Here is a 56,650-nt window from a genome sequence, read left to right as displayed (position 1 = left end):
ATGCCTGTTTTCTCGTTATGATGAGGAAAGCCGGACTTGGCATTCTCGATTGCGCTTGCCAGACGGGCGGGAAGAAACCCTTGTAACCAATGTGGTCATTTCAGCCGTGGGCGGATTTACCACGCCAAAATGGCCAAACATTCCCGGGCTGCGTGACTTCGACGGACCGTTGGTGCACACCTCCAATTGGGATCCCGGGGTTACGCTCGACGGCAAACGCGTGGCTGTGATCGGAAACGGAGCATCGGCAATGCAGATTGTCCCGGCCATCGCCGATCGGGTGAGCGCCCTGACAATCTTCCAACGATCGCGCCAATGGGCGGCACCCTTTCCAAAATTTCTTATGTCGGTTCCCGAGTCGATGCAGTTCTTGCTCCGCGCGGTACCACATTACGAATGGCTTTATAGGCTCCGGCTGAGTTGGATTTTTGATACTCAAGTGCACGAATCCCTGCAGAAGGATCCGGCATGGCCGCATCCCGATCGCTCTGTGAATGCGCTGAACGACGGCCACCGCGAGACGTGTACACGATATATCGAAGAACAGCTCGCCGGGCGGCCCGAGCTACTGGCGAAGGTCATTCCCCCCTACCCGCCGTTCGGCAAGCGAATGCTCCTGGACAATGGCTGGTACAGAACCCTTCTGAAGCCGCAGGTCAGTCTGGTGGACAGCGCTGCTGCACAGGTCGAAGGCAAGTCGATCCGAGCGATAAATGGCGACAGCCATGAGGCAGATGTTCTCATCGTCGCCTCGGGCTACGATATCACACGCTTCTTGCTTCCAGTTCAGATATTCGGACGCGATGGCGTGACAGTACGTGAGGCTTGGGACGATGACGACTGTCAGGCGTATCTTGGTAGCGTCATGCCGGGTTTCCCGAACTTCTTCATGCTCTACGGCCCCAATACAGCCCTCGGTCATCGCGGGAACTTCATCTTCACGATCGAAAGCCAGCTGGACTACGTGCTGAGCGTTCTGCGCCAGATGGGAGAAAAGAAGTTATCCGAGGTGGAATGCCGGCAAGACGTTTATCAACACTACAACCGGACGATCCAGGAAATGCACCAGAAGATGATCTGGAGCCATCCCGGCATGTCCACTTATTTCCGCAACGCCCGGGGGCGAATCGTAACAAACAGCCCTTGGCGCCTTATCGACTATTGGAACCTAACGAAGGAGGCAGACCTCAGTGACTACCACATCATGGGGAACGTCGGCTACCAGTCAAAGGCCTCGGCTGAAGCGGTTTGAAAAGCGGTCGCCACTCAGGGGTCGAGTTGAGATCGAGGATTAAAATCGCTCACTGAATAAAAAGGCCTCAGGGGTGGGAAGGTGGAGGAGCAGGATGGCCGCGACCGAAACGTTTTACGATGTTATCCGTCGCCAGGGCATAACCCGGCGCAGTTTCATGAAGTTCTGCAGCCTCACGGCGGCCTGCCTCGGCCTTGGCTCCGATACGGCCGCAGCGATGGCCGAGGCACTTGAAACCAAAGAGCGTGTGCCGGTGATCTGGATGCATGGGCTCGAATGCACCTGCTGCTCGGAAAGCTTCATCCGCTCCGCCTATCCGCTGGCCAAGGATGTAGTCCTGTCGATGATTTCACTCGATTACGACGATACAATCATGGCGGCGGCCGGCTACCAGGCCGAGGCGATCCTCAAAGAGACCAAGGAGAAGCACAAGGGCAAGTACATTCTTGCCGTCGAAGGCAATCCGCCGCTCAACGAAGGCGGGATGTTCTGCATCGATGGCGGGCGACCCTTCGTCGAGAAACTCAAATGGATGGCCGAAGGCGCCCTGGCTGTCATCGCCTGGGGAACCTGTGCCTCTTCGGGCTGCGTTCAGGCCGCAACGCCCAACCCCACCGAGGCGACGCCGATCGACAAAGTGATCCGCGACAAGCCGATCATCAAAGTGCCTGGCTGTCCGCCGATCGCAGAGGTGATGACCGGCGTCGTCACCTTCATCACCACGTTCGGCAAGCTCCCCGAACTCGATCATCAGGGTCGGCCTAAGATGTTTTATTCGCAGCGCATCCACGACAAGTGCTATCGGCGCGCTCATTTCGACGCCGGCCAGTTCGTCGAGGAGTGGGACGACGAAGGCGCGCGCAAGGGCTACTGCCTCTACAAGATGGGCTGCAAAGGCCCGACCACCTATAACGCCTGCTCGACCGTTCGCTGGAATGGCGGCGTCTCTTTCCCGATCCAGTCGGGTCATGGCTGCATCGGCTGCTCGGAACAAAATTTCTGGGACGCAGGAAGCTTTTACTCCCGACTGACCGAGGTCAGCCCATTCGGCGTGGAAGCCACTGCAGACCAGGTGGGCATGACCGCAGCTGGTGTTGTCGGTGGGGCGATTGCTGCCCATGCTGCAATCAGCGCCGTCAAGCAGGTCACCGCCAAGCGCGGGAAAACCGGTCCTAAAAACGGCAATGGACAGGAAAGATCACGATGACCATCCAAACGCCAGATGGCTTCACGCTCGACAATTCCGGCAAGCGTCTTGTGGTCGATCCTGTAACCCGCATCGAAGGCCACATGCGGGTCGAGGTCAATGTCGACGAGGACAATATCATCCGCAATGCCGTTTCCACCGGCACAATGTGGCGAGGCATTGAAGTCATCCTCAAAAATCGCGATCCACGCGATGCCTGGGCTTTCACGGAACGGATCTGCGGCGTCTGCACCGGAACCCATGCGCTCACATCGGTGCGGGCGGTTGAAAATGCGCTCGGCATAACCATTCCGGAAAACGCCAATTCGATCCGCAATCTCATGCAGCTGGCATTGCAGGTTCATGACCACGTCGTGCATTTCTATCACCTGCATGCGCTCGACTGGGTGGATGTCATATCTGCCCTCACGGCCGATGTGAAGGCCACCTCGGCGCTTGCCCAATCGGTGTCCGATTGGCCATTGTCTTCGCCGGGCTACTTCAAAGACATCCAGACACGGCTGAGAAAGTTCGTCCAATCCGGCCAGCTTGGTCCATTCAAGAACGGCTACTGGGGCAATCTATCCTATAAGCTGCCGCCTGAAGCGAACCTGATGGCCGTAGCACACTATCTCGAAGCCCTCGATTTCCAGAGGGAGATCGTCAAGATCCACACGATCTTCGGCGGGAAAAATCCGCATCCGAATTGGCTGGTCGGCGGAGTGCCCTGTCCGATCAACCTCGACGGCACGGGAGCCGTCGGCGCGATTACAATGGAACGGTTAAACCAAATTTCGTCGGTGATCGACCAGCTGATCGAGTTCAACGAGAAGGTATACCTACCGGACATCATGGCGATCGGTTCCTTCTACAAGGATTGGCTGTTCGGCGGCGGGTTGTCGGGCAAGAACGTGCTTGCCTATGGCGACGTGCCGGAACACGCAAATGACTACACGGAGGCGAGCCTGAAGCTTCCGCGCGGTGCGATCATTAATGGCAATTTCAACGAAGTCCTGCCAGTCGACCATTCCGATCCAGAGCAGATCCAGGAATTCGTCAGTCACTCCTGGTACGAATATCCGGACGAGGCCAAGGGCTTGCATCCCTGGGACGGTGTCACCGTGCCGCATTACGAGCTTGGGCCGAATGCCAAGGGCACCAAGACCAACATTCAAGAGCTGGACGAAGGCGGAAAATATTCTTGGATCAAGGCGCCGCGCTGGCGCGGCCACGCCATGGAAGTCGGCCCGCTTTCCCGTTGGGTCTTGGGCTACGCCCAGGGCAAGGCAGAATTCAAGGATCCCGTCGACAAGGTCCTGAAGGACCTCGGCCTGCCGACCGCGGCGTTATTTTCGACACTAGGGCGTACCGCCGCTCGCGCGCTCGAATCCGTCTGGGCAGGCCGGCAGATGCGCTATTTCCACAACAAGCTGGTCGCCAATATCAAGGCCGGCGACAGCGCCACCGCCTTCATCGACAAATGGAAGCCGGAGACTTGGCCTTGCGAGGTCAAGGGCGTCGGCTTCACCGAGGCCCCGCGCGGCGCCCTCGCACACTGGATCAAGATCAAGGGGGGCAAGATCGACAATTATCAATGTGTGGTGCCGACCACCTGGAACGGTAGTCCGCGCGATCCGCACGGCAATATCGGCGCGTTCGAGGCCTCACTGATTGACACGCCTATGTCGGATCCGTCGCAGCCGCTCGAAATCCTCCGAACCCTCCATTCCTTCGATCCGTGCCTTGCATGCTCCACCCATATCATGAGCCCGGACGGACAGGAAATGGCCAAGGTCCAAGTCAGATGAGGAGGACGATCATGAGCATCTCTGCTATCTCAAACGCCGATGACGAACGCGCCAGCGAGCGCGAAAACGTGTATGCCTACGAGGCGCCCGTTCGCCTCTGGCACTGGATAAACGCTTTCTCCATCCTGGCGCTGGCGCTGACGGGTTATTTCATCGGCAGCCCATTGGCGGCGGCACCCGGCGAGGCGAGCGCCAATTTCCTGATGGGCTATATCCGTTTTGTCCATTTCGCCGCCGGGCAGATCCTGGCCGTGGCCCTGATCCTCAGAATCTACTGGGTCTTCGTCGGCAACGTGCATGCACGCCAAATCTTCTACGTTCCCTTCTGGAGCGGACGGTTCTGGAGCGAATGGCTGCACGAGGTGCGCGTTTACACATTCCTTACTGGACGCGCGTTGAAATATGCTGGCCACAATCCGCTGTCGCAATTCGTCATGTTCGTGACGTTCACGCTGCCGCTGACATTCATGGTGATCACCGGATTTGCGCTCTATGGCGAAAGCGTCGGCCACGACAGCTGGGCATACAGGCTGTTTGGTCGGGTATTCTTCATCTGGCCGAACAGCCAGTCCGTTCATACCCTTCATCATCTGGGAATGTGGGTGATCCTGATCTTCGTGATGATCCATATCTATATCGCGGTACGCGAGGACATCGTCAGCCGCCAGAGCATCGTTTCGTCGATGATTTCGGGCGAGCGGCTGTCCAAGCACAACGAGGACTAGGATGGACGAAGCGAACTCTCGCAAACCGAACGTTTTGGTGCTCGGCATTGGCAATATTCTCTGGGCGGACGAGGGTTTTGGCGTCCGCGCTGTCGAAGCCTTCCACCAGGCCTATGCGGTGCCGACCAACGTCACCGTGCTCGACGGCGGCACCCAGGGCCTTTATCTCGTGCAATATGTCACCGAAGCCGATCATCTGATTGTATTCGACGCGGTCGACTTCGGTCTCGCGCCCGGCACGCTGAAGATCGTCGAGAATGACGACGTGCCGAAATTCACCGGCGCCAAAAAGATGAGCCTGCACCAGACAGGCTTCCAGGAAGTTCTGAGCGCTGCCGACCTTCTCGATCGCTATCCCGCAAGACTCGCACTGATCGGCTGCCAACCGGTGGACCTCGATAGCTGGGGCGGACCGGTGACTGAGCCCGTCAAATCCGTAATCCCGGCCGCCGTAATGGTAGCCGCCGGCATCCTGGAGCGATGGGGCGTCGCCATCAGTTCGCGCCGCACCGCCGCGCCCGCTCTCCTCGCCAACGACATCGATTTTGCACATTACGAGCGGCGAGCGGACCGGGCGAATTGAGTGGTTCAGGGGGGTTCCGATGCAACCGAGGCAGTCGTCGGTTGCGTTCCTGTTCGCCGGCTGCATCCAAAACCCAAGGACCCGCGCGAGAACCCTTCCGGTTCCCAATATCATGAACCCAGGCAGATCGAGGGGCTGATTGTGTGCATAGGAATTCCGATGCAGGTGACTGGTGGCGAATTTACAGCGGAGTGCGAGCGCCACGGATCGGTTTTTGCGATTTCGATGGTGCTGGTCGGCCCGCAACCGGTTGGGACGTACGTTCTTACTCATCTAGGATCTGCGATCCGGGTGCTCGATGCCGACGAAGCACACAAGATCGACGATGCGTTGGCCGGTCTTGCTGAAGCGGTCGAAGGACGGTCATTCGAAACGCTATTTGCCGATCTTATCTCCCGCGAGCCGGAATTACCGTTGCATTTGCGGGAAAACTGGCAGTTCGTATTTCTCAACTGAACGCAATCTCCTCTTCCTTGTCGGCCACATGTTCATGTGGACTGTCCAAGGGCAGCCGGAGACGGACGAGATCGATCCTGCTGGCTGCGGGCGGATTGCTGAATATTGCGAAGCGTAACGCGCTGCCTCAGCATCGGGGCCGCGTGTGCGCATCCGCATAAGACCGCGACCGGAATTTTCCTTCAGATCAATACGACCCATCTTTCTCAGCAACTGGTACGCCGCTTGCAGATCCCAAGTGCGAGAATGAATTACACGCTGATTTGGAGCAGACAATGCCAGCCTACCCAGTTGGCTCCCTAAACGGCCGAAGCTGCCGAGCCGCAATGCTCATATCCGACATTGCTGCAACGCTTGCGGTGCAAAAAGCCGGCCAGCCGGGGCAGCTATTCGACATTTTCGAATTCGACGACGATGACAAGAAATTGGTCACGCAGACGCTCGGCAAGGGCGAGGTTTGCGGGGTAGCGGCGCTGCCCTCCGGGGTCCTGGCGCAGTTCAAGGAAGCGGTTATGGCCGGCGTCTGGCATATGCGCTTTACCGACCCCGCCGGCGACCTCATTGCGGAATATATCGAGGTCGGCCCGATTCCTATGACGGTGCGGAGGGCCTGCACGGCGCTGCCGGCCTTGGTCTCACATGGACCTGCGCCGCCTGGCGCTATGAACGTCATGCCGGTGCTGACCGAGATCGGTGACCGCATTGTCCAGTACCGGGATGGCGATCCTGCGCACGCTATCATTTTGTCGTTGTTTCCGATGAGCATCGAGGATGTGAATTTCCTGCAGGTCACGCTCGGAGCCGGTCCCGTACAACTGACATCACGCGGCTACCGCACCTGTCGCGTGACGGCAGCAGGGGCCCGAAACGTTTGGTCCGTACAGTTTTACGACAACATGGATGAGATCGTCCTCGACATGCTGCAAATCGTCGACATCCCATCCCTCGCCCTCGCGACTGAAGAGGATTTCCGCGACTCCGCCGCGCGCCTGCGTGATGTCGAGGAGGCTTATTTCAAATGATCAGCTTCGAGAATCTCGTCACGCATGTGACCGTTTCGGATAAGGATAGGGTGAAAGGCGGCACATGCTGGACGTCTATGCGCCCGCGAAAGGCGCTTCGGAAACGAGCTTGCTGGCATTCGGCGGGCGAACGACCGCATCGTCGCGACGCCACGGTTCATGATTTTGGCTGCTGTAGGCACGACTCGGAATGTGCGGGCAGGCGTGATCGAATTCATCGCCGGCAAAAATCCGAGACGACTGGCGGTTTTGATTCCTGCTTGCTGTTTTTCATGGCCTTTGAGTTTGAAACGATGGGGACGGTGTTGAAGGCGATGCGCGCATTTTTCAACATCGTTGCGCTCGCGCCGCCATCCCATCCAACCGCCAGCCCCATGCGCCGTGATCTGCGTTGGAGGGTTTTCCGAGCGCTTCGGGAGCTTGTTGCATGACCTATCTCCTTAGCGCCGGCTCGATCCGGATCGATGTGACGGTGTCGCAAGCGCTTGCCTGTTTCGTGGACGTGAGGGTCAACCGCCCGCAAGAATTGGCACGCATGTTCATTGGCCATCGACCGGAAGAGGCGCCCATGCTTGTCGGATGGGTTTTTTCGCTCTGTGGCTATTCGCAATCGGTGGCGGCGCGCCTTGCCATCCTGAATGCAGCCGGCCTACCGATGCCCATCGAGGAGCAGCTCGCGGCGGTGGCCGGATTGCTTGCCGAACGGATATTCGAAACTTTGAGGGCGCTGATTTTGCACTGGCCCTCATCAATATCGTTACGTCTGGTGGCTGACGCGGGCCAATATCTGCGCGGCGCCCTGGCCGCGTCGCAGGCAATCATCGGCCAATCGCGAGAGAAAAAAGTGAACCATAGTGCCCTGGCTGCCAACGCGCGGCGGCTTGCCGATGCAGCAGAGGGGCTCGGCATCTCGAAAGACGACGGATTGTCGCCGGATGGCACGGCTTGCGCGGCGATTTTTCGAGATATCAAGGACGACCGAACTTTTTCAGGCCGGCGCCCTGATCCGCTGAGTGCCGCCGATGATGCCGAAGTTATTGCCCATCTTTGCAAAGATGCGCACTACTGCGCCTTGCCGCATCTTGCCGGTCGGGTCGTCGAAACCGGTGCTTATGCCCGGCATTGCGACACCAGCAGGCCAGACGATCCGCACCTTAGGCAACGCTTCATGGCACGCATAGGCGACGTTGGCCTTTGCTTGAAGCAACTCGCGCATCTTGCCAAGGGCCAGAATGATCCTTCCGAACTGATGGCCGGTGGTTCGGTGCCCGGCGACGGCGGCTTTGGCGTGGTGGAATGTGGGCGTGGCAGACTTTATCATCAGGCCGAGATCGACGCGAACGGGAAACTTTGCGCCTACCGGATACTGGCCCCGACCGAATGGAATTTTCATCCGGCCGGTCCATTTGTCAAAACCCTACTGTCATCGCGGATCGGTGCTCATGAATCAGCAGCCCGGTCAGTTTATCGCCTCGCGGCTCTGTTCGATCCCTGCGTCGAGTTCAAGCTTAACGTTCGCGATGCCGCGCATGCATGAAATGTCGTTGATGGAGAGTGTGATCGCCATCGTCTGCGAGATGGCGCAGCTAAATGGTGCGAGCGCAGTCAAATCGATCCGCCTCGATGTCGGTGTCTTGAGCCATATCAATCCGGATTCGCTCCTGTTCTGCTACGAAGCTGTGCGGCGTGGGACGATTGCCGAACATGCCGCACTCGAAATCAACCGCATCGCCGGCGAGGGCTGGTGCCTCGATTGTGGGAAGACGGTGCCCCTCGATGAGCGATTTGGCGCCTGCCCGGATTGTGGGCGGTATCAGGTGCAGGCGACGGCGGGCGATGAATTGAGGATCAAGGACATGGAGGTGATCTGATGTGCACGGTATGCGGCTGCGAGATGGCAACATTGGAAGATGGCAAGAGCAAGACAGGCGCGCAAGGCGACCATGATCATCATCGCGGTCACCTGCACGATCATGGACATCCTCATGATCGTCACTACGCGGAACACGGTGCGCTCCAACATCATCAACGGATTGCCGGCGTGCATGTCCCGGGCATGAACCCGGAGCGCATCGTCCAGATCGAAAAGGACATCCTGTCCAAAAACAATGCCTATGCTGCCGAAAACCGGGCTCGGTTCGTTCGTGACAGCATCTTTGCGCTGAATTTCGTTTCAAGCCCCGGGTCGGGAAAGACCAGCTTTCTGGTGCGCGCCATTCACGACCTCAAGGACCGAATGTCGATCAGCGTGATTGAAGGCGACCAGGAGACCTCCAACGATGCCGCACGCATCCGCAAGACCGGTGTTTCCGCAATCCAGATCAACACCGGCAAGGGCTGTCACCTCGACGCCCACATGGTCGGCCACGCGGTCGAGGACCTGGCGCCCGAGCCCGGTTCAGTCTTGTTCATCGAAAATGTCGGCAATCTTGTCTGTCCCTCCGCTTTCGATCTCGGCGAGGCCCATAAGGTCGTGGTGCTTTCGGTTACCGAGGGCGAGGACAAGCCGCTCAAATATCCCGACATGTTCGCGGCCGCCGACCTGATGATTCTCAACAAGTCCGACCTGCTACCGCATCTCGACTTCGATGTCGGGCGCTGCATCGCTAATGCGCTGCGCGTCAATCCACGCCTTCGCACTCTCACGGTTTCTGCGCGCAGCGGCGACGGCATGGAAGCGTTCTATTTCTGGCTGGAGGCTGAGGCGGCCCGGATCGCGAAAGCTTCGCAGGTAGTCTGACGATGGTGAGCACCTTGGCATCCATGGCGGAAGATCGTGTCCGGCGGTTGCGAGTGCGTGTGCGCGGTGCCGTGCAAGGGGTGGGATTCCGGCCGTTCGTCTATAGGCTTGCGAGAATGATGCAGCTTACCGGCTTCGTGCTCAACGACAGCGCCGGCGTGCTGATCGAGGTCGAGGGCACCGCTGTCGACTGCTTTGCGGAACGCGTCTGGAAGGAGGCGCCGCCGCTTGCCCGCGTCGATACCGTCGATAAGCTGGAACTGGAGCCGGCCGGCGACGAAACGTTCGAAATCCTCGAAAGCGTCGGCGGCCGTGGCGCCACGCGCATTGGCGCCGACGCTGCCACCTGCGTCGAATGCCGGCACGAACTGAATGATCCGGACAACCGCTTTTTCGGTTATCCTTTTGTCAACTGCACTCATTGTGGCCCGCGCTTCACCATCACCCGTGCGCTCCCCTATGATCGCGGCCGGACCTCGATGGCTGCGTTCCCGATGTGCAGCGCCTGCGGCGCAGACTATGCCAACCCCGAAAGCCGGCGGTTCCATAGTGAGCCCCTCGCCTGCCCGGCTTGCGGCCCACAGCTTAGCCATCCTATCGCGGAGGTCTCCGCGCGGCTCATGAATGGCCAGATCATTGCGATCAAGGGCGTCGGCGGCTTCCAGCTCTTCTGCGACGCACGCAATGATACGGCGATTGATCGTCTCCGACGACGCAAAATGCGCGACGAGAAGCCGTTCGCGATCATGGTGCCGGACATTGAGACAGCCCGAATACTTGCCAGGCCCTCGCGGGCGCAAGAGGATTTGCTCGCCTCGACCGCCGCCCCGATCGTCCTTATCGAGGCGCGTGATCACCTTTCCAAGCTCATCGCTCCCGGCCTCAGTCGGATCGGCCTGCTGCTCGCCCATGCGCCGGTGCACCACCTGTTGTTTGCCGCGTTTGCAGCAGAAGCGGCCGGCGCTCCCGCCGCTCTGATTGCGACCAGCGCCAATCCGGAGGGTGAACCGCTCGTATCAGATAATGACGATGCCATGCATCGGCTTCCCGGGGTTGCCGACCTGATCGTCACACATGACCGTGACATTGCCATTCGCGCTGACGATTCCGTCATGCAGGTAATTGACGGCGCGCCGAGCTTTCTGAGGCGCGCCCGGGGTTTTGTCCCGGAGCCGGTCGATCTTGGCGAGGACGGCCCATGCGTGATTGCCACCGGCGCGGACTTCAAAAACGCGATCTGCGTGACACGGGGCCGGGAAGCGTTCCTGTCGCAGCACATCGGCGGTCTCGACAATGTCAAAGCGATCAGATTCCAGCGGGAAGCCCTCGAGCATCTCTGCTCTATCCTTGATGTCAGGCCCGAATTTGCTGCCTGCGATCTGCATCCGGATTTTCGTTCAGCGCGGATCGCGGAACATTTGGATTTGCCGCTTCTGCCGGTGCAACATCACCTCGCCCATGTCGCGGCCGTGGCGGCGGAACATCATGCCGGCGGGCCGGTCCTCGGGCTTGCACTCGACGGCCACGGCTATGGCGTCGATGGCAGTAGTTGGGGAGGCGAAATGCTGGTCGTCAACGGTCCTCGCTGGCGACGGCTCTCTTCGCTTCTGCCCTTGCCGGCGCCAGGCGCCGGCCGGGTCGCGCGGGAGCCCTGGCGCATGGGAATTGCCGCTCTTCAGGCCGCCGGCCGGCGCGACCTTGCGGCCACGCTTTGGCCCGGACATCCTGGTGTCGCGCAACTTGATGCGATGTTTTCCCGCGGCTTGCAATCAGCCGATACGTCCAGCTTGGGGCGGCTATTCGATGCAGTGGCTGCGATAGCGGGCGTCCGCCTCGTCCAGAGCTACGAGGGGCAGGCAGCAATGGAACTCGAAGCACTCGTCGATGATCCCCAATGTCTTGCCGGGGGCTACAGTCTCGCCGATGGCCTGCTTGATTTCCGACCCCTCATCATCCATCTGGCGGAGCGGCAGCTTGGCCGCCGAAAGGCCGCAGACCTATTCCACGGCACGCTGATCAGCGGCCTCGCCGATTGGGCTTCCCTTGGTGCATCGCAGGCTGGCACGCGAGCGATCATGCTCGGCGGCGGCTGCATCACAAACCGCATTCTGGCCGAAGGTCTTTCCAGCGCCTTGCGCGACCATGGCCTCGAGCCCTACCTGCCGCACCAGATCCCGCCCAATGACGGGGGTATAGCGCTCGGTCAGGCCGCCTTTGCACGGCACGTCATCAAACACGACTGCGCCCAGAACTGGGAGCACCGGACATGTGCCTAGCCCTACCGGTCCAGGTGGTGGAATTGCTGCCAGACAATATGGCCAAGGTAACGCTGGACGGCGTCTTAAAGGTCATATCGATTGCACTCGTGGAGGATGTGACGCCCGGTGACTATCTCATCCTCCACGTCGGCTACGCGCTTGCAAAGATCGAAACTGAAGAAGCAGAAAGGACGCTTGCCTTGATCCGCGAAGCTGCCCTGGGAGGTCCGGCGTGAAATATATAGACGAATACCGCGATGCCAAGCTCGCCAAAGATATTGCTCGCCAAATCGCAGCGGCGGTAGATCCGGCGCGCAGCTATCATTTCATGGAATTCTGCGGCGGCCATACCCATGCAATTTCGCGCTATGGCCTTGAAGACCTGCTGCCGTCCAATGTGCAGATGATTCATGGACCGGGATGTCCAGTCTGTGTGCTGCCGATCGGCCGCATCGACGCAGCGATCGCGCTTGCCATGTGCCCAGAAATCACACTTTGCACCTATGGTGACTTGATGCGTGTACCATCCTCAAACGGCTCGAGTCTGCTCAAGGCCAGGGCGACCGGCGCCGATATTCGCATGGTCTATTCGACACTCGATTCGCTAAACATCTCCGAAGCCGAACCGAACAGGCAAGTCGTCTTCTTTGCCATCGGTTTCGAGACCACGACGCCGCCGACGGCGCTGTCGCTGCGGTTCGCGATCGCTAAGGACCTCGCAAACTTTTCGATCTTCTCAAACCACGTGCTAACACCGGCTGCGATCCAGACTATCCTTGAAAACTCCGATGCTCGCACGCTCGGCACTATCAAGATCGACGGATTGCTCGGCCCTGCACATGTCAGCACCGTCATTGGTACGCAGCCATTTGAAGTCCTTGCCGAAGAATATAACAAGCCGATCGTGGTGGCAGGCTTCGAGCCGCTCGATGTCATCTATTCAATCCTGATGCTCGTCCGCCAGGTCAATGAGGGCGTCCATAAAGTCGAGAACCAGTATATCCGAGCCGTGACCACCCTTGGCAACGAGAAGGCGAGGCGCGAGATCGCCAATGTCTTCGAATTGCGGGAAAGCTTCGAATGGCGGGGACTGGGCGCGATTCCCCAAAGTGGGCTTGGCCTCAGGCCTGGATATGCCAAATACGATGCCGAGAAACGTTTCGACGTCGTGACGCCGGCGGCAAAAGACAATCCGGCCTGCGAATGCGGCGCCATCCTGCGCGGTGTGAAGAAGCCGTCCGACTGTAAGCTGTTTGGTAAGGTTTGCACGCCCGATTCGCCGATGGGTTCCTGCATGGTGTCGTCGGAAGGCGCCTGCGCCGCGTATTGGCTCTACGGCCGTTTCGGCAGGCAGGGAAAGGCGGACGAAAGCAGCAGGACGATCGCATGACCACGAAAGCCAAAAGGTCGCGGCTCGACCTCAGGAACGGACGCATCGATCTCTCGCATGGGGCGGGGGGGTGCGCCACGGACCAGTTGGTCAAGGGCATTTTCCACAGGGCCTTCGACAATGACTGGCTCCGGGCTGGCAACGATCAGTCGGCATTTGCGGTTCCGGCAGGGTGCATGGTGATGACCACCGACAGCTATGTTGTCTCGCCGCTGTTCTTTCCGGGGGGCAATATTGGCTCGCTTGCGGTGCATGGGACGATTAACGACATTGCCATGGCCGGCGCATGCCCGCTCTATCTTTCGGCAGGTTTCATTATTGAAGAGGGGTTTCCGCTCGCAGATCTTAATCGAATTGCCGACGCCATGGGAGCGGCCTCCCGCGCGGCAGGTGTGCCAATCATCACTGGCGATACGAAAGTGGTTGAGCGCGGCAAAGCCGACGGCGTGTTCATATCCACCTCCGGCATCGGCATGATTCGAGCCGGTCTCGACCTACGCTCCGATGCCGCGCGGCCAGGCGATGCGGTCATCATCTCTGGTTCGATAGGCGATCACGGCGTCGCCGTGATGTCGAAGCGCGAGAACCTGGATTTCGATACGGACATCATATCGGATTGCGCTGCGCTGCACGGGTTAGTAGCGGCAATGGTCGAGGTCGCCGGATCGTCAATCAGGCTGATGCGAGATCCAACGCGCGGTGGACTTGCGGCGACACTCAACGAAATCGCCAATGCCTCAAATGTCGGCCTCCGCATCGACGAGGAGACCATTCCGATCAAACCGGAAGTAGCCGCGGCCTGCGAATTGCTCGGCCTCGACCCGCTCAACGTCGCCAACGAGGGCAAGCTCGTCGTATTGGTGGCGCCAGAGTTTGCGAATGCGCTGCTCGCCGTCATGCGCGCGCATCCGTTGGGTGCGCAGGCCGCATTGATCGGCCATGCCGAGGATGACGACCATTGCTTCGTCCAGATGGCGACGTCGTTTGGTGGCAGTCGCATTGTCGATTGGCTATGGGGCGAACAGTTGCCGCGGATCTGCTGAGCACGGCTGTGCATATCGCTTCACGCAAGACGGCGTGCCCGGAGCCAGCAACGAGCTTGGTGAGCAGCTTTAATGCGTACTTTCCATACGCACTCCCTCCTGTGGCCATGAAGAGATCTAAGTGCGGGCACACAAACATGATTGGTTCACAAGATCTCGCGCTGATCGCTGAATCGCGCGAGCATCTGTCGAATCTGCATATTTTCTTGACGAAGATATTTCATCAGCAAAGCCTTAAGCCGTCGATTCTCTTCTTCAAGTGCGATTAGCTCCTCGCCTGAGATATCGTCGTGGCTGGCGTTTGATTGGCCGCTTGTCATTTCGTCGGCATTATCGATATTCGCTTCACGTCGACGCTTTATGTTCTTTCGAGACCGGCTGGAAGAGCCCTCTTTCGGTTGTGAAACAGAGGCGAAGATCGCCCCATCGTCCTTCTGAGACGGGCACGTTTGTTCGGTTTCGAGAGAGGACGCCGCAATCCGTTTATCATCGCCGGTTTCAACCTCGTCGTTGAGATGAGTCTCTGGTATTGGATCCGACCACAGCTCGCTTTCTCGCTTCGGAACATCTGAGACGGTGTCAGGCTCGAAGAGATGTGGTGCGTCTGCCTCCGCCTCGCGCGCCAGCGTCTTGAGGTCGGTATCACCCCAGATAGAAGCTGGCTGGATCGTTGATCTGCGCCGGGCCGATTTGAGCTCGACAACGAATTTTCGCTGCTGTGTTTTCATGTATGTCCCATCTTTGAGATCGTAAGGAGGATTACGATCGGTCAAATCGCTCAAGCATCTTTTTAAGCTGATCATTCTGCAAAAGCAGCTTTTGAGCCAATTTAACCCTCAGTTGCGTGATTTCCTCGTCCAGGTTTGTCACCTCTTCGAAAAAGCCGTCCTCAGACGATGAGGATGTCTCATCTTGAGCATTGCTTGAGACAGCTGTGCTCTGCGCAGTGACGTCAATGTGAACTCCTTTCGCATGTGCCGGCTTTTTCGTCCGCGGTATGCCAGGGACCCGACTGCGCGTATTGCTTTCAAGCGGCACCGCGGAAGCTTCAGCGCTCGGCTGCCCGACCTCCGGAGGCGACAGTTCTTGAACCTCGTCACCTTCAACCGGTGCCGCACCTTCAATTTCGACCTCACCTTCGAATTCTTTTGAATCAGTCCTTATGATCTCAATAGATCGGCTTTCATCGGGCTCGGAGCTACTGGAGGGCTCTGGTGGGTTTAGCGCAAGCTGCGGTACGTCTTGAGTTTTGCTTTGGCTTGCGTCGGTATCGACACCATGCCCAATCGAACTTTCGGGTGCGGACTGTCGCCGCGACGTTAATCGAGCAAGGAATTTCCAGGGTAATTTCATAGTGCCTCAACCTCGACCAGTCCGTATCCATAGTGGCGCCGCAGCTTGACACCGGGCTCGGAAGGCGAGCCCGGCGAACGCATCTTCTGCCGAGAAGGATAGCTCAGGTCGATTTCGCCACCATCCCGCTGTTGATCGGCGATCAATCTAGCCCGAGCCGCTTGCGCAGATCGGCATTTTCGGCACGCAATTTCTCTGCCAAGAGGTTACGCAGCCTCTTATTCTCTTCTTCCAGCTGAAGAAGATCCGCCATCTCGTCCCTTGCCGAAATGGCCGTCGTACCTTTTTGCACGGACTGCTGTGCCGGCCTCTTGGCTGCAGTGTCCTTTATGGGTTCCTTGACGGAGATGTCGGCCACCTGCATTTCGACAGGCTGGGACTTTGTGTCTGCGGCTTGGTCGCTACGCTTCCTGCGACCTCGCGGCGCCTTCGCGGGTTTCCCAACCTGCGTAGTACCCGCTGCCTCGGCAGTTGCTTTCGGGCGTCGCGGAGCGCGCTGTTTTTTAGGCGCCGGCGTTTTTACCGGTATATTCGTGTCTGCCATCTCAGTGCTTGTGCCAGTATTATTCTCGTCAGCCATGAGTATCTCCCTCTGTCGGCAGGAGTTCTTTTCGGCTGAGTGAAAGACAGAGTCAACATTGGTGATTTTGTGGCCTACTTTTTGGACAGCACCTCTCAAAACTCGTGCCTAAAGGCGAGCGGCTGGCCTGCGGACTTTGGCAATGAAAAAATGCAGAGCTTGCGAGGTCGAACCGTCTGTCGAACGACGAGTTAGCGACCACATCTGCCAGGAAAGGGAGCTCCCCCTACCAGCTTCTGCGATCGCTCACGTCATTCAATGTTCGGATTTTCCTAAATCATTTGCAATAGATCGATGCTTCAGCTGGCACCCGATTCTTGACAGATATGTGCAAAGCCCGTTTGCACCGTCATGGAAATTGGCCCTTGGTTTGACCGACAAAGAGGATACGAAATGCGTGCACCATCAGGTTCTGTTCCCGGACTTTGCTCTGCCTCCGCCACCATGTTCGCTGTCGGAATGGCGTTCCTTGGCTATTGGGGAGTGTATGAGCCAGGCGGCTGGCATCGGTCCGATTTGATCGTCGTGTCTTGGCGCTAATCGGTTTTGCGGCGCTTGGCTCAGTTCCTTGGATCGTAACGACCCCTGTCGCGGAGGAAGGCCAGGAAAAGATCGTAGCCGCCAGGCGAGCGCTGTTGCTGGGCGTCGCATTGATCTGGTTGTCCGTTCTCGTGTCGTTTTTTTCTTAAGCCTCAGTCCGCACCAGACTGGGATTGCAGGGTCTGTGCAGTTCCTTGGCTGGATCGAGCACATCCAGTACGCAACTCCATGCGCCAACAGCTTCAGCTGCCCAGGAACCCCCAAATCCACCAGCAATTTGTTGCAATTCGGTTTTCGAGAAAGATGGCGGTTTTCATTTGAAATGTGGATGATTGCAAAGGATTTGACCAGATGCGGTCTCTAAGGACTGGGGCCGTTCTCTGCTTAGATTATGAAATTCAGCAATTCGCAGACGACGAGACCCGCCGCGCCGCGCAGGCCGGCGACATCTTCACGATCGCCGAGGGCAAGGGCGATCTCGTTATCTCCGGGATTGAACATCAGTTGCCTGACGCTCTTTCGAATAAGATCTAACATCAATTTTCCGCCATGCACGATGTCGCCATGCAAAGTGATGCAGCTGGGTGCCATCAGCTGTTGAAGGTTCACTAACCCGACAGAAATATTGGACGCGTAGTCTTCAAGCAGTTCTTTTGCCCCTTTAGCGCCAGTTTCGGCGAGCCACACCAAGCGGCTCGCATCCAACAAGCCAGCCTGCGGCAGGCCCCTGGCCCTTGCTTCGCCTCTCAGCCATGGCAGTGTCGCGATCGTTTCCCAACATCCGCGTCGTCCGCATCTGCACATTTGGCCATTGAGTTGCACGATGGTATGGCCGATCTGGCAGTGTTTACCCCCGGCGGCCCTATAAGGATGTCCATCGACATAGAGGGCCGCGCCCAACGACTGACCGATGTAAACGACCGCAAAATTTCTCTGTCCACGTCCTTGCCCGAACCAACGGTCGCCAACCAGCAAGGCTCTGGCATCTTGGTCGACGCAAGCCGGAACCCCGAAACGCTTTGCTAACTCCGCTTTTATCGGAAAGCCATGAAGGTACGGCGCGAAATCCATAGCCGCGATCGAGCCCGTTTGCGGGTTGAGCTCTCCTGCAACTGCCATGCCGATGCCTAGAACCTCTTGGTCGGCAGATGCGACTGACTTCTCAATGCAGGCACTGACGATCTGAAATGCATCGGCAGCATCTGTCAGATCTTTCGCCAAATCCACCTCGTGTTGAGCATAGAGCTCGCCCTCCAGAGAGACCAAGCATGTGTGGACACGGTCGTGCATCAGCCGAACTGCGCAGATCGGCTTGGCCCCTTTCGAGAACCACAGCTTTGTAGCGGGTTTTCCGCCGGACCGATCGGGGGGTACCAGGTCGCCTTCTTCAAGAATACTCTGATTGATCAGTGGTTGGACTATGCCGCCGATGGTTGCGCGGCTGGCACCGGTGACGCGCGCAAGCTCGACCCTGCTGGACGGACCCATATCGTAAAGGGCCTGCAGCAAGCGTCCTCGATTTGCAATCCCTAGCGTCCGCGCGGCGATTAGGGGATGAGCTGGCCTAAATCCTTTACTGTCGCTCTGGTCCCCCTCGGCCGGCCTGATGAGGCGCTTGCCAGATCCTTCGTGAGTGTTCGCGTTGCTCGCACACGCAATTGATGGTTTTTCCGTTCTTTTTATCATGGACTCCGTCTGATCCGACTTTCTCTTGTTGTGGAAACTCGATCGTCTTTACGCCACTCCCGCCTGAGTGCCTGCAGTCGTTGCCGAACGCTCCCGAACCCCCGAACCGATATAGCAATCATCACACACCTGCTTTTCTCCACCGCCGTTTGAATGTTCATTTCGAAAACGAAGAATTATCCTTCGAGTATATATTTATATTCGGGATTAAAATTTCCAAAAACCGGAGCACTACAACAGAAAGTCCCACAAACGCAAAATATACTTTTAAATATATTTCAGAACTACTGTTGATCTGACCTCCTAAAACATTAGAACTCTTCAGCAAATCGACAGACATCGACGTAACCAATCGCCGGAGGAATAAATGAACGAATTTGCCAGCAATAATCTGGACCTCTGTGAGTCCGGAGGGCACCAGCGAGAAAGGGATCTCGCTCTCCTTGGTGGGGAGCCCACCGTTCCTTCCGGGCGGATCACGCCTTGGCCAGCCACACAGACGGAGCATTTGGATGCACTCCGCGAAGTTGTAGACAGTGGAAAGTATCATCGGGTCAATCACCCTATCGTGGCCGATTTGGAGCAGGATCTCGCTACTTGGACGGGGAAGTGGAAGGTGCGCGCCGTCGGCAGTGGTACGGCGGCAATCCATATCGAGCTTGATTATTTTAAAGGTCGAGGCGAGCAGGTGGTGACTGCGGCGCTAAATTGGCCGGGCGCGGTGGGGCCAATTGCGATTAGTGGCCTTCAGCCCGATTTCGTTGATGTCGACATGAACCTCGCCGGGATCGATCAAGACGCGGCAGCCGACCGATTCGGACCCGGTGTCGGAGCGGTTCTCATTACCCATCTCTTCGGGAATAACATTCGTGTTCCTGATGCAAGATCTGCCGCGCGCGCCGAAGGGATTGCCGTGATTGATGACGTCTGCCAATCGATCGGCGCCATAAAAGCGATCGCAAATGGGGCATACATTGATACAGACGCCCTCGCTTTGTCTGGCAACGGCGCCAAGCATCTTGGAGCCGGCGAGCTCGGATTCGTGATTACGGAGGACAAAGATCTAATTGAACATGTGGACTGCGTTTCACTGACGAGTTCATCTCGAAACGGAGATCGGACTTTTTCGCCGTCTTCAGCAGGATATAACTACCGTCCGAACGTCTTCTCCTCCTCCATAGCAAAAATGCGATTGAGCAACCTCGAGACACAACTTCAGATTCGAAGGAATAATGGGAAAATTCTATGGGAAATGATCCGAGATCTCTCCGGTATATTTCCCCTCTTCGACCCATCTGACTGCAATCAGTCCATGCTCAGCTTCCCACTTCGCATCGAGCCGGAAGCTCTCGGTTTTGGTCCGGGTCCGACGGCAAGGGATACCATCGTCAAACTGCTGCAGGCGGAGGGCGTGCCCGTTTTGATCTGGCTCAGGAAGCCAGTGTTCGAATATCTGCCGAATATTGCCAAGGATTGGAAAGCCGCCGATTTTCCAAACACGGTAAAACTTTTAGATACCATGTTTTGCGTATCGGAAATCGCGCCACCCAACGAAGCCGGGGTAATGGAACTTTACGCAGAAGCATTTCATCGGGTCTGGACGGCTCTTTCCAAGTTTGGCCCAAAGATTTCCGATATCATGACAACCGTCTGAACAAGCTGAATCCAAGCAAAGTCACCTTCGCGCTTGCTCTCTTGCAACGCCGTTTTCCAGCGACAACGGAGTGATCCCATGACCTCGTACAAAACGCCAAAACTTCTGATTTTCGATTGTGATGGAGTCCTAATCGACAGCGAAATCATTGCGACAGCGGTTCATATCGAAGTGTTGGCAGCGCACGGATATAATATAGCTGCGGAGACTTACAATCGTCGCTTCACAGGCATGACTGATCGGCAAACCTATTCAACCATCGAAGCTGAGTCTGGCTTGCGCTTGCCGGCGGGGCATCATGAATATGCTATGGCAGAAATTGGTAGACGGTATGCCAGCGATCTCAAAGCCATCTCAGGCGTCAACGAAGTTCTGGATGCCATTGATGTGGCGCGTTGCGTGGCATCGAGCAGCAATCTGAAGGAACTGCATTTCGCGCTCAAGCTAACAGACCTCTACGATTATTTTTCGCCGAATGTATTCAGTGCTTCCCAAGTCTCACGTGGCAAGCCCGCCCCGGATCTTTTTCTATTTGCGTCTGAGAGAATGAACACGTCGGCGGATAATTGCTTGGTCATCGAAGATAGCGTTGCCGGGGTCCAGGCGGCTGTGGCGGCTAAAATGCGGGTAATTGGTTTCGTCGGTGGTTCTCATTGTCCTCTTGGACATGCTGAAAAATTGCTGGAAGCCGGCGCCATGAGAACATTCAGCCAGATGGCGGCTTTGCCAGAAATTCTATCAAGTTGATGGTTGGGCGATGGTGTGCCAGGCAGGCTGGAGCCGTAGCGAGCGAACCAAACGCGCAAATGCGTTTGCGTTGGAGGGTTACCCAGGTGAGGACCCCTTTTGTCCGCGGCTACTGATCAGCGTCAGATTATCCCGCTGCAATGCTCTTTAGGAAGAGCTTCAATCTAAAGCAACCCGACACTCGGCAAATAGGAAGAGACGATGGCTGAAAAGCAAATACACATTCAAGCTCCAATAGTGATTGAGTATCTGGAGAATTGTCGCGATCTGGTTCCGGTTTGTGCAAGCTGGTCCTTTGGGCAATGGGGTTGTCAGATCGTGTCCCATGGAGTGGTGTAGCTTGATTTCATAGCCATCGGTGATTTCCGGTAGGGTCGGGTTGCTTAGAGCCAACCTGAGGGACACCACCGATGACCGACGACATGATGAACCTGCGCTCACTCGTTGAGAAGAGCGCTGATGCCGATTTGCTGCGGGAGATGATCGGCTTTGCTGCCGAGAAGCTGATGGCGCTGGAGGTCGGCACGAAGACCGGCGCGGCCTATGGCGAGAAGAATGGCTTCCGGCTGGCCCAGCGTAACGGCTATCGCGACCGGGATTGGGAGACACGGGCGGGCACCGTCGAGCTGCGCATTCCCAAGCTTCGCACCGGCAGCTACTTCCCGAGCTTCCTGGAGCCGCGCCGCATGGCCGAGAAGGCTCTGACGGCGGTCATCCAGGAGGCTTATATCCAGGGTGTTTCGACCCGCTCTGTTGATGACCTCGTCAAGGCCATGGGCATGTCGGGCATCTCCAAAAGTCAGGTGTCCCGGCTCTGCGAGGAGATCGATGAGAAGGTGAAGGCCTTCCTCGACAGGCCCATCGAAGGAGAATGGCCCTACCTGTGGATCGATGCGACCTACCTCAAGGTTCGGCGCGGTGGTCGTATTGTCTCCGTCGCCGTAATCATCGCCGTCGGCGTCAACACCGATGGCCGACGCGAAGTGCTCGGCATGGAGATCGGCACGTCCGAGGCCGAGGCGATCTGGACCGAGTTTCTTCGAAAGCTGATCAGGCGGGGGCTGCGCGGCGTCAAGCTCGTCGTCTCCGATGCCCATGAGGGCATCAAGGCCGCAGTATCGAAAGTGCTTTCCGCCACCTGGCAGCGCTGCAGGGTGCACTTTATGCGCAATGCCTTGGCCCATGCTGGAAAGAGCGGACGCCGGGTTGTCTCCGCGTTCATTGCAACGGCCTTCGCTCAGGACACGCCGGAGGCCGCAAGCACTCAGTGGCGCAACGTCGCCGACCAGATCAGGCCAAAGGTACCGAAGCTCGCCAGTCTCATGGACAGTGCCGAGCAAGACGTGCTCGCCTACATGACCTTTCCCAAGCAGCATTGGGCCAAACTTCACTCGACCAACCCCATTGAGCGATTGAACGGTGAGATCAAGCGGCGCACAGAGGTCGTCGGCATTTTCCCCAACGACGACGCCATCGTGCGCCTGGTCGGTGCGCTGCTGCTCGAACAGAACGATGAATGGGCCGTCCAGCGATCCCGCTACATGACACTTGAGACAATCGCCACAATGAGCGATGATCCGCTCATCAGCCTGCCAGCAGCAAGCTGATACTCATCCGACCCTCTGGGATGAGCCGTGGTCGTCTAAGCTACACCACGTCCTGGGACATGATCGGGTTGTCAGGCCAATGGCTCATTCGAGCAGACACAGCGTGAGTTCCAAGCCTCCTCAAGAAGTTCTATGCCGCTAACTTTGGTTGCTAGCGAAGACAGCAGACCCACAGGGATGATCAGCCTTTCCAATTGTGATTTTAAAGGAAGGCCTGATCTTTCGCCCTGGCTAAAGTCGCTGTACGTCCATCCATTTCATCGCAATAAGGGTACAGCTTCATTGCTGGTTAAGAGGCTGGAACACGAAGCTTTGCGCCTCGGCTACGAAAGGCTTTATCTTACCACGGAGAGCGCAAAGCTCCTCTATACAAAGAATGGCTGGTCGGAAATGGACCACGTACAGACACCTTATGGTGATGCGACTTTAATGACAAAGATGTTGCTGGTCGCAAGTACGGCCTAGGTCAGACGGGCCAAGGGGCGCCTGTGTTGGTCTGCGTGTACTCAAACCTCCTCCGGGACTCCAACTGATCTGACCGTGTGAACATATCGTAGACTGCCATGAATCGTGTTTCGGACCATCAGATCATGGAAGGCGTGACCTCAGCCAGACTGTCATCTATAGTGGACTTCAAAAATCACGTCCCCACGAATCCTTAAGCAGCCCAAAGCGTTGTGGCGTTTGAATTTCCCGGCGTCACGCGGTCTTCAATTGCATCGACAGAGGAAACTGAAAAATGTGGCTTTGCGAGAATGCTCTCCAATGTCGCGGAATAGCCGTTCCAACTTCCGCTGGTGAACAGGTCCCCGCAAAGGCTGACGCGGCCTATAATGCGGTACTTCAATTGCTTTACCGCTATGCTCGCGTGCCGGTGCAACATCTTAGTGATCAGGAGCTTGCCTGCGAACTGGACCTTGGGCGGACACCGATACGCGAAGCACTCATCCGACTTGCCGCAGAGGGCAAGATCGTTTCGATCCCTCAGAAAGGCTATTTCACCAGGCCGCTCGTGGAGGGAGCATTGTTGGACTTGTATGGTATCGCACGTCAAACCCTCACCTACGCGCTCTGGCGTATGCGGCCGCATGTGCCGGATACTGACGGCGAGCGTGACAACCCGCCCCGCGACCAGCTCGCGATACATGCCGAAGCCGTCTTTGCCCAAATTGCCCAGCTGTCGGCAAACTGCGAAATCTGCCGAATTGTCGACAAATTCTGTTTTTGCTCACATCCCGTCCGGATGGAAATAATTATCTCGGAGCTTGGCCCTTCCTACGAACAAAGCCTTGCAAGGCTGATCGACGCGATGCGGTTATTGAGCAAGGCAACGGGCGCGGTGGAATCAGCATTGATGAGTCACCTTGATCTCGAACAGAACGCGCTCCCACGCGTCGTACAAGAGGTAAACAGGCGGCGGTCGACAAGTTTTCCTCGGCTGGTGAGAAGTTTGTAAATATGCAGTTGTGATTGCCGAAATCGAGCTCCGCGGCTGGACACATGACGGCAACCTTCGTCATGCCTCCTACAAGGGTTTGCGCGAAAACCAGGATAATGCCGCTGTCTTCGACATCGCCGAGCGGCCTGCGAGGGCGCTCGACCCTTTCGAGGAGCGCCCTATCGAACCTGGACGATCGCGCGCGGCGGGCCGAGCAAATCACCTGCTGACATTACTCACCCCAAATTCGTCCGCCGATGCCCCCATTTGGAGCGATCTCGTCGATACGCTTGAGGTCCGCGTCCGTCAGTACCAGTTCCGCGGCGGAAATGTTCTCCGACACACGTTGCTGATTGCGAGCACCTGGGATCGGCACGATGTAGTCCTTTCGCGTGAGCAGCCAAGCCAACGCAAGCTGGGAGAGGCTGACGCCTTTCGCCGCGGCGAGCGAGGTGAGCTCTTTTGCAATCTCGACGTTCTTGGCGAAATTCGCCGGCGCCCACCACCCGAGGTTCTGCCGGAAATCGTCGGCGGCGTATTGATCGCGAGATGCTACGTGGCCAGTCAGGAAACCACGCGCCAACGGGGAATAGGCAACCAGTCCGATGCCTAATTCTTCAAGGACCGGCAGCAGCGGCTCCACGTCCCTGGCGAGGATGGAATACTGGTATTGCTGAATCGAGATAGGGGCAACGGCACTGGCGCGACGGATGGTGTCCTCATCCGAGTTGGAGAGGACCGAGGCATTTCACCTTACCCGCGTGGACAAACTCCTGCATCACGCCGACCACGTCTTCGATCGGGACGTTGGGGTCGGGAATGTGCTGGTAAAGCAGATCGATGGTGTCGATGTTCAGATTCTTGAGTCTGGAGTCCACAACGTCACGGATGGTCTCCGGCCGGGAGTCAGGGGAGTAGCTTTCCGTCAAGCCGAATTTCGTTGCGATCGTCACCTGATCACGAATTGGCCGCAGCGCAATGCCGAGCAGCTTCTCACCTTCACCCCAGCCGTACATGCGTGCGGTGTCGAAGTGGGTGACGCCGAGCTCATGGGCGCGGCGGATGGCCGTGATCGATTCCTGATCGTCGCTGGGGCCGTAACCGATGGCGGTGCCCGTGGCACCGTAACCAATGGCGCCGACCGTAAGGCCGTGTCGGCCAAGCTTGCGTTGCTGCATCGTGAATGTCCTTTCTTATCCGATGCGCCCATTTTGAGTTTGACACTTCGATTGACGATGTCCGATCCTACCGTTTCATTGCCTGATCCTGCTGATCGCTTGACGTTTGCAGGCTAACGAGGGCAGAGGGCCCCATGACCGATCTTGCCCAGCTCAAAGCCATTGTCTTGCGCCATGCAGGCAAGCCCCAACCGAAGATGCCGCGGGTCAGCGTCAGCACCTTCGATCGACCGTCGGAGCCGGGCTGGCGGTCTACAACCCGGTTGTCTGCTTCGTGCTGCAAGGATCCAAGCAGGTCTTCATCGGCGACCAGGTGCTTGAGTATGGCGCCGGCCACTGCATGGTCGTGGCGGCCGAACTCGCCGCCATGGGACAGATCAGCGAAGCGTCACCCGAGGAGCCCTATGTCGCTCTCAACCTCTACATCGATCCGGAGGTAATATCCGCACTGCTCCTGGAGATGGGCAGCATGCCGGAACCCCCAATGAATAAAGGATTCGGCTTCAGCCCCGCAGGGCCGGCATTGATCGACGCCTGGCGGCGCCTCGTTGAACTTCTCGACCGCCAGGATGAAATCCCGATCATGGCGCGTCACAGGGAGCACGAACTCATGTTTCGCTTGCTCATGGGACCTCAAGGGGCGTTGCTCCGGCAGATTGCCGGCAACGGTAGCCGCCTGTCCCATGTCCGGCGGGCAATGGCATGGATTCGCGAGCATTACACGGAGCATCTCAGCATCGCAGCCATGGCCACTGTGGCCGGCATGAGCGTGTCGGTGTTCCATCGCCGCTTCAAGGCGATTAGCGGCTTGAGCCCGCTCCAGTACCAGAAGCAAATCCGCCTGCACGAGGCGCGTCGGCGCCTGATCGCGGAGCGCTCAGAAGCAGCAAGCGTCGCCTACGCTGTCGGCTACGAGAGCGTTTCGCAGTTCAGTCGCGAATACAAACGGCTGTTCGGCGCACCACCCCGGCAGGACGCCGGAAAACTGCAGAACATCGTTGAATCGGTAGCCTAGTCTTCTTAGAGCTCATGCACGAACCAGCGCGCGACAGGCTTCAATTTCGCCCAGATGATCCAGCACCCAGGTCGCCAGTTGCATGATCGGTGCGGCAAGAGACCTGCCGAGATCTGTCACGCCATACTCGACCTGAGGCGGCACGGTCGCATAGACCTTGCGGGTCACCATCCCGTCCGCTTCCAGAGACTTCAGGTTGCGGGTGAGCATTTGTTGGGAAATCTCGCCTATCACGCGTTTCAACTCATTGAAGCGCCGCGGCCGGTCGGCAAGCATCGTGATCTTCAGGATGGTCCATTTGTCGCGGATGCGGCCGAGAATCGCGTTGACCCTGCGACAGTTGGGGTTTGGTATAAGGCTGATTTGGCGGGACAGGCATATGCATGTGACTACGCCTCGAAAATATGCGTTGTTGCGGCATCGGCAGTCAGTAACGACCGTTCCTGCCAGATCATCGACGTGGGATTTGAAGTGGTGGAACGAGAGAGCACACGACAGTCTGATTGGGTCTCGCGCAAACCCTAAGCTGGTTCCGGCGATGAGTCGTGATCGGCGGCGCGTCGGAACTCAAACAACGTCGTTCTTTGCCTCACAGGACTTGACGGGGTGTGGCCCATAATGGAGATGTCGCTTCGTGGCTTTGCCGCTCAATTCTCCCTTCTTCGCGTAGGAGAAAGTCACTTTGAACAGAAAGTCACCGGTCTATCTGAACGCGCTGCGTGCCTTTGAAGCCAGTGCACGTCACGGCAGCTTCTCCGGGGCTGCCGAGGAACTCAAAGTCACCTCAGCTGCGGTAGGACAGATGGTGCGGGGGTTGGAGGATTGGCTGGGAATGCCGCTCTTTCATCGTACCACCACCGGAAAGGCGAGGCTTACCCCGACCGAACGGGCCGAACATGCCCTTCCCGATATCAGGGCAGGGCTCGATCAGCTAGTCATTGGGCTGGAGCGTCTTCGCGCGTCCGCAACGAGCGGAATCCTCAACGTAACCGTCAGTCCTGCTTTCGCCGCCAAATGGCTATTGCCCCGCATCGACCGCTTCCAGGCCAGATGTCCGGAGACCGACATTCGGCTCGAGACGAGCCTGAAGCTGGTCGATTACAAGGCACATGGAATAGACATTGGCGTGCGCTACGGAGATGGAAGCTGGCCGGACCTGATCGCCGAAAAGCTGATGGACGAGGAAGTCTTTCCTGTCTGTTCGCCCAGGTTTTCAGAAATTGGAAGTCTAAACGTCCCAGCCGATCTGACGCGCCAGACGCTCATACACGATCTCTCCGTGGACCCGGCACTCGGTTTTGTCACCTGGGACCGCTGGCTGCGCGCCGGCGGCGTATCAGATTCCCAGCCGCAAAGGGGCATGAGTATCAATAATTCCGCTGCCGTCCTGCAGGCTGCGATCGAGGGTCGGGGCGTAGCGCTGGCCCGCAGCATCCTCGCCCATGACGATCTGACTGCGGGAAGGCTCAAGCGGCTCTTCCCCGATGTGACCGTGCCATCGACGCTTGCCTACTACATCGTCTACCGGTCGCAGTATGCGTCGCTGCCGAAACTGCAGGCCTTTCGCAACTGGCTGCTTGAAGAAGCCGGCACGGCACGGCCCTAACTCGGCCGCAGCGCAGCGCGCCAAGATTTTCTTTGCCGCGCCCAAGAAACTCTCATTTGTCAAGCCGGCCATGCGGGCGCATCAAACGGCGCATATGCATTTTTGGCGAGGAACATCCCTCGCCGCGTGCGGCCAAGCGAAACCCGAAAGTATGACCGTGGCTTATCTCCAAATCACCCTTCAGATCGCCGCCGCGAACCGTCGCGCTGCCATCGGCATCTATCAGAAATACAAGGAAACGTTCCTCACAGACATCGGAGCGACCTCCAAGGAGCTTCTGATCCGCGACGATGACGTGCAGGTTCTCCATGGGTTCAACAGCGTTGAGGACGCAGGGCCTATCTCGAAAGCGAACTCTTCAACGACGACGACGTCACCGATTGAAGCCGCTGCTGGCGGCAGCGCCGGACATTCGGATTTACGCCATCGCCTGAACTGCAGCGAGCATAACATCCAGATAACCCGCTAATGGCTTCAACGACAACAATATCGACTAAGGCCATTGTCATCGTCGGCGGCGGCCTTGCCGGACTTACGGCAGCCTATCACCTTCATCGCAACGGGCTCGACTTTACCCTGGTCGAGGCACGGGAACGGCTGGGCGGCCGCATTCTCACGGCTGACCCGCAAACCGATGTCTCGCACGACGGTTTCGATCTCCGCCCTTCCTGGCTGGCCCGACATGCATCCGTCGGTTCAGGAATTTGCACGCGAGTTGGGGGGTCGATCAGACCTGGCAGAGCTGGATCAGTTTGGCAGGCAGCGAACAGCACTCAACGATCCCGGTTATCTGGCTGGGGCCATCGAAGCCGGTGAGCGTGTGGCCACGCCCCTGATCACCAGGCGAGACGGAGATCGTTCATCCCCTATCTTGAAATGCGAGGAAAGGAGCAGGTCATGAAAACAACCTATCGGGCGATGCAGATATCCACGTCCGGCGGCCTTGAGCTTGTGGACCGACCGACGCCGGGCGACGAAGAAGTGCTGATTGCGGTTGAAGCCTGCGGCATCTGCGGCGCGGATTTAAGCGACATCGACAAGGCGGACCGGAGACTACAGCCGCCGCGCGTTCCCGGCCACGAAGTGGTCGGCCGGATCATCGCGCTTGGATCAAACACGCCCTCGGCTTGGAAGCTCGGCCAGCGCGTCGGCGTTGGCCGGCTCGGCGGGCATTGCAACGAATGCAATGAATGCCGTGGCCGTTTCAATCTATGCCGCAACCAGCCCGTTCTCGGTTCTTCCTGCGATGGCGGTTACGCGGAAATGATGATTGCGCGCGCGACCGGACTCGTTTCCATTCCGGACAAGCTTTCATCGGAAGAGGCAGCACCGATCCTTTGCGCCGGCATCGCCACATTCAATGCCTTGAAGAAATCGGGCGCTGAGGCAGGCGATACGGTTGCTATTCTCGGAATAGGCGGGCTCGGGCACATGGCGCTGCAATATGCCCGCAAGATGGGCTTCCGCGTGGTCGCGGTGGGTCGGGGCGACAATATTGCCGAAGATGCTGTGAAGCTCGGCGCCCATCGTTACATTGACACGAACAAGGAAAATGCCGCCGAGGCTTTGAATAAGATGGGCGGCGCCAAAGCGATCCTGACCACGATCGGCAATCCGGACGCCGTCTTGGTTTTGATGCCTGCACTTACACCGGAAGGCCGCCTGGTCGTGCTCGGCGTCGGCAAGGATCCCCTGCCGGTATCGACTGGATATCTGGTGGGCGCTGAGCGAGGCGTGATCGGCTCAATTACGGGGTCGCCGTTCGAGAACGAGAAGACATTGGACTTCAGCGTCCTGGCCGGCGTGCGGCCGATGATCGAAACCATGCCGCTGGAGCAGGCCGCCGAAGCGGTCCGAAGAATGCGTTCCGGTGAGGCGAAATTCCGGATCGTTCTGACGATGGGAGACCAGACCAATGCGGATCAATGAAGACCTGACAAAGCCGGTCATCGCCCATGCGGCCAAGCTCGACTGGGTGCCGAGCCCCGCCGCCGGCGTCGACCGACGGATGCTCTACCGCGTCGGCGGTGAAGTCGCGCGTGCGACCTCGATCGTGCGCTACGCGCCGGCAAGCGCCTTTCCCCGCCATGTCCATAGCGGCGGCGAAGAAATTCTTGTGCTTCAGGGGACGTTCCAAGATGAGCATGGCGACTATCCGGCCGGAAGCTATTTCCGCAACCCGCCCGGCACCTCGCACGTACCGGCGCCGGAGGAGGGCTGCATGATTTTCGTGCGCCTTTGGCAGTTTCGTCAGGGCGACAGCATGCAGATTGTCCGGCAGCCAGGCGAAGGCCAAGCGGCCCCATTGCGCGCCGGCGCCCGTGCGGCGCGTGTTCTCTTCGAGGATATCGCGGAACGCGTTTCGATCGAGACCTGGCAGTCCGGCTCAGCCATTGCCATCGAAAATCGCCGTGGCCTCGAATTTCTGGTGCTGTCCGGCAGCCTGATATTGCAGGGCGAGACGCTGGAGCCGCAATGCTGGGGACGGTTGCCGGCAGGCAGATCATTTGAGGTGGCGACAGGCCCAGAGGGCGCCGAAATCTGGATCAAGGACGCCCCTCTTCAGCACGCCGATGTGCTGCCGATGCCCTCCTCGGCCAAATGGGGATCGCCGAGGCGACGTTCCGCGACAAGGACGATGTCGCGAAACAGGAAAAAATTGCGTCAAGAAACGTCTGGGTTCTGACGGCGGCACAGTCGCTCGGGGGCGCCAATTCTCCCATCGTCATTTCGCTCGGCGGGCTCGTCGGCCAGCATCTGGCATCTGATCCGGCCGCAGCAACTTTGCCGGTCAGCATGCTCAACCTGGGGCTTGCTCTGGGAACGCTGCCGGCTGCGGCCGTTATGCGCCGGTTCGGACGGCGCGCCGGATATATAATAGGTGCAGCGCTCGGTACGATCGCGGGGATCGTTGCCACGATGGGCATCGTCCAATCAAGCTTCATTGTCTTCTGCATGGGCACGCTGATCGCCGGTTTTTACTCGGCCTATGTCCAGAGCTACCGCTTTGCGGCGACCGACGGCCTGACTGGCGCCGGGCGTGACCGCGCAATATCGCGCGTGATGGTCGGCGGGCTGATTGCTGCCATCATCGGGCCGCAACTCGTCATATGGACGCGTAACGCTCTGCCGGGACATGCCTTTGCCGGCAGTTTCCTCAGCCAGGCGATGCTCGCCCTGCTCGCGGTGCCGATCCTTTTGCCACTGCGCCGCCCGGCGGGTTCCGCCGCCGTGCATGCCACCGCCATCAGCGCCCGCCCGCTTGCACAGATACTGACCTCGCCAGGCTATCTGCTGGCCGTTGCGACCGGCGTCGTCTCCTACGGCCTGATGACCTTCGTCATGACGGCGGCACCTATGGCCATGGTCGGACACGGCCATTCCGTCGATTCCGCAGCGCTTGGTATTCAGTGGCACGTTCTCGCCATGTTCGGGCCAAGCTTCATTACCGGCCGCCTCATGGCACGCTTCGGCAAGGAGCGCGTGGCGGCGGTGGGACTTCTCCTGATCGGCGGGTCGGCGCTTATTGCGCTCAGCGGTGTCGATATCGCGCACTTCTGGGGATCGCTTATCCTCTTGGGGCTGGGCTGGAATTGCGGCTTCATTGGCGCCACGGCGATGGTTGCCGAGTGTCATTCGCCATCCGAACGCGGCAAGGCGCAGGGCGCTAATGCATTTATGGTGTTCGGGACAGTTGCCTGCGCCTCCTTTTTCGCCGGTTCGCTGCTGCACAGCTCAGGCTGGAGCACGGTCAACTGGCTTGTGCTGCCGGCCGTAGCTTTTATGCTCGTTCCGTTGGTATCGCGCGCCGCCAGCTTACCCCGCAACAGATGAGGAAGGACTCTAGTGTCGGTTTCCGCGCGTCGCTCGATCAGATTGTACTCGCGCTTCATGTCTTGAGGCCGCAGCGCGTTTCTACGAGCGCTTGGCTTCCGGCGTGGCGCGCGCAACCGTCACCCAGGACGCCTTGGCATGGCAATCGGTTTTGTCTCGGACGGCTAATGCGGCAGGACACGCAACTTGCGCGGCGAACGAAACTGCCTCACCACGCATCCCGCAATCACGCGAGGGGTGTGCGGCCCATCTCTCGGGCAAGCGTCAGGAAGCCATCGATATAGGAGATGGTCTCCTCGCCGCGCCTGACGCCCAGATTGATGCTCTTCCGGATGCCGGCTTCTCCGAGGCTGAGCGCCCGTATCGGCATTCCTGCCCCATCCTCGTGCAGCAACCAGTCCGGAAGGACGGTGACCCCCCTGCCCGCGCAGACGAGTTGCAACATCAGGTCTACGGTTTCGGCCGTGCGGTGCTGACGGGGCCGATAATGGGCGGGAACGAGAAACTTGGTGTAAATGTCCAATCGCTCTAGGGTGACGGGAACAGTGATTAGCTCTTCGTCCATCAGATCGTGCGGTTGCACGCATGTCCTGCCGGCAAGAGGATGGGACTCGTGCACCATAAGGACCAGCTCGTAATCGAACACGGGCGTGAACAGCAGCTCCGGCGCCTCTACCGGGTCCGGCGTTATCAAGAGGTCGATTTCATAACCGAGCAGCGCCTCGACCCCGTCGAAGCGAAAGGCGGTGCGCACGTCGAAATCCACGTCGAGCCACTGAGCCAGATAGGGTGTCGCCATTCTCGAGAGCCAGCGCTGGCAGGGATGGCATTCCATGCCAACTCGGAGCATTCCTCTTCGCCCCAATGAGAAGTCTATGAGGACCCGTTCCGCGTGCTCCAGTTGCGGCAGAACCCGCTCGGCCACGGTGAGCAGGTATTCGCCCGTTTGCGTTAGGCGCAAACCCCGACCGGTTTTCATCCAGATCTTGATGCCATGCCGATCCTCGAACTTCGCGATCGTGTGGCTGAGCGCCGACTGTGTGACGTTCATCTTCTCGGCCGCCGCGGTGACGCTGCCGTGACGGTTGACTTCCCTCAGGATCGCAAGATGCTGCCGATCTATCATTATGACCTCCGCTCATCACCACATGAATTCATACCATTTCCATTCATAATGAACTGCGATTAACCTTTTCGTCAACCATGATCCTGCCGAGGCAGCCGCGACGGACGAAAGGAAATGTATTGACGAAGCTTGCAACTGCGCCGCATCCGCGTGGGGATCACGCCATGCCGTCATCTATTTTTGACGAGGTCATCGATCGCAAGAACAGCAACTCGATGAAATGGGCTTTCGCCGAGCGCCTGCTGTCCGCAGACGAAGCGGCCGCCGATCCTCTTCCCATGTGGGTTGCCGATACCGATTTCAAAGCCCCGCGACCGGTCATCGATGCGCTTGCCGAGGCTGTCCAGCACGGCGTCTTCGGCTATCCCGGCGGCATGACCAAAAATTACCTTGAGGCCGTGACCGGATGGCAGGCAAAGCGCTTCGGTTTTGACGTGGCGCCGGAATGGGTTGTTGCCTCGGCCGGCATCATTACCATCCTGAAGGTCGCCGCACAGGCGTTTTCCGCGCCTGGCGACTCCATTCTCATCCAGCCGCCCGTCTATGCCCATTTCCACAACGACATGCTGATGAATGGCCGTCATCTGGCCTTCGCCCCGCTCGTTCGCACCGAGGACGGCTACCGGTTCGATGCCGCCATTTTCGAGGCGGCCATACGGCCCAACACGAAGATCTTCATCCTCAGCAATCCGCACAATCCGACCGGAAATGTCTGGTCGGAAGAAGAACTGCGGACCATGGGAGAGATCTGCGCCCGGCACGACATTCTGGTGATTTCCGACGAAATTCACCAGGACCTGATCCTCAACCCGGCGAAGAAACACATCGCCTTCGCATCGCTGGGCGAAAAATTCGCGCAAATGAGCATCACGTGCACCGCGCCGAGCAAGACCTTCAATCTGCCGGGTCTGCAATGCGCAAATATCTTCGTGCCGAATCCGCGGCTGCGTGGTGAACTGCTGCGCCAATACGACCGCAACATGTTCCCGCTGGTCAACGTACTGGGCATGGTCGCTTGCGAAGCGGCCTATGCCCATGGCGAACCCTGGCTGGAGGAGATGCTCGCCTATGTGCGCGGCAATCACCTCTATTTCGCGGATCGGATCAATAATGCGACCGACAAGGTCCGCGTGCTTCCGGCAGACTCGCTCTATCTCGCCTGGATGGATTGCCGTGGGCTCGGCATGGATGCCGCAACACTCGAAAAATTCATGCTGACCAAGGCGCGCGTCTGGCTCGACAAGGGCCAGAAGTTTGGGATTGAGGGCCGCGGCTATATGCGCGTCAATCTCGGCTGTCCTCGCTCGACTGTCGATGATGCGATCACCCGCATCAACGCCGCCATCTCTAAACTGTGAGGCGCGCCGATGTCTCAAACGATTGAAAAACGCATGGCCGAACTCGGGCTAGAACTGCCTGAAGCGGCGAAGTCGGTAGCGAACTATCTCCCCATCGTCGCAAGCGGCAATCTCATTCTCACGTCGGGTCAGCTGCCACTGTCGAACGGCAAGTTGATTGCCACAGGTCTCGTCGGCCGCGAGCTTGACGTCACGGCCGCAGCGCTGGCTGCCAGACAATGCGCCTTGAACATCCTCGCCCAGGCGCAGGCACATCTCGGCAGCCTCGATCGGATTGCACGGATCATCAAGATCACGGTCTTCGTGGCTTCGGCTGAGGACTTCACCGAGCAACATCTCGTTGCAAACGGGGCGTCTGATGTCCTCCTCGCTGTCTGCGGCGACAAAGGCAAGCACGCGCGCTCCGCCGTCGGCGTCGCCGCTTTGCCGATGAATGCACCCGTCGAGATAGAGGCGATGCTCGAAATCGACCAATAACAATACGTGTCACCAGGCTCTGCGGAACGACGAACAATCGGGAACTCAACCGATCCCAAAGCGGAGAACCGGCAGGAAGCCGCTGCTTTCGGATCACAAACCGGGAGAATGTCAATGAAGAAGACTTTGTTGTTGGCCACAGTGGCCGCGGCGACGCTGACGGCGGGCATAGCGTCGGCCGGCACGATGGCCGACGTCCAGGCGCGTGGCAAGCTCAACTGCGGCGTGACCGGTGGTCAGGCTGGTTTCTCCGCGCCGGATGCGTCCGGCGTTTGGCAAGGCATGGACGTCGCCTATTGTCGGGCGATCGCCGCCGCGGTCCTGAAGGACCCCAATGCGGTGAACTTCGTGCCGACGACCGGCCAGACGCGCTTTACGGCGCTCGCATCGGGCGAAATCGACATCCTGTCGCGCACTACGACCTGGACGTTTTCGCGCGACGTCGACCTCAAGTTCACCTTTGCCGGCGTGAATTTCTATGACGGGCAAGCCTTCATGGTGCCAAAGGCGCTCGGCGCAAAGAGCGCCAAGGACCTGAACGGCGCGACGATCTGCATCCAGACAGGCACCACCACCGAGCTGAACCTTGCGGAATATTTTCGCAAGAACAGCATGACCTACGAGCCGGTACCGGTCGAGAACAATGCCGACATCGCCCAGAAGTACTTGGCTGGCGCCTGCGACGTTTATACCAGCGACGGATCGGACCTCGCCTCTACGCGCTCCAGCTTCAAGACTCCGCAGGACCACGTCATTCTTCCGGATGTCATCTCGAAAGAGCCATTGGGTCCGCTTGTGCGTCAGGGCGACGACCAATGGGCTGATGTGGCGCGATGGACGTTGCAGGCGCTGATTGCTGCCGAAGAGCTCGACGTCACCGCAGAGAATGTCGAGAAGCTTTCCGCCGGCACCGACAACCCCGAAATAAACCGCCTGTTGGGCAAGGAAGGCAATCTCGGCGAACAGCTCGGCCTCGATGCCGCCTGGGCCAAACGTGTGATTGCCGCCGAGGGCAATTACGGGGAAATCTTCGCCAAGAACATCGGCGAGAAAACGCCGATCGGATTGGCCCGCGGACAAAACGCCTTGTGGAACCAGGGCGGTCTTATGTACCCGCTGCCGTTCCGCTGAGAGCCTTCAAGGTGCGGGCTTGCCCCCGCGCCTTTCGCTTTCGCCTCGTCTGCCCGCACCGAAGGCCGCGCAGACCTTCAGGGAGATATCTCGCATGACAATGAAAACCGGTGCTCCGCGCCAGCCGTTTCACCTGGGCATGCTGTTTAACGACACCCGTTATCGAGCACGGACGATCCAGATCCTGGCGTTCATCCTGCTCCTGCTTGCGGCAGCGTGGCTGGTCGACAACACGATTCGCAATCTCGCCGCACTTGGAAAAGACTTCTCCTTCGGTTTTCTATGGAGCACGGCCGGTTACGACATTTCTCCGCATGCCATCGACTACTCCAGCACAAGCACACACGCCCGTGCCGCCGTCGTCGGCCTGCTCAACACGCTGATTGTCGCCGCAATGGCGTGCTTGACCGCATCAATTCTTGGCGTTTTGGCAGGGGTGCTGAGGCTTTCAGACAACTGGATCGTCGCCCGCTTGATGACGGTTTATGTCGAGAGCTTCCGCAACATTCCGGCTCTGCTCTGGATCATCGTCGTAGCTGCGGTGATGTCGCAGGCGATGCCGACACCGAACGCATTTCGCGGCGAGCATCCCACAGCAGCGATAATGCTCTGGGACAGCATCGCGGTTACGAACCGCGGCATCTACCTACCCACGCCCGCCTTCTCGCAAAGCCTGGGGCCGGCTCCTGATGTGCTTGGAGCATTTGATCTCAATTACGTAGCGATTCTGACTATTGTGGCGCTTTCACTCATCGGGCATCGGGGATTGGTAAAAGCACGCCGCGCAGGTCCAAGGCAAAACCGGTCAGCGCCCGGCCACGTGGTGGAAGAGCCTGGGCGTCTTTGCGTTGCCGATGATAATCCTCCTTTACGTACTCGGCTTCCACTTAGACTGTCCGGCCTTGAAGGGCTTGAACTTCACCGGCGGTCTGCAGTTGCGCAATGCCTTCATCGCGCTCTGGATAGGGCTGAGCCTCTATACCGGCGCCTTCATTGCGGAAATCGTTCGTTCCGGCATTCTTGCCATTTCGAAGGGCCAGTCTGAAGCGGCGCATGCGCTTGGGCTCTCCTCAGGACGCACGATGCGTCTGGTAATCTTGCCGCAGGCCCTGCGGGTCATCGTGCCGCCGCTGATCTCGCAATATCTCAACATCACGAAAAATACGTCGCTGGGCCTAGCCGTCGGCTACATGGATCTCCGTTCGACGCTCGGGGGCATCACGATCAACCAGACCGGGCGCGAGCTCGAAGGCATGCTGATGCTGATGCTGACTTATGTCGCGATCAGCCTCAGCATCTCGGCTGCCATGAACATCTACAACAATCGCGTCAGCCTGAAGGAGCGTTGAGATGAACATGCAAAACCTCTCCTTTGTGCGCCAGGACATGGTCGCCGCATCGCCAAGGCCTTCGGGGCGAGGGGGGACGCTCGAATGGACGAGAAAAAATCTTTTCAACAGCTGGCTCAGCACGCTTCTAACAGTCGGGTCCGTACTTACGGTCGCATGGCTCATCGTGGCCGTCGCACCATGGCTCGGCAATTCAGTCTGGCGGGCCAACTCACTTGTCGAGTGTCGGCAAGTCCTGGGCGATGCGCCGGGCGCGTGTTGGGGCGTGATCCGCGACCGCTGGCCGCAGCTTCTCTTCGGTTTCTACCCTGCGCATCTCTACTGGCGGCCGGTGCTGGCATTCGCGCTGCTCTTCGCCGCTTTGGCGCCAGTTCTGCTCCGCGCTTTGCCGCGACGGGCTCTCTGGTTCAGCATCGTCTACCCCGGCATAGCCTATTTCCTGATCTGGGGTGGCAGCCTCTGGTTTCCGATCTCGGTCTATTTCGGCTTCGCTGTCGGCGCTGGACTGTTCATGTTGGCAGCACGGGCCGGAAAAGGGCCGAGCGTCGGCATTGCTGTCATCGGCGCGAGCGTCTGGTGGGTTTATGCGGCCCAGCCGATCTCGTCCCTCGCAGACGGCATGGCTCCAATCGCTCTCGATAGCATCGCCTCGCGCGATGTCGGCGGCTTCCTGCTATCGATCATCATTGGCGTAACAGGGATAGCTATGTCGCTGCCGCTCGGGATCCTGCTTGCACTTGGCCGCCGTTCCAACCTGCCCTCATCCATATGCTGAGCGTCGTGTTCATTGAATTCATCCGCGGCGTGCCGCTGATCACGCTCCTTTTCACGGCTTCGCTGCTGCTCAACTACTTCCTGCCGCCCGGCACGAACTTTGACCTCATCCTGCGCGTTGTGATCATGGTGACGCTCTTTGCCAGCGCCTATATGGCCGAGGTCATTCGTGGCGGTCTGGCCGCTCTACCGAAAGGACAGTATGAGGCGGCGGAAGCGCTCGGCCTTGACTACTGGAAGTCCCAGCAGCTCGTCATCCTGCCGCAGGCCCTCAAGATCTCAATCCCCGGCATCGTCAATTCCTTCATCGGGCTGTTCAAGGACACGACGCTCGTCATGTTCATCGGATTGCTTGACCCGATCGCCCTTGCCGCCGCCATTCGTGCCAACACCAACTGGCAGGGCATATACTGGGAGCTCTTCATCTTCATCGGCGCCGTGTTTTTCGTCTTCTGCTTCAGCATGTCGCGCTACTCGCAATATTTGGAGCGTCGGCTGAAGACCGACCACCGGTAGGAGGATATCATAATGACCAACATCATGATGAAAACGGCGTCGTTACAGGACGACCGGCCAAGTCTTGCAGATATCGCCGTCGAGATTAGCGCCATGAACAAGTGGTATGGCGAGTTCCACGTCCTGCGCGACATCAATCTCACCGTGCAGCGGGGCGAGCGGATCGTCATTTGCGGACCGTCCGGCTCCGGAAAATCAACCATGATCCGCTGCATCAATCGGCTTGAGGAACATCAGGCCGGCAAGATCGTCGTCGACGGTATCGAACTGACCAACGACCTGAAGAAGATCGAGGAAGTCCGCCGCGAAGTCGGAATGGTGTTCCAGCATTTCAATCTCTTTCCGCATTTGACGATCCTTCAGAACTGCACCCTCGCACCGATCTGGGTCCGCAAGATGCCGCAAAAGGAAGCCAGGGAACTCGCCATGCACTTTCTTGAGAAAGTGAAAATACCGGATCAGGCGCATAAATATCCGGGTCAGCTCTCCGGCGGGCAGCAGCAGCGCGTGGCGATCGCGCGAGCTCTCTGCATGAAGCCGCGGCTGATGTTGTTCGATGAGCCGACCTCCGCGCTTGATCCAGAGATGATCAAGGAAGTGCTCGATACGATGATCGCGCTTGCCGAAGAAGGCATGACCATGCTCTGCGTCACCCATGAAATGGGTTTTGCCCAAGCGGTGGCCAACAGGGTGATCTTCATGGATCGGGGTCAAATCGTAGAACAGAACGAACCCAAGGCATTTTTCGGCGCGCCGCAATCGGAACGCACGCGCGCATTCCTCAGTCAGATCTTGGGTCACTAGGCAATAGCTACCGTTGAAGTTTGGGCACTGGCCGTATAGCATTTGATGACACAGCAGTGTCAGTGACGAACCGACTCGGGACTGCACGGACATCTGTTTGAGGCGGTCTAAATCCAAGCACTGACGCCCTGAACTTACCGGCAATCATCCGGAGACATTCATATCTTGGCCAAGTTTCTATTCTCGCGCCTCGCCGCGGGAATTCTCAGTGTTTGGATTGGCAACCTTCCAACCGCATCTAACGCGGGGGACATGATGCACCCGTAGGGCGTGCGGACCGCCGATTGGCTCCGCCTCAGCACCCGTCACCGTGATCGAATACTCGTCGCCGACCTGCCCCCATCGCGTCGAATACCGAACGCATGTCGCACTGCAGATCGAAGAGGAATTCGTCCGCACCGGTAAGGTCAGGATTGTCTTCCGACTAATTGTGCGCAACAATGTGGACATGGTCATCTTGATGCTTGCCGAACGGCAGCCCGCACCGAAGTCCCAGCAAATCCTGGATGCCTATTATGCAAGGCATGACGAGATCGTGCAATCGAGCAACATCGAACAGCACGGCGCTGAATCCGGGTTAACAGTCATGCTCGGATGATTTCGGCCATGTATTGTGGGTTTCTGCCTGCTTTGTTTCGTCTGAGTTTGATACTGCGCTTGTCGTTATGGCTTCGAACCATGTTGATGGCGAAGTGTCGGACGACGGCCATGTTGGCTGGTCCATGCCCGGTTCGAGATCGGGCGGCATCCTCGTTGAAGGTGACGTCGAGTACCCAATGGAGGGAGTTCTCGATGGCCCAATGGCCACGTATGGCCTCGGCGAACTGGAGCGCGGTCATCGACCGCGAGGAGATATAGAAGCGGACCTGGCTGCTTTGCCTGGACTTTTCATAGACTTGTGCTTGCACCTTGACGATGGTGGCGATGGACGGGAAGCGGTATTCGCCGGGAAAGCGCCTGTCGCCGGAGAGCCAGTCGATTTGAGTGGAGACGGTGACCCGCCGCTCTTCGACCCGGCCATGGCCCTTGTCGACTTCGGTCACGGTTGAGGTGAGGTTTGCCGGAGCGTCGGCAAAGAAGCGCTCGATCTCACCCATCAGGCCGGGCTGATTGGCCTTGGCCGCCAGGAGGTAATCAGCGCCTGCATCGAGCACCGCCTGGGCGGTTTTGGCATTGCAGGCAATGGCGTCGATGGTCACGAGCGCGCCTTTCAGGCGATCCTTTTCGGCCAACCGTTCCAGCAGCAAGGGGATGGTGTCCTGCTCACAGCTTGTCGTTGCCACTGCCTCTTGTCCAAGAACCAGCCGTTCACGGGTGGCGAAAGCCGAGACGAGATGCAGCGCCGCCCGGCCGTTGGCCCGGTCATGACTGCCGCGCGAGGTCTTTCCGTCAATCGCCACCAGCGCCGGAGCATCGGGTCGAAGCGTCGCCGCCCAGGATATGAAGCAGTTCGAAAACAGGTCCGGATCGATCCGGTTGAGCAGAATGCGCAGCCAGCGCGAACCCGGTATGCCATGGTGATAGGGAAGAAACCGACGTAAAAACGCCAGGTTATCCTCCCCCCATTCGACGATCTCGTCAAAATCGTCGCATGCGCCGATCGTCCCGCAAACGACCAGAAGAAGCACCTCGGGTAACGGATGGGCGACCCGCCATTGCTCCCGCTCATCCTCAACGAGACTAAAATGGTCCAGCAAAACCCGCAGCCGCGGGCGATCGTCTTCAAACATGTCGGCCTCCAAATCACCGACACTCTTGAATCACACCCAAACCGTTCAGGGAAGAAACGTTAACCCGAGTTCAGAGCCGTGCATCGAACAGACACTGCGTGAAATCGGACGCTCCGTTGGGATCGACAAAGACGTGTTCAACAGGGCAGTGGCGGACCAGGCCATCCTTGAGCGTCTGAACAAGCTCACCGACCAGGCGACTGACGAATTCGAGGTAGAGGGAACGCCTCCCTTCTTCGTCAACGGCAAGAAAATCACTGGGGCGCCGAGCCTTGAGGAGATGCGCAGCGCAATTGCCGCTGCTCTGAATGGGCATTGACCTCCCATTTGGTTGACTGGCGGAGAAGGCCCATTCCTTCTCCGCACTTCCTTCGTATCGTGCTCAGCCGGCGACGGTATCGAAGGCATCCAGCACGCGCGACGAATAAACCAAAGCTGCACCGGCGTTGAGCGCAATCGCGACCCCAAGTGCCTCGGCAATTTACTCCCGCGTGGCGCCGACTTTCGCTGCTTCGGACGTATGGCTGGCGATGCAGCCGTCACAACGCGTGGTCACCGCAACGGCAAGGGCGATCAGTTCCCGGGTTTTGGCGTCCAACCGACCGCTCTTCTGACCTGCGCCACCGAGGGTACGAACGCCCTCAAGTGTCGCCGGCGAAAGCCGGCCAAGTTCGGTTACGCGTGAGGACAGTTCCTGCCGGTATTTTTCCCAGTCGAGCATTCGAAAGTTCTCCGTGAATTTGGGCTGATGCAACGCGATGTAAGAGCCGCAGCCTTCATCTTTGGTCAGGCCGCGACCACATCTCGGAAAGGAGTATGGAGAAAACTTCATCAACTGAAATGGTATGATTTCACGAACCCATGAGCACCAATCATGCTTGTTGCCGGACAACCCTTGGACAGAGAGACCGCGAGTTGGAGAGACGACCTTGAGCGGCGGCCCAAATACGCGAAGCCGAATGGGCCCGCATTGTCTGCGGGGGCTTCAGAAATATTAACAGGGCAGCGCGCCATTATGAATGTTGCTCATGGAGACATGAGATAGTGCCACTTATCGCAATAATGACCCTGTGATATTCCCTGACGTTACCTGCGCGCCGCGCATACGGCAGATCGACGGACGGTGCGCGCTCGTTGCGAGAAAAGCCACTGGCTGATTTCGACGCTCGGCTGTTGCGGATCATGATCGCTGCCCGCCGGAAATAAAGGGAGAGGACCAATGTCGAGATTTTCGGCCGAACGCGAGAAGGTGATTCTGGCTTCGGTCATGGCGGCCAATGCCAATCCCGGCTGGTTGACCAGCGATCGCGTCGAGGCCCTGACCGGCGGCCATGGCATGCTCAACATCCCGGTCGTTGCAGTCTGCAACGTCATCGCGGCCGAACTGCGTCGTGGCATAAGCCCGGAAGTCAAGTTCGCCGATGCCGTGCGCCAGCCGATCGATGACCTTCTGACCAAGAGCATTGCTGTCGCCACGGCAGCCGGCGCCGACGGCGCCAATGCGGCGCTGATCGCGGCAACGCTGCTCTATCTCTGCGGCGCCAACGCCCAGGTCGGCATTCCTGCCGGTAACCGCAAGCTCGGCTCTTCGGCGCGCATGATCGCTGGCGTCAGCCGCTCCGGCCTTGCCGCCGTGCCGACGGCGAAGATGAACAACAAGATCTCGGGTTTCGCCGCCGTTGCGGCCGTCTACGAAGCCATGATGAAGGGGGAGCTCTCGCCGGTCCAGGGCCGTGACATTCCGGAAGGCGTGGGCGGCGGCGTGATGGTCGGCCACGGCGCGCTGGGCGAGGATTTGATTTTTCCCGGCATGGCCGAACGAGGGGCTGCCATCGGGACCAAGGCGATGATGGACGCTATGTCCGGCGCCGGCATGCCCAGCCAGAAGTTCCTCTCAGCCCTTTTTGGCGCGGCGGCGATCCTGGAAATCATCCATTCGGATGCCGACGTGGCCGAGGAATATGGCCCCTACGGCAAGGTCACCAGTGCTTTCGTCGCGGGGCGATCCGCCGTTCGCACCGCCGGCCTGCCCGAGAAAATACATGTCCGCATCACCGGCAAGGAAGTCGAGACCGCACGGCTGATCGGCGATCTCGGCCTGATCCTCAAGGATATCGGCGGGCCGACCGTGATCGGCATCATGGCGCTTGATGAAATCGTCTCGGTCTTCGAAGAAGGGATCTGCGGCGCGGGCGCGGGTCCCGTCAATCCGCCGCTCGGCCATATCTGCGGCGATGCGGTCATTGCGCTGATGTGTCTGTTGCAGGATGGTTCGACGGAACAGAGCGTGGCGCGCGCGCTACGTGCCCGTCGCCTTGGCTTCAGCTTCGATCCGGAAACTGCGATGGTGGCGATGAACATCGTTGCCCGCAAGGCGACGCAGATCTGCAACGGGCCGGTCACCGATGCAATGATCATGTCCTCCACCCCCATGGTCACCAAGGCGCTGCATGCCCGTGCGGCGCGCAGCTATGACGATCTCATGGCGGGCAGGAGCGTCGGCGAGATCGTCCGCGCGATGGACGAGGAGCGCCAGCTACTGGTGGAGACACGCGGGTCGGAATTCCTGAGCAAGGTGAAGGGTACCAATATCAAGGTTCATTTCACCAGGATCAGCAAGGGTGCGCGGCGATCGAGCAAGATGGCGGCGCGCTGGCTTGCCTTCGATCCGGCGCTCGACGCCGAAGTCACCGTCGGCGACGAGACGATCCATATGGAAGGCATCATCAACGCCGTGATCCCCGAAGTCGCGCAGGGCATCGGCAAGGAACGCGCGCCGTTCCTCACCGCACTTGCGCCGATCGCCAGCGAACTGCTGCTCGCCGGCAATGTAATTATCAACGTCACCATCCCGGCCGTCGTCGCCGCCGCCATGGGCAAGATGAGTGCGTCGGATGCGACGGGCGAAGCCCAGTCGGCAGGCCTGATTTCCGCCGGCATTCCCGGCACCAAGACCAAGGCAGAGGCAGCCGCCCTGGTCGCCGTCGAATCCATGGCGTTCTGATGGCGGGCGGCGTCATCCTCCTGATGGCCCAGATCGATGACGCGCCGGGCGAGTTGCTCGGGCACGTCATCGAGAAGATGGGCGAGATGGGCGCCAAGAATGTCCAGCTCCTTCCGAGTCTGGGCAAGAAGGGCCGCCCGTCCTATGTCCTGCTGGTTGACATAAACGCCGAAGACGAGCCGGACTTCGCCGGCCTGCTGGTCGGTGACCTCGGAATCTGGGGCTATCGGGCTCTCGAATCCCAGTACAAGCATTTCGACATCAGGCGTTATCGGACGCAACTTCGGCTAACGTGGAACGGCGGTGAACAAAGCTTTCCGCTGCGCCTCAAACGCATCCTGAGCGAGGGCGTGTTCATGCGGGCCAAGGCCGAACATGACGACCTCGTGGCGTTTGCGGAGCAGATGAAAGATCGTCTGCCTATACCGGTCGCAGTGCTGAAGGCGGCGATCGAGACCAGCGTCGGATCGGCAGAACCTGGCGAGACCCTGCACGTCGACCTGTCCGGTTGGCAGCATTCGGAACGATGAAGGAGGTGGGCCTCATGCATATCCATCTTGATGTTCTGGGTGGCATCGCCGGCGACATGTTCGTCGCCGCGATGTTGGACGCATGGCCCGAGCTGGTTGGAACGGTAGAGAGAAATCTTCGTCTGGCAGGTCTGGACGAAGACGTGCAGGCGGTCTTTCGGGCACACAATGATGGCGTGCTGACCGGCAGCCGCTTTGACGTCACGAAGACCGGCTCCGAACAGGAAGCTTCCGGTCCTGATCCTCATCGCCATTCTCAAGGACATGGCCATGCGCATCATCATCACCATGACGAACATGGACATGCTCATCCTCATGAGGAGCATGTCCATAATGGCGACCACAGCCACAGCCACCACCATCACCACACCCATTGGCGCGACCTTCGCGCCATGCTCGACGGCAGCCGTTTGCCGGAGGGCGTCAAGCGCGCGGCCATAGCCATCTTCCACGAACTCGCCGTGGCCGAAGCCGCAGTACACGGCAGAAACGTCGGTGACGTAGCTTTCCATGAAGTCGGCAACTGGGATTCGATTGCCGATATCGTGGCGGCAGCTACGTTGATCGACGCTGTTGGGGCCAAAAGCTGGTCGGTGGGTTCGTTGCCGATCGGGCGAGGCTGGGTCGAGACCGATCACGGGCGACTGCCCGTTCCCGCTCCCGCCACGACTCTTTTGTTGCGCGGGTTTGCCTTTCATGATGACGGTCGCCACGGTGAGCGCATCACGCCGACGGGAGCGGCGATCCTGTCCCATCTCTCGCCCGCGACAAGCCTCGGGTCGTCGCCTCGACTGCTCGAACGCACCGGTATCGGCTTCGGCACAAGACGCCTGCCCGGCATGAGCAACGTGCTTCGCATCCTGGCGTTCACCGAGGAGGGTGCAGCACAGGATCGGGTCGGCGTCATCCAGTTCGACATCGACGACCAGACCGGCGAGGAACTGGCCGTCGCCCTCGACCTTGTTCGCGCGGCCGAAGGTGTGATCGACGTGACCCAGACGCCGACCTTCGGCAAGAAGGGCCGCATGATGGCCTCGGTTCAGGTTCTCGCGCGCGTGGATGCGATCGACGCAATCGGAGCGCTCTGCCTGCGGCAGACCACGACGCTTGGCCTGCGCAGCCGGATCGAAGCGCGCACGGTCCTGCCGCGACAGTCGGTGACAACCGAGGACGGGATAAGGGTGAAGCTCGCCGACCGGCCCGGTGGGATGACGGCCAAGGCGGAAATGGACGACGCCCAAGGCGTTGATCGGAGCCACAAAGCCCGCGCCGAATTGCGCCGCCGGGCCGAAGCTGAGGCGCTGGAGCAAAAGTCATGATCGCGAAGGAAACCTCTCTCGCCCGTCTCAATGCCGTGTTCGACAGCGCCCGGCACGCGGCCGTGGCTGTCTCCGGCGGCGTCGACAGTATGACGCTCGCGTTTGTGGCGCATCGTCGGATGGGAGCTGACGTGATCATGTTCCACGCCGCCTCGGCCGCCGTTCCCCTGAGCGCCACCGAACGGGTCAAAGACTATGCAGCCCGTCATGGCTGGGACCTACGGATCATCGATGCGGGGGAATTTGCCGACGAACGTTATCTCGCCAATCCCTCGAACCGCTGCTTCTTCTGCAAGTCCAATCTCTACGGCACCCTGTCTTCGCTTTCGGCAGCGCAGCTCTTTTCCGGCACGAACACGGACGATCTTGGCGATTGGCGCCCTGGCCTCAAGGCGGCCTAAGCCAATGGTGTACGTCATCCCTTTGTCGAGGCCGGCATGTCCAAGGCAGATGTCCGTGCCATGGCGTCCGCCTATGATCTTGCTGACCTCGCCGAACTGCCTTCAGCGCCCTGCCTGTCGAGCCGCGTTGAGACGGCTCTCAGGATCGAACCCGAGATCTTGCAAGCCATCGATCGGGTCGAGATGCTGCTGCGGCGCGAGCTCTCGCCGGGAACGGTGCGCTGCAGGGTGCGGCAAACCGGGGTGGTTGTCGAACTCGATGAACCGACGCTGTCGAAACTCTCTGGCGATAGTCGCGCGCGCCTCGTGGGGCAGATTTCAGAGGCGTTCGGTAGTCGACGGCCGATCGATTTCCAGGCATACGCCCGAGGCAGCGCCTTTTTGCGGGAGCGAAATTCATGAACGAAGAAGTCCGGCTGGATTTCCAGCGCACAGAGCGCGTGGGATTCGATGAGGCAGTACTCTGCGCCCGGAAATCCGATGCGCAGCTTGCCACGATCATGGACCGCGTTTTAGAGCGCGGCACACGCTGTCTGTTGACGCGCCTCGAGGCGGAGGTCTTTGGTCGCCTCGCGCCGGCCTATCTTGAACGATTGGACTACGACCCCATCTCGCGGACAGCATTCCTGAATTGGACCCCGCCTGCCGAACAGCAAGCACCCGATATCGCCGTCGTGTCGGCCGGAAGTTCGGACATGCCCCAGGCCGCCGAGGTCTTGCGAACGCTGGCTTATCTCGGCGCCCCGACCAGACAGTTCATCGACATCGGCGTCGCAGGCCTATGGCGGTTACTGGAGCGGGTCGAGGAATTGCGGACTTTTCCCGTTATCGTCGCGGTTGCAGGCATGGACGGCGCTCTTCCCAGCGTGCTCGGCGGGCTCGTTCCCGGCGTGATCATCTGTCTTCCGACATCGACCGGGTACGGCGTGTCGAACGGAGGAGAAACCGCCCTGCACGCGGCACTCGCCTCATGCGCGCCCGGACTGACCGTCGTAAACATCGACAATGGCTACGGCGCCGCCTGTGCGGCGTTCCGAGCGCTCAGCATGGTCCGGCGGGTGTCTGTTCAAGATGGCAAGGGACGTCCGAATGCGTAGCCCTTTCGATGACGAACCGCTTTACGCCAAAACAAAAATTGCCATCGTTTATGCCTTGCTGGTCGCAGCCAACGTCCTGGCTTGGATCTGGGCTTGGACTTCGTTCTCCGATCGACCGGCACTGCTTGGCATGGCCCTTGTCGCCTATATGCTCGGTGTCCGTCACGCGTTTGATGCAGACCATATCGCCGCGATCGACAATGTCGTGCGCAAGCTTATGCACGAGGGTCGGCAGCCGTTTTCGGTTGGATTCTTCTTTTCGCTCGGCCATTCCAGCATCGGCGTTCTGGCGTCGCTTGCCGTTGCCATCACCGCCTATGCAATGCAGAGCCAGACTGAGGGTTTCCACGACATTGGCGGCGTAATCGGCACATCCGTCTCAGCACTGTTCCTGCTGGTGATCGGAATTGCCAATCTCGTTATCCTGAAACCTATCTGGGACGCCTTTTCGCGAGCGCGGCGTGGCGAGGAAATTGTCGATGAGGACCTTGATGCGCTGCTGGCTGGACGAGGCTTGCTGGCCCGCGTTTTTCGCCGCACCTTCAAGGTGGTCACACGCTCCTGGCATATGTATCCGATCGGCTTTCTCTTAGGCCTCGGCTTCGACACCGCCACGGAAATCGCTTTGCTGGGCGTTTCAGCTTCGCAGGCCGCGCAAGGCTTGTCGTTCTGGACGATCCTTGTGTTCCCGGCCCTCTTCACAGCCGGCATGTCGCTGATGGATACGACGGACAGCGCTCTGATGACGGGCGCCTACGGCTGGGCCCTTATGAACCCCGCCCGCAAGCTCTGGTACAATCTGACGGTCACCGCCGCCTCGGTGATTGTCGCGATCTTAATCGGAGGCGCAGAAGCGCTCGGCCTGATTTCCGACAAGCTCGGCTTGCGGGGCACTTTGTGGGAGGCAATCGCCACCTTTAACGACAGCCTTGAAAATCTCGGCTTTGGTGTCGTGGGCATCTTCATCGCGAGTTGGGTCGTTTCGGCAATGATCTATCGCATGAAAGGCTATGACCGCATTCACGCGAACGTATCTTGAGAAGGGAACGTACTCGACCCAAGCGAAGCACGCCGCCATATTTGCCGTGAGGTCAATGTAACGGTCGATGGAAGTTCATCTTCCTCAGCGCGTCCTCTATAGAGCTCGCGCCGACCGAGGTGACCGCCTGCTCAAGATAGGATCGGATGTCTGCCTCGCTCTTTCCTTCCAACAACGCGATTTCTGCGATGCTTCTGCCGAGCGCTATCCACAGCAGGCAAGACCTTTCAATCGGTGAGAGTATCCATTTGGGCATCAAACACCTTTTGCGAACTGATCACCTCGTCCGTGGAATCCTGGCTCGCCAACCTGTTCGAAGGCCGCTTGCAACTTACGACCTGTCCGCCCAGGCCATAACCATTCAGAAACGCACCGATGCCTAGGGCGCGACCGCTTAGGAGCGGGCCGTCGTATCAATGCTCGGCAACCTTGCGTGAGCCCTCCAAAGCACCCTTGACATCAGCGACGAGACGTAGCGCGGGCGAACCTGCCGACATCGGAAGGTCGCCTGACCGCTCAAAAGCTTGCAAAAGGTCCTCAGAGGCGTCGAGCCGAAACTCGGTGACGATATCCTGCAGACGCCGGACCTCCCCTGCCAGCGATGTGCTTGCCGAAGTATATTCCTCGGCCATGGAAGCGTTTTGCTGGGTGACATGGTCCATCCGGTTCACAGCGCTGTTGATCTCCGTAAGGGCAGCGGACTGCTCGTTTGCAGACGTCGCAATGGCAGAAAGCTGGCTGCTGATCAGGCCTACCTCCTCCTCAATCTTTTCGAGCGTTCGTCCCGTTTCCTGCACCAGCTTTACCCCGGAACTCACTTCGCCCGTCGAATTGCGGATCAGTTCCTTGATCCCCTTGGCCGCCTGGGCAGATCGTTGAGCAAGTTCTCGGACTTCCTGGGCGACAACCGCAAAACCTTTGCCGGCTTCGCCGGCCCGGGATGCCTCGACGCCAGCATTCAAGGCAAGCAGGTTCGTCTGAAACGCTATCTCGTCGATGACACCGATGATATTCGCGATCTCGTTGGACGAATGTTCGATGCCCTGCATAGCCGAGATCGCCTTTGCCATCACGGCCGCAGAATTGCGTGCCGACGTATTCGCGTCCGCTGCCGCGCGGCGGGCCTCCTCGGTGCGCCTGGAGGAATTCGAAACTCCTTGTGTAACCTGATCAAGGGCGGCGGCGGTTTCCTCAAGAGAGACCGCCTGCTGCTCGGTCCGCTTGGAAAGCTCGAGGGCACTTTGGCTTATTTCCGATGTACCGCCATCGATCGCCGCAGTGGCGACTGCCACCGTCCGGAGGCCGGTTGCCAATTGCTCGCGCGCAGCGTTGAAGTCGGCGCGCAGTTGCTCGAATTCGCTGGCAAACGGTTGTTCCAGTCGGAACGTGAGGTCGCCACTGGCAAGATGCTTCAAACCTTCAGCAAGGCTGGAGGTGGCCTCCGTCATCTTGCTTACCCGCTCCCGCTCTAACTCTTCCGCACGCACACGTTCGCGCTCGCGCGCCTCGCGGCCAGCTTCGACGTCTCTTTCCATCTCGCGTGCTCGCAACCCATTGTCTTTGAATATCTGCACCGATTTCGCCATCATGCCCAGCTCGTCGCGACGATCGGTTCCTTCGACAATTGCCGAGAGATTGCCGCCCGCCAGCGTCGTCATCGTGTCGGCGATCCGCCGGATCGGCTTGACGATCCAGGCGCGAACGGCAAGCACGCCCAGAACCAGCACCGCTGCCAAAGCGATCACGGCGCCGCCCATTGCCCTTTTCGACGTATCGGAGGCCAAGGCGGAAACGTCGCTGCGCTTTTGGTCGGCATCCTCGATCATCTTGGCTGCCGCCACTGAAATCTCGGCGATATTGCCGCGAATGCCGGTTGGCACATGCTCAGAAAGAGCTGCTGGACCATGGCGATGCTGGCCTCGCTGTCTGCCGTTCGGCCAACAGCGATTGCCGCACCGCATGTCGTCGTCAAGATTGCGAACCCATCCGTCTTCAACGGCGGCAAGTCGGCTTGCGCCGGTAACGCGGCGATCGCCAGATCCATGGAGGCGACGAAGCTTTCCTGCGCCTCCTTGAGGCTTTCTTCAGCACGCACCCTGCCGTCTTTGGAGCGCGCCATGATCATGTCGCCGATATTGGCGCGGGCTGTCTGGAGGCTTCGGTTGGATTGGGCCAGGTGAAGGGCGGCGGCTGCGTTCTTTGTCAGGAGGTCGGTGTAGGCTGCGTCGATCCTGAACAACTCCCGGGTCTCGTAGAGGGAGAGGCCGAGGGCCACCAGCCCGAACATGCCGACAACGACGAAGAACTTGCCAACGATTGGAACGTGTTTCACACGCCACTCCCCTTTGAGATGATGTTGATATCCGCGTTCGCAAACACGGGGTTCCAAAAAGCCAGCCACTAAAAAAAGGGGCTGCCGCCGAGACCTGAATGACGACAGCCCCAGTCGCCCTGGGAGGCAGGCAAGACGACCGGAAATCCGAGCGCTTGCTCGTTTCATCCGGTCAGTCGCGAATGGCAGCTCCTGTTTGCGGATCGAACCAGTGCAGCTTTTCCAGATGGACGGTCAGCGGCAGGCGCTTGTTGGGCGCGGGCGTCGATACTGGCGGGATACGCGCCACCAGCCGGTTCGTGCCCTTTCGTTTGAACTCTGGCGGATCCTCCACGTCGCTGATGTCGACGGGCGGAGAGGCAATGTCGAAAAAGACGAAGGTGTCGGGGCCGAGCGCTTCGGCAACCGGGATCGGCTCGTTGAACAGCGCTTCATGCTCTTTGCACACCAGAAACATTTCCGGGCGTATCCCGGCGATCACCTGCCGTCCGGCATAGGCAGACAATGCGGCACTCGCGGGAACCGGAAACGCAATCCCGGTTCCCGCGATCGTCGCGCGCAGGCTTGCCCCGTCCGCCTCAAGGTCGGCCCGGACGAAATTCATCGCAGGCGAACCGATAAAACCGGCAACGAACAAATTCGCCGGCCGGTCGTAAAGCCGCTGCGGCGTGTCGATCTGCTGCAGGTTGCTCTCGCCGGCATCAGCGACAGGCTTCAGCACAGCAACCCTGTCACCCATCGTCATCGCTTCGACCTGGTCATGGGTGACGTAGAGCGTAGTAACGCCAAGACGCTGGTTTAAAAGCTTGAGCTCGGCCCGCATCTGGACGCGCAGCTTGGCGTCGAGATTGGACAGCGGTTCGTCCATCAGGAATGCCATCGGATGACGGACGATCGCCCGACCCATCGCGACGCGCTGTCGCTGACCGCCGGAGAGCGCGCCCGGCTTGCGGTTCAGGTATTTCGTAAGGTCGAGCATCTCGGCTGCGTCGCGCACAAGCTTCTCGATCTTGTCCTTCGGCATTTTGCGCTGCTGCAGGCCGAAGGCCATGTTCTCGTAGACCGTCATGTGCGGATACAGCGCATAGTTCTGGAATACCATCGCGATGTCGCGGTCCTGCGGCTCGGTGTTGGTGACATCCTGATCGTCCATAAGCAGCCGGCCGCTATTGAGCTGCTCGAGCCCGGCCGCCATCCGCAGAAGCGTAGATTTGCCGCAGCCCGACGGTCCGACCAGCACGACGAATTCACCGTCGCCGACCGTGAAGCTCACATTGGCGACGGCGACGGTCCCGTCCGGATAGGTTTTTCCAATCCCGTCAAAGGTCATGGACGCCATATAGTTCTTCTCCCAGTATCACGTGGCGAGGCAAGTCATCGGGTCGGATGGCGTGCCTCGTAAGATTGGTCACGCCATCAGCCGATGGTCACGGGCTTGCCGCTGGCGACGGACTCCTCAATCGCAGCCAGTACCTTGGTGTTGGCAAGCCCATCATTGGCGTCGGCAAGCAGGGGCACGCCACGCACGACGCTATCGACGAAGCGCGCGATGGATTCCTGCACGAAGCCGCCGATGCGGGTTGCACCCGTCGGCGTCATGCCGATGTAGTCGTTGAACCGCATGCCACCATCGACGATACGGCGCAGGCCGCCGCTATGGGTGGGATCAGCCTGGATCTGACCCTTTTCGCCGACGACTTCCACCTTGAAATCGACAAGCGAAGGGTTGTCGCGCGACAGGATCCAGCTGTTTTCCATGGTCACGACAGTGCCTCTGGAAAATTCGAGGATCGAGGCATGGAAATCCTTGGTGTCGACGCCGCCGGCGGCAAGCGTCCCGGAACGGGCCACGGCGTAGACGCGGGTCACCTCGTCTTCGAGGATGAAGCGCAATACATCGACCAGATGGCTGCCCAGGAACCAGAGTGCGGAGGATTTCGCGGCCCAGCTCAGCATTTCGAAGGGAACGAAGGTCGTGTTGGAAAGGCGCGCCGTGCCGTGCTTGGCAAGCCCGATTTGGCCCTCCTGGATCATGTCGCGAACCTGCGCCAGGATCGGGTTCACACGATTGTGGAAGTCGATCATCAACTTGCCCTTGGACTTTGCGGCAGCCTCGGCGATCTCTTCTGCTTCCTTGACTGTGGTCGCGAGGGGCTTTTCGCTCAAGACATGTTTGCCGGCCTTGAGCGCTGCAAGGATGATCGGTGTGTGGGTAAAGTCGGGTGTGGCGACGGACACCGCGTCGATCCGGTCGCTGGCGATGAGCTTCTGATAGTCGGTGAACGCTTCGATTGCGCCAAAACTCTCCTTCATCTTCAGCGCCCTGCCCTCGTCGAGGTCGCAGACGCCAACCAGTTCGGTCTCCGGCAGCACGTTGAAGGTGTGGGCGTGGTTATTGCCCCAAAGGCCGGCGCCGATGACGCCGATGCGAAGTTTGCTCATTTTATATGACTCCATTCAAACCGTAAAAGATCAGCCCTTCACCGAGCCGAAGGTGAGACCGCGCACGACGTAACGGTCGAAGACCAGGAAGATGATCATCGGCGGGATCATCGCGAGCACGGCGGCGGCTGCGATGTAGTTCCAGGTCACGCCGCTGGTGGCGAAATATCCGAGCGTTCCGATCGGAAGGGTGGCGGTTGAACGCGAGCTCAGCACCAGTGGGAAGGCCGCGTTGTTCCAGGCAAAGACGAAAGCGAACATCGAGGTGACAATGATCCCGGGGCGGACGATCGGCAGCGTGATGCGCCACATGATCGTGTGCCAGCGGGCGCCGTCGACGCGGGCCGCCTCCTCCAGCTCCGCCGGCACCTCGTCGATAAAGCTCTTCATCAGCCAGACCGAAAACGGGATCGTCAACGTCTGCAGCACCAGCACCATCGACAAATACGAACCTTGCAGGCCGACCCGCGTGATCAACACGAAATACGGAATCAGGAAGGCAATCGGCGGCGCCATCAACAGGCCGAGATACCAGAGCATGATGTTCTTCTTGCCCCGCATCTTAAAGCGCGAGAGCGCGTAAGCGGCAGGCACCGAGAACGGCAGATTAAGCAACACCGCGCCGATCGCCACGATGAGCGAGTTCACGAGTTGCGGCGCGTTCGTGCCAGGATCGACGAGGATGTGGCGGAAGGCATCCAGCGTCGGTTCGAAGGTCACTTGCGGGGGCATCGCGAACGCTGTTTCTGCCGGCCGGATAGCGAGCGCCAGAAACCAGAGGATCGGGCCGATGAAGACCGCCAGGAACAAGAGGCCGGCGGCATAGGTGAGCGCAGTATAGAAGGTCTTGCGGCTGGCCATGTCACCACTCCTCATTGCGGAAGGCGAAGAACACGTAGAGGGCGATGATGACGTTGACGATCAGCACCGTGATCCACGTCTGGGCACTCACCAACCCGACATTGAAGTTCACCAGACCCTGTTCGTAGAGCGAATAGCCGAGTGTGCGTGTCGAGGTCCCCGGCCCGCCGCGGGTCAGCACCAGCACCGTGTCGAAGGTGTTGAAGATCTGCATGAAGCGCAGCATGACGATGATGGTCGCGGTGCGCCGGATGAGAGGCAGCTTGATGCGCATCAGGATCGTCCAGGCCGATGCGCGATCGAGACGCGCCGCCTCGATGATCTCGTCGGGAACGGAAAGCAGGCTCGCATAGAGGACGATGGCGAAGAACGGCGTCCACTGCCAGATGTCGACGAAGAGTATGGCGGCAAGCGCAGTCGTCGGTGACCCGAGGATGCCCTCCGCCGGCACCGGTAGCCAGAGCGACTGCAGCACCCATGTCACGAGACCGCCGCCCGGATCATAAAGATAGCGAAACAGGAAGCCGACGACGATCGGCGCGATCGTGGTTGGCAGGATCAGCAGCGCGCGTACGACATTCATGCCGGGCAGCGCCTTGAGCAGCACCAGTGCGATCGCCAGGCCGAGCGAAAACTCAATCGCCGTGCCGAGCACCGAAAGGATCAGCGTGTTGGTAAGTGCGGCGCGAAAATCGAACGCATCGAGCGCCTGGACGTAATTGTCGATGCCGACGAAAGCCAAAGGCTGCGGCCCGACCTGCAAGTTCCAGAAGTAAAAGCTGGATTTGAGAGCGAAGAGCAGCGGGTAGGCGATCAGCGCCAACAGCATAATCACGGAAGGCGCGATCAACAGGTAAGGCAGGTTGCGGCGGACGAAGCCGCGCCGGACGGGCGTAAGCGTTGGCAAGGAGCGAATGGCTGTCGTGTGCATCGTCGAAGTCCAGTTCTTCTTGGCGGATGACCGCCGGCGCGAGCGTTTCCGCGCCGGCCCGAGAAGAATTCCATTACGCCTTGCCGAGCTTGCCGATCAGCGCCTTGGCGCCGTCGAGCGTGTCAGCGTAGCTTTCCTTCTGGTAGGGGATCATCAGATTGCCCTTGAGGATGCTTTCGAAGAGGCTGTTGGCGCGCTCCAGCGCGGTCTTCGGATCTTCGCTGCCGGTCAGAAGCTGGTTGAGCGTCAGGCCGAGCACACTTTCGACCGCGGTATAACCCGGAACCGGCGGACGCGTTATCTTGCCGTTGCCCTGCTTCATCATGTCGTACTGGACATCGAGGTATGAATAGATCTTCTTGACGTCCGCGTCTTCGTAGAGCGACTTGCGGGCAAAATCCGAGAACTGGAAATTGAGGTCCGGCCACTCAGCCATCTTCTTCTGGGTCGCCTTTGACGTCGCCCACTTTATGAAGGCGTAACCGTTGTCCTGCCGGTCGGAACTCGACGGGACGCCAAGGCTCCAGCCGCCGAGGCTGACTGTCTGCGCCACGCCATCTGCCTTCGGCAGGGCTGCGGTCGCATACTTGTCCATGACATCGGACTTCTTGCCGGTCATGTAGCCGGAGTTCTTGACCAGGTAGAAATACGGCGTCCACCAGTAGAACATGCCGATATCGCCCTTGGCGAAACGGGTGCCGGCATCGAACCAGACGTAATTGATCGCCTCGGGCGGCGAGAGCTTGTAAAGCTGCCGGTAGACCTCGAGCGACTTTGACCAGGCAGGACCTGTGAGCTGCGGCGAGAAGTCCCACGGTGCGCCGGGGAAGGATTTGAACCAGTTCGCGCCGTGACTGGCGGAAAGCTGGGTGAACATATGGGTGATCGGGGACGGCTGCGATCCGCAGATCACCGTCGGGAAGAGCGGCTTGCCACCGAAGGACTTGCCTTCGAGCGACTTCAGCGTCTCGATGTACTTCGTCCATGTCCAGTCTTCAGAGGCCTTTGTCGGTGGCGCGGCGATGCCGAAGCTGTCGAAGATGTCCTTGCGGTACATCACCCCTTGCGCATAGGCCGCAACCGGCAGTGTGGCGATCTGCCCGCGCCACATGTTCGACGAATAGAGGACCTCGGGAATGAAGTCGGCGAGATCGATATCACTATCCTTGGCGATGTAGTCGTTGAGCGAGATGATCCAGCCGTTGTCGAGATACTGCCCGAGCCACATCTGGTCGACCGCGATGACGTCCGCGTCCGACGTCTTGGCGACGAAGGCCGAGACAAGGCGGGTCTGCAACGCGTCGTAAGAGAGGCTTTCGAGCTCGACCTTGATGCCCGTTTCCTTTTCGAATTCCGGGATCATGGCTTTCATCGAGAAGAAGAATGGATCTTCGACCGACAGAACGCGTATGGTCTTCGCGTCTTGGGCAGACGCACGCCGTGGCGCGACAAGCGCGCCCGCGCTCGATGCCAAGAGAGCGGCGACAGATGCCGACTTCAGCATGTTCCGGCGCGACATATTTCCAATATCGAATGTCATGTGGTGCCTCCTCAGTTGTTCTTAAATCCAACCTCATCCGACCACGGGAAACCTTCACGGCGCCGAGCTCGAGTTCGATTGTTACCCCTCATCTGCCATTGCCAACAGTTTGTTTGTACTTCGCACAAACTTATGGTACTGTCAAGAAGGTGCGTTCGGGCGTTCCCGCGGCTAAAGCCTCCGCATCT

General features: G+C 59.1%; 54 protein-coding genes and 7 pseudogenes (1 of these 61 running past the window's edge). 44 read left to right on the top strand and 17 right to left on the bottom strand.

Annotation, left to right across the window (positions count from 1 at the left end):
* The 15 genes from RTCIAT899_RS20460 to hypE all read left to right on the top strand — a co-directional run.
* Positions 1–1,252 carry the 3' portion of a flavin-containing monooxygenase gene (locus RTCIAT899_RS20460; RefSeq protein ID WP_004112870.1) on the top strand. Its footprint begins 692 nt before the window's first position, so the window shows 1,252 of its 1,944 coding nt (coding positions 693–1,944); the start codon falls outside the window, past its left edge; the stop codon is at positions 1,250–1,252.
* A gap of 94 nt (positions 1,253–1,346) precedes the next feature.
* The gene (locus tag RTCIAT899_RS20455; protein WP_004112868.1) at positions 1,347–2,459 is read left to right on the top strand and encodes a hydrogenase small subunit; all 1,113 of its coding nucleotides are present in this window, start codon (positions 1,347–1,349) and stop codon (positions 2,457–2,459) included.
* Complete coding sequence (locus RTCIAT899_RS20450) at positions 2,456–4,246, top strand: nickel-dependent hydrogenase large subunit (protein ID WP_004112865.1); 1,791 nt, start codon at positions 2,456–2,458, stop codon at positions 4,244–4,246. The genes RTCIAT899_RS20455 and RTCIAT899_RS20450 overlap by 4 nt, the downstream gene beginning before the upstream one ends.
* On the top strand, positions 4,243–4,971 hold the full coding sequence (cybH, locus tag RTCIAT899_RS20445; RefSeq protein ID WP_004112862.1) for a Ni/Fe-hydrogenase, b-type cytochrome subunit: 729 nt from the start codon (positions 4,243–4,245) through the stop codon (positions 4,969–4,971). Before RTCIAT899_RS20450 ends, cybH begins: the two co-directional genes overlap by 4 nt.
* Before the next feature lies 1 nt (position 4,972).
* Entirely contained in the window at positions 4,973–5,554 is a 582-nt protein-coding gene (locus RTCIAT899_RS20440; protein ID WP_004112860.1) for a HyaD/HybD family hydrogenase maturation endopeptidase, read from the top strand.
* Positions 5,555–5,695: 141 nt separating this feature from the next.
* On the top strand, positions 5,696–6,010 hold the full coding sequence (gene hypC / locus RTCIAT899_RS20435; RefSeq protein WP_004112857.1) for a HypC/HybG/HupF family hydrogenase formation chaperone: 315 nt from the start codon (positions 5,696–5,698) through the stop codon (positions 6,008–6,010).
* Between the two features lie 326 nt (positions 6,011–6,336).
* A complete protein-coding gene (locus RTCIAT899_RS20430) occupies positions 6,337–7,032 on the top strand; it encodes a hydrogenase expression/formation protein (protein ID WP_004112855.1) in 696 nt (231 codons plus the stop codon).
* Positions 7,029–7,463 carry a hypothetical protein gene (locus RTCIAT899_RS20425; protein WP_028754846.1) on the top strand — a complete coding sequence of 145 codons (435 nt, stop codon included), beginning with the start codon at positions 7,029–7,031 and terminating at the stop codon, positions 7,461–7,463. Before RTCIAT899_RS20430 ends, RTCIAT899_RS20425 begins: the two co-directional genes overlap by 4 nt.
* Positions 7,464–7,645: 182 nt before the next feature.
* A complete protein-coding gene (locus tag RTCIAT899_RS20420; protein WP_244441507.1) occupies positions 7,646–8,569 on the top strand; it encodes a hydrogenase assembly protein HupF in 924 nt (307 codons plus the stop codon).
* Complete coding sequence (hypA, locus tag RTCIAT899_RS20415) at positions 8,562–8,903, top strand: hydrogenase maturation nickel metallochaperone HypA (protein ID WP_004112848.1); 342 nt, start codon at positions 8,562–8,564, stop codon at positions 8,901–8,903. The genes RTCIAT899_RS20420 and hypA overlap by 8 nt, the downstream gene beginning before the upstream one ends.
* Positions 8,903–9,772: a hydrogenase nickel incorporation protein HypB gene (gene hypB, locus RTCIAT899_RS20410; RefSeq protein WP_004112846.1), complete on the top strand. Its 870-nt coding sequence runs from the start codon at positions 8,903–8,905 to the stop codon at positions 9,770–9,772. The genes hypA and hypB overlap by 1 nt, the downstream gene beginning before the upstream one ends.
* Positions 9,773–9,774: 2 nt before the next feature.
* Positions 9,775–12,048, top strand: a complete 2,274-nt coding sequence (hypF, locus tag RTCIAT899_RS20405; RefSeq protein WP_004112843.1) for a carbamoyltransferase HypF — start codon at positions 9,775–9,777, stop codon at positions 12,046–12,048.
* On the top strand, positions 12,039–12,266 hold the full coding sequence (locus RTCIAT899_RS20400; protein WP_004112840.1) for a HypC/HybG/HupF family hydrogenase formation chaperone: 228 nt from the start codon (positions 12,039–12,041) through the stop codon (positions 12,264–12,266). The genes hypF and RTCIAT899_RS20400 overlap by 10 nt, the downstream gene beginning before the upstream one ends.
* On the top strand, positions 12,263–13,420 hold the full coding sequence (gene hypD / locus RTCIAT899_RS20395) for a hydrogenase formation protein HypD (protein ID WP_004112837.1): 1,158 nt from the start codon (positions 12,263–12,265) through the stop codon (positions 13,418–13,420). The genes RTCIAT899_RS20400 and hypD overlap by 4 nt, the downstream gene beginning before the upstream one ends.
* The gene (gene hypE / locus RTCIAT899_RS20390; protein ID WP_004112828.1) at positions 13,417–14,463 is read left to right on the top strand and encodes a hydrogenase expression/formation protein HypE; all 1,047 of its coding nucleotides are present in this window, start codon (positions 13,417–13,419) and stop codon (positions 14,461–14,463) included. Before hypD ends, hypE begins: the two co-directional genes overlap by 4 nt.
* A gap of 146 nt (positions 14,464–14,609) precedes the next feature.
* Here the strand turns inward: hypE and RTCIAT899_RS20385 are convergent, their stop codons facing one another.
* The 3 genes from RTCIAT899_RS20385 to RTCIAT899_RS20375 all read right to left on the bottom strand — a co-directional run bounded on the left by RTCIAT899_RS20385 (position 14,610) and on the right by RTCIAT899_RS20375 (position 16,396).
* On the bottom strand, positions 14,610–15,245 hold the full coding sequence (locus tag RTCIAT899_RS20385) for a hypothetical protein (protein WP_244441506.1): 636 nt from the start codon (positions 15,243–15,245) through the stop codon (positions 14,610–14,612).
* Positions 15,223–15,816, bottom strand: coding sequence for a hypothetical protein (locus RTCIAT899_RS20380; protein WP_004112823.1), 594 nt, complete (start codon positions 15,814–15,816; stop codon positions 15,223–15,225). The genes RTCIAT899_RS20385 and RTCIAT899_RS20380 overlap by 23 nt, the downstream gene beginning before the upstream one ends.
* A gap of 142 nt (positions 15,817–15,958) precedes the next feature.
* On the bottom strand, positions 15,959–16,396 hold the full coding sequence (locus RTCIAT899_RS20375) for a hypothetical protein (protein WP_004112820.1): 438 nt from the start codon (positions 16,394–16,396) through the stop codon (positions 15,959–15,961).
* 393 nt (positions 16,397–16,789) lie between these two features.
* On the opposite strand from RTCIAT899_RS20375, the pseudogene RTCIAT899_RS34165 reads away from it, so the two are divergent.
* A pseudogene (locus RTCIAT899_RS34165) lies at positions 16,790–17,085 on the top strand (hypothetical protein).
* Positions 17,086–17,320: 235 nt separating this feature from the next.
* Here RTCIAT899_RS34165 and RTCIAT899_RS20370 read toward each other — a convergent pair.
* A complete protein-coding gene (locus tag RTCIAT899_RS20370) occupies positions 17,321–18,445 on the bottom strand; it encodes an ROK family protein (RefSeq protein ID WP_240535390.1) in 1,125 nt (374 codons plus the stop codon).
* A gap of 544 nt (positions 18,446–18,989) precedes the next feature.
* Here RTCIAT899_RS20370 and RTCIAT899_RS20365 point away from each other — a divergent pair.
* From RTCIAT899_RS20365 to RTCIAT899_RS34160, 6 genes and pseudogenes are all read left to right on the top strand, one after another.
* A complete protein-coding gene (locus tag RTCIAT899_RS20365; RefSeq protein WP_004112816.1) occupies positions 18,990–20,276 on the top strand; it encodes a DegT/DnrJ/EryC1/StrS family aminotransferase in 1,287 nt (428 codons plus the stop codon).
* Positions 20,277–20,354: 78 nt separating this feature from the next.
* Positions 20,355–21,023 (top strand): HAD-IA family hydrolase, encoded by a 669-nt coding sequence (locus RTCIAT899_RS20360; RefSeq protein WP_004112813.1) that lies wholly within the window; start codon positions 20,355–20,357, stop codon positions 21,021–21,023.
* A 410-nt stretch (positions 21,024–21,433) separates the two neighbouring features.
* The gene (locus tag RTCIAT899_RS20355; protein WP_004110519.1) at positions 21,434–22,630 is read left to right on the top strand and encodes an IS256 family transposase; all 1,197 of its coding nucleotides are present in this window, start codon (positions 21,434–21,436) and stop codon (positions 22,628–22,630) included.
* Between the two features lie 120 nt (positions 22,631–22,750).
* Positions 22,751–23,095, top strand: a pseudogene (locus tag RTCIAT899_RS20350) (GNAT family N-acetyltransferase); the annotation flags it as partial.
* A gap of 274 nt (positions 23,096–23,369) precedes the next feature.
* The gene (locus RTCIAT899_RS20345) at positions 23,370–24,086 is read left to right on the top strand and encodes a GntR family transcriptional regulator (RefSeq protein WP_004112807.1); all 717 of its coding nucleotides are present in this window, start codon (positions 23,370–23,372) and stop codon (positions 24,084–24,086) included.
* 10 nt (positions 24,087–24,096) lie between these two features.
* Positions 24,097–24,204: pseudogene (locus RTCIAT899_RS34160) on the top strand (non-homologous end-joining DNA ligase); the annotation flags it as partial.
* A 96-nt stretch (positions 24,205–24,300) separates the two neighbouring features.
* Here the strand turns inward: RTCIAT899_RS34160 and RTCIAT899_RS34510 are convergent.
* Both RTCIAT899_RS34510 and RTCIAT899_RS34505 read right to left on the bottom strand, forming a co-directional pair.
* Complete coding sequence (locus tag RTCIAT899_RS34510; RefSeq protein ID WP_276307812.1) at positions 24,301–24,747, bottom strand: aldo/keto reductase; 447 nt, start codon at positions 24,745–24,747, stop codon at positions 24,301–24,303.
* A 40-nt stretch (positions 24,748–24,787) separates the two neighbouring features.
* A complete protein-coding gene (locus RTCIAT899_RS34505) occupies positions 24,788–25,246 on the bottom strand; it encodes an aldo/keto reductase (RefSeq protein ID WP_004112801.1) in 459 nt (152 codons plus the stop codon).
* A gap of 274 nt (positions 25,247–25,520) precedes the next feature.
* Between RTCIAT899_RS34505 and RTCIAT899_RS20335 the strand changes: the two genes are divergently transcribed.
* Positions 25,521–26,261, top strand: coding sequence for an AraC family transcriptional regulator (locus tag RTCIAT899_RS20335; protein WP_240535389.1), 741 nt, complete (start codon positions 25,521–25,523; stop codon positions 26,259–26,261).
* A 12-nt stretch (positions 26,262–26,273) separates the two neighbouring features.
* On the opposite strand, the gene RTCIAT899_RS20330 is transcribed toward RTCIAT899_RS20335, so the two are convergent.
* Complete coding sequence (locus RTCIAT899_RS20330) at positions 26,274–26,537, bottom strand: winged helix-turn-helix transcriptional regulator (protein ID WP_004112797.1); 264 nt, start codon at positions 26,535–26,537, stop codon at positions 26,274–26,276.
* A 406-nt stretch (positions 26,538–26,943) separates the two neighbouring features.
* Here RTCIAT899_RS20330 and gcvA point away from each other — a divergent pair, with 406 nt between their 5' ends.
* The 6 genes and pseudogenes from gcvA to RTCIAT899_RS20300 all read left to right on the top strand — a co-directional run bounded on the left by gcvA (position 26,944) and on the right by RTCIAT899_RS20300 (position 31,701).
* On the top strand, positions 26,944–27,867 hold the full coding sequence (gcvA, locus tag RTCIAT899_RS20325) for a transcriptional regulator GcvA (RefSeq protein WP_004112795.1): 924 nt from the start codon (positions 26,944–26,946) through the stop codon (positions 27,865–27,867).
* 151 nt (positions 27,868–28,018) lie between these two features.
* Positions 28,019–28,301, top strand: a pseudogene (locus tag RTCIAT899_RS20320) (hypothetical protein).
* Positions 28,302–28,335: 34 nt separating this feature from the next.
* Entirely contained in the window at positions 28,336–28,683 is a 348-nt protein-coding gene (locus tag RTCIAT899_RS32240; RefSeq protein WP_081598424.1) for an FAD-dependent oxidoreductase, read from the top strand.
* Positions 28,684–28,764: 81 nt separating this feature from the next.
* A complete protein-coding gene (locus tag RTCIAT899_RS20310; protein ID WP_004112791.1) occupies positions 28,765–29,796 on the top strand; it encodes an alcohol dehydrogenase in 1,032 nt (343 codons plus the stop codon).
* Positions 29,783–30,553: a cupin domain-containing protein gene (locus RTCIAT899_RS20305; protein ID WP_004112789.1), complete on the top strand. Its 771-nt coding sequence runs from the start codon at positions 29,783–29,785 to the stop codon at positions 30,551–30,553. Before RTCIAT899_RS20310 ends, RTCIAT899_RS20305 begins: the two co-directional genes overlap by 14 nt.
* Positions 30,469–31,701 (top strand): MFS transporter, encoded by a 1,233-nt coding sequence (locus RTCIAT899_RS20300; RefSeq protein ID WP_015341989.1) that lies wholly within the window; start codon positions 30,469–30,471, stop codon positions 31,699–31,701. Before RTCIAT899_RS20305 ends, RTCIAT899_RS20300 begins: the two co-directional genes overlap by 85 nt.
* A 226-nt stretch (positions 31,702–31,927) precedes the next feature.
* Here RTCIAT899_RS20300 and RTCIAT899_RS20295 read toward each other — a convergent pair whose 3' ends face one another.
* Positions 31,928–32,827, bottom strand: coding sequence for a LysR family transcriptional regulator (locus RTCIAT899_RS20295; protein WP_004112786.1), 900 nt, complete (start codon positions 32,825–32,827; stop codon positions 31,928–31,930).
* A 164-nt stretch (positions 32,828–32,991) separates the two neighbouring features.
* Here RTCIAT899_RS20295 and RTCIAT899_RS20290 point away from each other — a divergent pair, with 164 nt between their 5' ends.
* From RTCIAT899_RS20290 to RTCIAT899_RS20260, 7 genes and pseudogenes are all read left to right on the top strand, one after another.
* The gene (locus RTCIAT899_RS20290) at positions 32,992–34,185 is read left to right on the top strand and encodes a MalY/PatB family protein (protein ID WP_244441505.1); all 1,194 of its coding nucleotides are present in this window, start codon (positions 32,992–32,994) and stop codon (positions 34,183–34,185) included.
* Between the two features lie 9 nt (positions 34,186–34,194).
* Positions 34,195–34,662: a RidA family protein gene (locus RTCIAT899_RS20285; RefSeq protein WP_004112782.1), complete on the top strand. Its 468-nt coding sequence runs from the start codon at positions 34,195–34,197 to the stop codon at positions 34,660–34,662.
* Positions 34,663–34,776: 114 nt separating this feature from the next.
* Positions 34,777–35,793, top strand: a complete 1,017-nt coding sequence (locus RTCIAT899_RS20280; protein ID WP_004112780.1) for an amino acid ABC transporter substrate-binding protein — start codon at positions 34,777–34,779, stop codon at positions 35,791–35,793.
* A 94-nt stretch (positions 35,794–35,887) separates the two neighbouring features.
* Positions 35,888–37,142 (top strand): annotated as a pseudogene (locus tag RTCIAT899_RS32850) (amino acid ABC transporter permease).
* Between the two features lies 1 nt (position 37,143).
* Positions 37,144–38,432 (top strand): annotated as a pseudogene (locus RTCIAT899_RS20270) (amino acid ABC transporter permease).
* Positions 38,433–38,456: 24 nt separating this feature from the next.
* On the top strand, positions 38,457–39,236 hold the full coding sequence (locus tag RTCIAT899_RS20265) for an amino acid ABC transporter ATP-binding protein (protein WP_085999218.1): 780 nt from the start codon (positions 38,457–38,459) through the stop codon (positions 39,234–39,236).
* 283 nt (positions 39,237–39,519) lie between these two features.
* Entirely contained in the window at positions 39,520–39,834 is a 315-nt protein-coding gene (locus tag RTCIAT899_RS20260) for a thioredoxin domain-containing protein (protein ID WP_081598422.1), read from the top strand.
* On the opposite strand, the gene RTCIAT899_RS20255 is transcribed toward RTCIAT899_RS20260, so the two are convergent.
* Positions 39,821–40,966, bottom strand: coding sequence for an ISAs1 family transposase (locus RTCIAT899_RS20255; RefSeq protein ID WP_004112765.1), 1,146 nt, complete (start codon positions 40,964–40,966; stop codon positions 39,821–39,823). The genes RTCIAT899_RS20260 and RTCIAT899_RS20255 overlap by 14 nt on opposite strands.
* On the opposite strand from RTCIAT899_RS20255, the gene RTCIAT899_RS20250 reads away from it, so the two are divergent.
* Positions 40,965–41,285 carry a DsbA family protein gene (locus tag RTCIAT899_RS20250; protein WP_028755235.1) on the top strand — a complete coding sequence of 107 codons (321 nt, stop codon included), beginning with the start codon at positions 40,965–40,967 and terminating at the stop codon, positions 41,283–41,285. The genes RTCIAT899_RS20255 and RTCIAT899_RS20250 overlap by 2 nt on opposite strands.
* A gap of 63 nt (positions 41,286–41,348) precedes the next feature.
* On the opposite strand, the pseudogene RTCIAT899_RS20245 reads toward RTCIAT899_RS20250, so the two are convergent.
* A pseudogene (locus RTCIAT899_RS20245) lies at positions 41,349–41,687 on the bottom strand (carboxymuconolactone decarboxylase family protein).
* Positions 41,688–42,185: 498 nt separating this feature from the next.
* Here RTCIAT899_RS20245 and RTCIAT899_RS20240 point away from each other — a divergent pair.
* Genes RTCIAT899_RS20240 through RTCIAT899_RS20215 form a run of 7 tightly spaced genes read left to right on the top strand, consistent with a single transcriptional unit; the run spans position 42,186 to position 48,356 of the window.
* Positions 42,186–43,970 carry a hypothetical protein gene (locus RTCIAT899_RS20240; RefSeq protein WP_004112731.1) on the top strand — a complete coding sequence of 595 codons (1,785 nt, stop codon included), beginning with the start codon at positions 42,186–42,188 and terminating at the stop codon, positions 43,968–43,970.
* Positions 43,970–44,500, top strand: a complete 531-nt coding sequence (gene larC2 / locus RTCIAT899_RS20235; protein ID WP_004112728.1) for a nickel pincer cofactor biosynthesis protein LarC2 — start codon at positions 43,970–43,972, stop codon at positions 44,498–44,500. The genes RTCIAT899_RS20240 and larC2 overlap by 1 nt, the downstream gene beginning before the upstream one ends.
* A 14-nt stretch (positions 44,501–44,514) precedes the next feature.
* Positions 44,515–45,819, top strand: coding sequence for a nickel pincer cofactor biosynthesis protein LarC (gene larC, locus RTCIAT899_RS20230; RefSeq protein WP_004112726.1), 1,305 nt, complete (start codon positions 44,515–44,517; stop codon positions 45,817–45,819).
* On the top strand, positions 45,816–46,220 hold the full coding sequence (locus tag RTCIAT899_RS34500) for an adenine nucleotide alpha-hydrolase family protein (RefSeq protein ID WP_004112724.1): 405 nt from the start codon (positions 45,816–45,818) through the stop codon (positions 46,218–46,220). The genes larC and RTCIAT899_RS34500 overlap by 4 nt, the downstream gene beginning before the upstream one ends.
* A gap of 36 nt (positions 46,221–46,256) precedes the next feature.
* Complete coding sequence (locus RTCIAT899_RS34495; protein WP_004112722.1) at positions 46,257–46,622, top strand: adenine nucleotide alpha-hydrolase family protein; 366 nt, start codon at positions 46,257–46,259, stop codon at positions 46,620–46,622.
* Positions 46,619–47,317: a nickel pincer cofactor biosynthesis protein LarB gene (larB, locus tag RTCIAT899_RS20220; RefSeq protein WP_004112720.1), complete on the top strand. Its 699-nt coding sequence runs from the start codon at positions 46,619–46,621 to the stop codon at positions 47,315–47,317. Before RTCIAT899_RS34495 ends, larB begins: the two co-directional genes overlap by 4 nt.
* Entirely contained in the window at positions 47,310–48,356 is a 1,047-nt protein-coding gene (locus tag RTCIAT899_RS20215) for a HoxN/HupN/NixA family nickel/cobalt transporter (protein WP_004112717.1), read from the top strand. Before larB ends, RTCIAT899_RS20215 begins: the two co-directional genes overlap by 8 nt.
* Positions 48,357–48,769: 413 nt before the next feature.
* Here RTCIAT899_RS20215 and RTCIAT899_RS20205 read toward each other — a convergent pair whose 3' ends face one another.
* The 7 genes from RTCIAT899_RS20205 to RTCIAT899_RS20175 form a co-directional block, all read right to left on the bottom strand.
* Positions 48,770–50,197, bottom strand: coding sequence for a methyl-accepting chemotaxis protein (locus RTCIAT899_RS20205; protein WP_240535385.1), 1,428 nt, complete (start codon positions 50,195–50,197; stop codon positions 48,770–48,772).
* A complete protein-coding gene (locus RTCIAT899_RS34155) occupies positions 50,179–50,688 on the bottom strand; it encodes a hypothetical protein (RefSeq protein ID WP_240535384.1) in 510 nt (169 codons plus the stop codon). Before RTCIAT899_RS34155 ends, RTCIAT899_RS20205 begins: the two co-directional genes overlap by 19 nt.
* A gap of 172 nt (positions 50,689–50,860) precedes the next feature.
* Positions 50,861–52,027 carry an ABC transporter ATP-binding protein gene (locus tag RTCIAT899_RS20195; protein WP_004112713.1) on the bottom strand — a complete coding sequence of 389 codons (1,167 nt, stop codon included), beginning with the start codon at positions 52,025–52,027 and terminating at the stop codon, positions 50,861–50,863.
* Positions 52,028–52,104: 77 nt separating this feature from the next.
* Positions 52,105–53,130: a Gfo/Idh/MocA family protein gene (locus RTCIAT899_RS20190; RefSeq protein ID WP_004112709.1), complete on the bottom strand. Its 1,026-nt coding sequence runs from the start codon at positions 53,128–53,130 to the stop codon at positions 52,105–52,107.
* Between the two features lie 30 nt (positions 53,131–53,160).
* Entirely contained in the window at positions 53,161–53,991 is an 831-nt protein-coding gene (locus RTCIAT899_RS20185) for a carbohydrate ABC transporter permease (protein WP_004112708.1), read from the bottom strand.
* Between the two features lies 1 nt (position 53,992).
* Positions 53,993–54,922: a carbohydrate ABC transporter permease gene (locus tag RTCIAT899_RS20180; RefSeq protein WP_004112707.1), complete on the bottom strand. Its 930-nt coding sequence runs from the start codon at positions 54,920–54,922 to the stop codon at positions 53,993–53,995.
* Positions 54,923–54,995: 73 nt separating this feature from the next.
* Positions 54,996–56,462 carry an ABC transporter substrate-binding protein gene (locus RTCIAT899_RS20175; RefSeq protein ID WP_004112705.1) on the bottom strand — a complete coding sequence of 489 codons (1,467 nt, stop codon included), beginning with the start codon at positions 56,460–56,462 and terminating at the stop codon, positions 54,996–54,998.
* Positions 56,463–56,650 lie beyond the last annotated feature (188 nt).

Source organism: Rhizobium tropici CIAT 899, assembly GCF_000330885.1.
GTDB classification, from domain to species: domain Bacteria; phylum Pseudomonadota; class Alphaproteobacteria; order Rhizobiales; family Rhizobiaceae; genus Rhizobium; species Rhizobium tropici.
The sequence above is the reverse complement of the archived record's forward strand: the minus strand, read 5'-3'. Positions and strand labels throughout refer to the sequence as shown.

Bases quoted from the DNA above. Each gene is read 5' to 3' on its own strand.
- RTCIAT899_RS20455 (WP_004112868.1), top strand. From the start codon at position 1,347: ATGGCCGCGACCGAAACGTTTTACGATGTTATCCGTCGCCAGGGCATA.
- RTCIAT899_RS20450 (WP_004112865.1), top strand. From the start codon at position 2,456: ATGACCATCCAAACGCCAGATGGCTTCACGCTCGACAATTCCGGCAAG.
- cybH (WP_004112862.1), top strand. From the start codon at position 4,243: ATGAGGAGGACGATCATGAGCATCTCTGCTATCTCAAACGCCGATGAC.
- RTCIAT899_RS20440 (WP_004112860.1), top strand. From the start codon at position 4,973: ATGGACGAAGCGAACTCTCGCAAACCGAACGTTTTGGTGCTCGGCATT.
- RTCIAT899_RS20430 (WP_004112855.1), top strand. From the start codon at position 6,337: ATGCTCATATCCGACATTGCTGCAACGCTTGCGGTGCAAAAAGCCGGC.
- RTCIAT899_RS20425 (WP_028754846.1), top strand. From the start codon at position 7,029: ATGATCAGCTTCGAGAATCTCGTCACGCATGTGACCGTTTCGGATAAG.
- hypA (WP_004112848.1), top strand. From the start codon at position 8,562: ATGCATGAAATGTCGTTGATGGAGAGTGTGATCGCCATCGTCTGCGAG.
- hypB (WP_004112846.1), top strand. From the start codon at position 8,903: ATGTGCACGGTATGCGGCTGCGAGATGGCAACATTGGAAGATGGCAAG.
- hypF (WP_004112843.1), top strand. From the start codon at position 9,775: ATGGTGAGCACCTTGGCATCCATGGCGGAAGATCGTGTCCGGCGGTTG.
- RTCIAT899_RS20400 (WP_004112840.1), top strand. From the start codon at position 12,039: ATGTGCCTAGCCCTACCGGTCCAGGTGGTGGAATTGCTGCCAGACAAT.
- hypE (WP_004112828.1), top strand. From the start codon at position 13,417: ATGACCACGAAAGCCAAAAGGTCGCGGCTCGACCTCAGGAACGGACGC.
- RTCIAT899_RS20380 (WP_004112823.1), bottom strand. From the start codon at position 15,816: ATGAAATTACCCTGGAAATTCCTTGCTCGATTAACGTCGCGGCGACAG.
- RTCIAT899_RS20375 (WP_004112820.1), bottom strand. From the start codon at position 16,396: ATGGCTGACGAGAATAATACTGGCACAAGCACTGAGATGGCAGACACG.
- RTCIAT899_RS20365 (WP_004112816.1), top strand. From the start codon at position 18,990: ATGAACGAATTTGCCAGCAATAATCTGGACCTCTGTGAGTCCGGAGGG.
- RTCIAT899_RS20360 (WP_004112813.1), top strand. From the start codon at position 20,355: ATGACCTCGTACAAAACGCCAAAACTTCTGATTTTCGATTGTGATGGA.
- RTCIAT899_RS20355 (WP_004110519.1), top strand. From the start codon at position 21,434: ATGACCGACGACATGATGAACCTGCGCTCACTCGTTGAGAAGAGCGCT.
- RTCIAT899_RS20345 (WP_004112807.1), top strand. From the start codon at position 23,370: ATGTGGCTTTGCGAGAATGCTCTCCAATGTCGCGGAATAGCCGTTCCA.
- RTCIAT899_RS34505 (WP_004112801.1), bottom strand. From the start codon at position 25,246: ATGCAGCAACGCAAGCTTGGCCGACACGGCCTTACGGTCGGCGCCATT.
- RTCIAT899_RS20330 (WP_004112797.1), bottom strand. From the start codon at position 26,537: ATGCTTGCCGACCGGCCGCGGCGCTTCAATGAGTTGAAACGCGTGATA.
- RTCIAT899_RS32240 (WP_081598424.1), top strand. From the start codon at position 28,336: ATGGCTTCAACGACAACAATATCGACTAAGGCCATTGTCATCGTCGGC.
- RTCIAT899_RS20310 (WP_004112791.1), top strand. From the start codon at position 28,765: ATGAAAACAACCTATCGGGCGATGCAGATATCCACGTCCGGCGGCCTT.
- RTCIAT899_RS20305 (WP_004112789.1), top strand. From the start codon at position 29,783: ATGCGGATCAATGAAGACCTGACAAAGCCGGTCATCGCCCATGCGGCC.
- RTCIAT899_RS20300 (WP_015341989.1), top strand. From the start codon at position 30,469: ATGGGGATCGCCGAGGCGACGTTCCGCGACAAGGACGATGTCGCGAAA.
- RTCIAT899_RS20295 (WP_004112786.1), bottom strand. From the start codon at position 32,827: ATGATAGATCGGCAGCATCTTGCGATCCTGAGGGAAGTCAACCGTCAC.
- RTCIAT899_RS20290 (WP_244441505.1), top strand. From the start codon at position 32,992: ATGCCGTCATCTATTTTTGACGAGGTCATCGATCGCAAGAACAGCAAC.
- RTCIAT899_RS20285 (WP_004112782.1), top strand. From the start codon at position 34,195: ATGTCTCAAACGATTGAAAAACGCATGGCCGAACTCGGGCTAGAACTG.
- RTCIAT899_RS20280 (WP_004112780.1), top strand. From the start codon at position 34,777: ATGAAGAAGACTTTGTTGTTGGCCACAGTGGCCGCGGCGACGCTGACG.
- RTCIAT899_RS20265 (WP_085999218.1), top strand. From the start codon at position 38,457: ATGATGAAAACGGCGTCGTTACAGGACGACCGGCCAAGTCTTGCAGAT.
- RTCIAT899_RS20250 (WP_028755235.1), top strand. From the start codon at position 40,965: ATGTCGGCCTCCAAATCACCGACACTCTTGAATCACACCCAAACCGTT.
- RTCIAT899_RS20255 (WP_004112765.1), bottom strand. From the start codon at position 40,966: ATGTTTGAAGACGATCGCCCGCGGCTGCGGGTTTTGCTGGACCATTTT.
- RTCIAT899_RS20240 (WP_004112731.1), top strand. From the start codon at position 42,186: ATGTCGAGATTTTCGGCCGAACGCGAGAAGGTGATTCTGGCTTCGGTC.
- larC2 (WP_004112728.1), top strand. From the start codon at position 43,970: ATGGCGGGCGGCGTCATCCTCCTGATGGCCCAGATCGATGACGCGCCG.
- larC (WP_004112726.1), top strand. From the start codon at position 44,515: ATGCATATCCATCTTGATGTTCTGGGTGGCATCGCCGGCGACATGTTC.
- RTCIAT899_RS34500 (WP_004112724.1), top strand. From the start codon at position 45,816: ATGATCGCGAAGGAAACCTCTCTCGCCCGTCTCAATGCCGTGTTCGAC.
- RTCIAT899_RS34495 (WP_004112722.1), top strand. From the start codon at position 46,257: ATGTCCAAGGCAGATGTCCGTGCCATGGCGTCCGCCTATGATCTTGCT.
- larB (WP_004112720.1), top strand. From the start codon at position 46,619: ATGAACGAAGAAGTCCGGCTGGATTTCCAGCGCACAGAGCGCGTGGGA.
- RTCIAT899_RS20215 (WP_004112717.1), top strand. From the start codon at position 47,310: ATGCGTAGCCCTTTCGATGACGAACCGCTTTACGCCAAAACAAAAATT.
- RTCIAT899_RS20195 (WP_004112713.1), bottom strand. From the start codon at position 52,027: ATGGCGTCCATGACCTTTGACGGGATTGGAAAAACCTATCCGGACGGG.
- RTCIAT899_RS20190 (WP_004112709.1), bottom strand. From the start codon at position 53,130: ATGAGCAAACTTCGCATCGGCGTCATCGGCGCCGGCCTTTGGGGCAAT.
- RTCIAT899_RS20185 (WP_004112708.1), bottom strand. From the start codon at position 53,991: ATGGCCAGCCGCAAGACCTTCTATACTGCGCTCACCTATGCCGCCGGC.
- RTCIAT899_RS20180 (WP_004112707.1), bottom strand. From the start codon at position 54,922: ATGCACACGACAGCCATTCGCTCCTTGCCAACGCTTACGCCCGTCCGG.
- RTCIAT899_RS20175 (WP_004112705.1), bottom strand. From the start codon at position 56,462: ATGACATTCGATATTGGAAATATGTCGCGCCGGAACATGCTGAAGTCG.